Here is a 57,145-nt window from a genome sequence, read left to right as displayed (position 1 = left end):
GGCCGGGGCGGGCTGCGGCGCGGCGGCGGGCGGCGGAGGCGGCGAATCGTCGACGGTCACCCCGTGGTCGGTGACCAGCGCCGCGAAGCCACCGGCGTAACCCTGGCCGACCGCGCGCACCTTCCACGCACCCTGACGGCGGTAGAGCTCGAGCGCGATGACGATCGACTCGGTGTCGAGACCCTCGATGCGGTACTCGTAGAGCGGGGTGCCGGAGGCGTCCGACACGATCGCCGTCGGCGCCGGATAGCGGCCGAAATTGCTGGTGGCGTCGTCGAGGGTGATGACGGCGCGGATCTGGTCGATATCGGCGGGCACCGCGTTCAGCGACACCGCGAGCGAGGCCGGCTGCCCCGGCGGGCCGGGTACCAGGTTCACCCCAGGACCGCTGGGCTGATTGAAGAACACGAAGTCGGCGTCGGAGCGCACCTTGCCCTGCTCGGTGACCAGGAGCGCGGACAGATCCGCCTGCGCCGTCAGCTGAATGGAGATCACCACATCGTTGCCGGACAGCGGGCCGTTCTGACCCTTGGCGAGTGTTGCGGACAAGTTCGACCCTTCGCTTGTCGGTGCGTACGGAAGCCACTCTACGAGAAAGGTGGATACCACGGCTCGGATGCGTTCGCAGCGCTTACGCCCGGGCTGACATCTGCCGCGGGCGTAATCGTCGATTAGTGTGACGGCGACGCATATGGAGCATGGGGGGATGCCCGTGTTCCCGACTCCACACGACAGGCACAACTCCCCTTATGGCGCAACTGTTCGAACAGTCGAAGAAGGTGATCGAGGCTCATCTCGCGGGCACGAGTCTGCGCGCGATTTCCGGGTCGATGATCGCCTATGAAGGCAACGTCCAGTTCAAATCCGCCGGATTCGGTGGTGGCGACGGCGTGATCGCCGGCCTGAAGCGGCGGGCGACCGGCGAGAAGCTCTCGCTGATGGAATGCGGCGGTCACGGCCGGGTGTTCTTCGCCGTCAACGGCCAGAACGTCTCGGTGGTGAACCTGAACAACGAGACGCTGCAAGTGGAATCGCAGCAGCTGCTCGCCTTCTGCGGCAACCTGCGCACCGATGTGCGCTTCGCCGGACTGCACGGCGCCTCCGCCGGGCAGGGCCTGTTCACCACCACGGTGTCGGGCCAGGGCCAGGTGGCGTTGCTGTCGGCGGGCGGGCCGCTCATCCATCTCGAGGTGACACCGCAGTTCCCGCTGGTGGTGGATCCGGACGCGTTCGTCGCCGCGCGCGGCAACCTCAATCAGTCATTCGTCACCGATGTCTCCTGGCGCACCGTCGTCGGACAGGATGCGGGCGAGGCGTTCTCGTTGCGCTGGGATGGCCAGGGCGTGGTGTCGATCCAGCCGGCGGAACGGTAGGCACGATGTTCGAGAAGGTCAACGGCAAGGTCGTCAAGGTCGACGTCGGGATGGCGGGCGGTGTGGTGGGCCGCCAGGGCGCGATGCTGTTCTACACCGGCGACGTCTCCTTCGCCCCGCACCAGATTCCCGGCGGCCAGGGCATGGGTGGCGGCGGCATCATGCGGATGGCGGGCCGGATGATGCAGGGCGAACACGAACGCACCATGCTCGCCCAGGGCAACGGCCAGGTGCACTACGGTTTCGCGGGGCTCGAAGTGCACGTGGTGCAGATGCAGCCAGGCGCGGCGCTCCGGGTGGAAGCCTCACGGCTGCTTGCTCATACGGCCGGGTTGCAGAGCTCGGTGGTGTCGGTGATGAGTTCCGGTGGCGGTGGCGGTGGCGGCGGTCTGATGGGCGCGCTGCGCGGCGCGGCCTCCGGCGCGATGACCGGCCAGGGCATGTTCACCACCCAACTGACCGGACAGGGCGCGGCGGTGCTGCTCGCGCACGGCGGTTTCCTGGAACTGCCGGTGGGCGGGCCGAACCCGATCGTGGTCGATCCACAGGCCTTCGTGGCCGCCTACGGCAATGTGCAGACCGAACTGAAAACGGCGATGAGCTGGCGCGACGCCGTCGGCCGCGGATCCGGTGAGGCGATGCAATTGCAGTGCGTCGGACAGGGTGTCGTGTACGTGCAGGCCTCGGAAGAGAAGTTGTGATCATGAGCCAGATCCTGAACCCGATGAATCTCGGTGAGAGCGACAACATCCCGGGAAACAGCTACGCCTACTGCATCGACCTGAACAAGCCGTGGTTCATGCGCAAGGGCGCGATGATCGCCTACTACGGGCAGATCCAGTTCCAGTTGCTGACCCACGGCCTCCAGGGCTCGCTGATGCACATGGTGTCGCAGCAGTTCTCGGCACCATTGTTCACCAGCGATTATGTGGTGGCCGAAGGGCACGGCAAGCTGATCATCGGTGACCGCGGCTACGACATCAACTCCTACGATCTCGACGACGGCAACCTCACCATCCGCGCCGCCAACCTGCTCGCCTTCGAACCGGGCCTGGCGCTGAACCAATCGATCGTGCCCGGCTTCCTCACCCTCATCGGCACCGGCAAGTTCCTGGCCTCCTCCAACGGCCCGGTGATGTTCGCCGAACCGCCACTGCGGGTGGACCCGGAATCCCTTGTCGGCTGGGCCGATTGTCCCTCCCCCAGCCACCACTACGACCACCGCTGGATCTCGAGCTTCCTCGCCGCGGGCGCCGCCCGCTTCGGCGTCAACTCCGGCGAGGAACGCCAATTCGATTTCACCGGTGCGGGAACGGTGCTGATCCAGTCGAGCGAGAAGGTGATCAGCGATTCCGCGCTGGTCCGCACGATCGAGGGACAGTTGCAGAGCGGGATGACGGTGCCAGGGTTGCAGCGGATCCAGGGTGTGGTCGCGCAGCAGCTTGCGGGGCAGCAGCAGTACTGAATCAGCCCCGCACACTGCCCGCCTGCGTCCTCAGGCGGAGGTCTCCGCGTCGATCGTCTCGCGCAGGATGTCGGCGTGCCCCGCGTGCTGGGCGGTTTCGGCGATGAGGTGGGTCAGTACTCGGCGGACGCTCCGGACTGCTCCCGGCTCATGCCAGGGGGCTTCGGGGAGCGGGTGGGTCGCGGACAGATCGGGGATGGTGGCGAGGGCCTCTTCGGTGCGGGCGGCGATCTGCTCGTAGTGGGCGAGGATATCGGCGAGGGTGTCGCCGGGCTGCATCTGGAATTCGTTGGTGTGGTCGATCATCCACTGCGGGAATTCGCGCGCCGTGCCTGCCGCGATATCGGCCCAGGTGACGCCGTCCGGCAGGTCGTAACCCATTGCCGTTGGGCCTTCGACGGCAAAGCGCATCCAGGTCTCCTCCATCGAGGCGACATGCTTGATCAGCCCGCCGAGGCACAGGGCGCTCACGGTGGGATGTTCGCCGGCCTTGGCATCGGTGAGTCCGTGAACGGTGCTGGTCAGCGCGGATCGCGCCTCGGCGAGGGCTTCGAGCAGTTCGGTGCGTTCGGCATCGAGGGTGGGGGCGGTCATCGCGGATCCTTCCGGTGTGGTTGCTCGGTCGGATCAACAATGACAGGGGAAGCGGACAGGATGTGTCCGCTACTTCGGGCACACTGACATTCATGCCGAAAACCTCAGCGCGACTGCTGGCCCTGCTCTCGTTGCTCCAGGTGCGCCGGGACTGGCCGGGGTCCCTGCTGGCCGAGCGACTCGAGGTCAGCGCGCGCACCGTGCGCCGCGATGTCGATCGGCTGCGTGAGCTGGGCTATCCCATCGCCACCACCAAGGGTCCGGACGGCGGATACCGGCTCGAAGCAGGCACCGAGATGCCGCCGCTGTTGTTCGACGACGAGCAGGCGATCGCGCTCGCGATCGGGCTCGGTTTGGCCACCACCTCGGGCGTCGGCATCGAGGACGCCGCGGAACGAGCGCTGAACACCGTCCGGCAGGTCATGCCCACACGGCTGCGCCACCGGATCGACACCCTGCGCATCGCTGCGGTCGAGTCGCGGCCGAACCGCACGGAGGATCGGGTCGACACCGAAGTGCTGACCGCGATCGGCGCCGCCGTCCATGCCCGTGAGGTGCTGCGTTTCGACTACGCTTCCGTCACCGCGACGGAGGCCGGCGACGCTGCCCCGCCGCGCAAGGTCGAGCCCCATCACCTCGTCACCCGCGCAGGCCGCTGGTACCTCATCGCCTGGGACCTGGACCGCGCCGACTGGCGCACCTTCCGGGTCGATCGAATCACCCCGCGCACCCCGACCGGGCCCCGCTTCGCACCGCGTGAACTGCCCGAAGGGTCGGTATCGGCTTTCGTGGCCCACCGATTTCGCGGCTCCGCCTCTGGCGCGTGGCCCTGCCGGGGCGAGGTGATCCTCGACCTGCCCGCCGCCCGCGTATCGCGGCACAACTACCAGGACTGGATCGTCGAGGAACTCGGCCCGGACCGATGCAAGGTCACCCTCGGATCCTGGTCGTGGACCGGAATAGCGGCCGTCCTCGGCAATTTCGACGCCGATATCGAGGTGGTCGGACCGCCCGAACTGGCCGAGGCATGCGCCCGGCTGGCCCGCCGATACGCCGCGGCCGGGGCCAAGACCGGCGCTGTCGAATAAAAGATGCGGTGACCTGGTATCACGGCGGACAGCGGACCGGTTCCGGCTCAGCGTTGTCCCCGTGCGCGGCTCAGTGTTGTCCGTGCGCGGCTCAGCGTTGCCCGTGCGCGGCTCAGCGTTGCCCGTGCGCGGCTTGGATCACTCCGTCCAGCACCTCCCGCGTGCGGTGCAGATCGCGGATGCAGGCGTCGATGCGATCGCGTTCGGCGGCAAGGGTTTCCGCGAGGAACGGCGTCGCGGTGGCGTTGGGGCTGCCGTCGGCGTCGTGGATGCAGGGCAGCAGTTCGGCCATGGTGCGGCTGTGCAGGCCGGCGGCGAACATTTCCTGGATGCGGATGACCCGGTCCACCGCGGACTCGGGGTAGTCGCGTTGGCCGCCGCCGGTGCGGGTCGAGGCGAGCAGGCCCTGAGTCTCGTAATAGCGCAGCGACCGGACACTGACTCCGGTCCGTTCGGCCAGTTCACCGATGCGCATGACCACACCTCCGAGGTTCGGGCTTGCCCCTGACATTGATGTCAGGTTCTACGGTACGCCCATGCTGCTTCTCACCGAATTCCGCGACCAGAACCTGCACCTGCCGAACCGCGTGGTGATGTCGCCGATGACGCGCCTGCGTTCACTGCCCGACGGATCCCCGACCACCGATGTCGCCGACTACTACGCCCAACGCGCCGGCGCCGGACTGATCATCACCGAGGGCATCTGGCCGCATTCCAGCGGTCAGAGCGAGGCGTGGGTGCCCGGACTGCAAACCGCGGCGCACGTGGCCGCCTGGCGGAAGGTCACCGATGCCGTGCACGAGGCGGGCGGGCGGATCTTCGCCCAGCTCATGCACGGTGGCCGCAAGGGCCATCCGCTGGGACGCATCGACGGCACCCTTCCGGCAGGTCCTTCGGCTGTCGCCGATGTCGATCACGTGCATCTGCTCGACGGCAGCACAGCAGATCCTGTCGTGCCCGCGGTGATGACCCGAGCCGATATCGCCGCCGCTGTCGAGCATTACGCCGCCGCGGCCGCCAACGCGATCGAGGCCGGGTTCGACGGCGTCGAAATCCACGCCGCCAACAGCTACCTCGTGCACCAGTTCCTGGCCGACAACACCAACCTGCGCGATGACGAATACGGCGGCTCCATCCCCAACCGCATGCGTTTCGCCCTCGAGGTCACCGACGCCGTGATCGCCGCCGTCGGTGCCCACCGCACCGCGATCAGGCTGTCTCCGGGCAATCCGCAGTTCGGCATGCTCGAAGCCGATCCCGGGCCGCTGTATCGGCCCCTGGTCACCGAGTTGGACCGCCGCGGCCTTGCCTACCTGCACCTCATCGACAACGACGACTACCCGGCGCTGGCCGACCTGCGCCCGCTGTGGCACGGGACTTTCATCGCCAATGTCGGCGAAAACCGTGCGCAGACCACCGCGTCAGCAGCCGAGAGCGCGCTCACCGAATCCGACGCCGACCTGGTCTCCTTCGGCCGCGCCTTCATCTCCAACCCGGATCTGGTGGACAGAATCGCCCGCGATCTGCCACTGAGCCCGATCCGTGAATCCCACCTCTACGGCCGCACGGCCGAGGGGTACTCGGACTATCCGACCTGGGACGAGACCGCAGGCAATCGCCGAGAGACCGCGGCTTAGGTGAGGGTGTCCGGCCGGCTGTCAGCGCCGCCCCGGATCGTATTCCCATGCATTGTCGGGCAGACCGGGGCGCGTCGGCACCTGGGTGATCCGCGCACCGGTCACGATCCCGATCTGGCCCAGCGTGGTGGGCATCATGCAGTCCCGGCTCGGCTGCCCGGGGGTGCCGGCGAACCCGGTGACCGACTTGTAGTACGGCCCGAACGGCTGGCCGTATGTCAGGTTCAGACCGAAACAATCCACCTCGAGGATGTAGGTGCCGTCACCCCCGCACTGCGCCGACGCGCCGGTCGCCCACTGATTCACCACACAGTCCCGCGGCTCCGCGGCCGCCGAACCGGCCGCGAGCGTGCTCATCATCGCAGCGCCCGCGACGATCACAGACATACCGACAACATTCCGGGCCATACCCATATCCAGGTTCTCCGTATCGCTGTCCGACGAATAAGCAGTCCCGGCCAACCTATCGCGAAAGGTCTCGGCTAAGCCGCCGCAGGCGCCGCGTCGATGAACCAGTCCAGGATCTCCTCGCCGGCCATGATCCCGGTGGATTCGGTGACGGTGAGGTTGGGGTGGGTCCAGTTGAGCAGTTCCAGTTCGCCGTGCCGGGGGCGGATGGCGGAGTCTGCGGCGCGCAGCATTTCGGCGTCGAGGGCTCCGTCGCCCGCCGCGAGGGTGAGGGCGGTATCGGTGAGTTCGCCCGATTCGATGAGGCGGCGGCGCACCTCAGCGACGGCGCGGCTCTTGCAGACCGCCAGTGGCATGGTGTAGATCTTGCGACCCTGCTGGGAGGCCGACCAGCCGCGCGGGCGGCACCAGGCATCCCATTCGGCGAGGAAGCCGTCCGGCACGGCCTTCGGTTTCACGACGAGATAGCAGAACAGGTGATCGGCCACGCGGAATTTCGAGACCCAGCTCTCGTCGATCCGGGCGCGTAGTTCGGCGCTGATCGCGGAAAGGGTGGCGCCGCCCGCGCGGACTTCGGCATCGATATCGATGCGCCAGCGCATATCAGGGACGCCGTCGACGAGGATATTGCCGCCATTGCTGGTGATCGCGTAACGCCATGGGGCGCCGGGCAATTGGATGCGACCGAATTGCTTGATGGTGCGAGTGGTGGTGGGGACGACGGCGGCGGGCCGGGTGAGGGTGCGCATCCGAGTGGCCGCGATGGTCGTCATGTACGACAGCGGCGCGCCCTCGAGATGTTCGACGCAGACCGTCGCGAGCTCATCGTCGGTGCTGAACGCGTTGCGGGAGTAGATCATGGTGCGGTCCAGGTCGGTGGCGACCAGCACCTGTCTTCGAGGCGGAATCACTGCTGCACATCCTTGATCAGTCCCATACACGAATAGGCCAGGTCGTCGACGACCTCGACCGGTACACCGCGGGCCGCGGCGAGCAGGCGGATATGGGCGTGCTCGGGAGCGTCGGGCTCCCGCACCAGCACGCGCCACGGCATCCGGCGCAACAACACCCGGGTGGTCTCCCCGACCCCGGGTTTCACGAAATTCACGCTCGACACCCCGTATTCGGCCCGCACCTGCTCCACCGAGGCCCAACCGGCCCAGGTAGGGGTGCGGTCGCCGGTCCGGATGCCCGCCACGGACGCGGGCACCCGCTCGCGGACGGCATCGAAGGCCGCGGTGACGGTGTCGACGAGGCGTCCCGAGACATCGTCGGCGGCGAGTTCGCGATAGAACTTGGCGCCGTGGAAATCGCCGGGTCCGATCAGATCGTCGTTGAGCACGGTGCGTGAGACCAACCCGGAGACTGTCGAATTCAGGCAGGCCGAGGCGATGAGGAAGTCGTCGCGGGTGCCGTAGGTGCGGACACAGTGGCCGGGATCGGCGAGGACGGCCAGGTCGTCGTCGAACCGCGCGCCGCCCGCCGCGTGATAGGCGTCCAGGGCCTCCGACAACTCCCGGGTGATGGCGCCCTTGCCGGTCCAACCGTCGACGAAGACGATCGAGGCCGGATCATGATGGGCGGCCAGGTAATCCAACGCCACCGCATCGATTCCGCGATCACGCACGATCGACACCGCATAATGCGGAATGTCCAGGCTCGGCATCTCGTGGCCGCGCCCGTCGCGCAGCCAGCGCCGCATGAGCACACCCACCGGCGTGCCCGCCCGCGCGAGCGAGACCAGCACGATATCGGTGCCGCGTTCGGCGACGACCAGCTCCGCCACGGTCCCGACGGCGAGCGCCAGCCGCTCCGCGCTGTCGGCGAGCACCTGCTCGAACAGCTCGCGGTACTGCGCATCCGGCTGGTACTCGATCGGCAGCGACTCCGCGTAATGCGCGATGCCCGCCTGAATGCGCTGTTCGCGTTCGGCGACATCGGCCTCCAGATCGACATCGGAGAGGTCTTTCAGCAGCCAGGCGACGTCGTCGGGGGCGTAGGAACCGAAGGCAGGCCCGTGCAGCGGCCCGGTGGCGATGGTCGTCCCGGAACCGGATGCCCGAGCTCCAGCGGTGGTGACTGCTACGGATGGCATCGCACCTGTTCCCTTCGAGACAACGGCGGTCGACGGACCTCCGTGCCCATTCTCCTCGCCCACGAGACCGGCGGCATCGGCGCTGGCACCGGACCGGCCCGCGTGCAGCAGGCGCGGATCGGCACCGGGCAGCACCGCTACCAGCACATCCGCACCGGACGCGGTGAGCACATCGACCAGCCCGCCCGCGCCGACCAGCTCCTCGGTATCGGCCGGCGCATCGACGACGGTCACCAGCACCGGTTCACCGCGCACCGCATCGGCCTCGGTGACATCTCCGGTCCAGGCGTCGAGTTCGGCGATGAAATCCTCGGCCCAGTGCGCGTTGTAGAGGTAGCGCGGTTGATCTTGGCCGGATTCCGGTGCGGTGAAACGGAATCCACGCCGCAACGGATAGCCGGGCTCGTCCAGCACGTAGGCCGGGGACCGGGTGGTGGTCTGATACCGCGTCGCGATGCCCGAGTCGGCCAGCGCGACCGCCAGCCGCAGCGGCAGATACATCAGCTCCTCGTGCCCGAGCACGATTACCGGGCGATCGGCGAACTCCGTGGTCAACCGGGCCCGCAGGGCAGTGGCAGCTGTGCCGAGCGCGGATTCGAAGGCCGCGGTATCGGAGTGCAGGATGCCGTGCCGACCGCCCTCCGGAACGTGGGCGGGCCAGGGCAATTCACATCGCTGGAACGAACCCCGCTGCGGAGACACCGGATTGAGACGTGGTTCCGGCAGGCTCGCGACGGCCTCGATGAGACCTTCGGGCAGCATGGTCCGCCCGGCGGCCAGGCACACCGTGTCGATACGAGCGCCGAGTTCGCGTGCCGCCGCCTCGAATCGGGCGCGATCGGATTCGGTGCGCATATCCACCAGCGAGGCCAGCACATAATGCGATCGCGGCGCGAAGGCGTGCAGTGCGCGTACCGCATCCATCGCGGTGTCACCGGTGGAGATCTCGTCGTCCACCAGCACCAACGGCAGATCGTTGACGAAGATGCCCGCGGGCGCGGGTTGCAGCAGATGGGAGGTGGCATGGGAATGCCCCTCCTCGAATCCGGTGAGTGTCTGCGCCAGCGGGACCTCGCGCCGGGTGGAATGCAGGTAGCAGGTGGCGCCGACGCGGGCGGCCACACAGTGGCCGAGGCCGGTCGCGGTCTCGGCGAACCCGAGCACCACCGCGTCCCGCTCGCCCAGCGCGCCGCGCACCAGATCACCGAGCCGGTTGCCCGCATCGAGCACCACCCGTGGATCGGTGGGCAGATGTTTGCCGAGCACGGTCGACACCAGCAGATGCGCGCGCTTCGGGTTGCCCCGCCGTAACCCCGGCCGGATCAGCGAATCGATCGGCAACTCGGCAGGCAGCACACCGAGTTCGGACCCATGGCGGTAGGAGTTCTCATGCTGCAACTCGATACCGAGGTGACGACTCGTCCACGCCGTACCCGCTTCGGACAACTCGCCGTCCGGCCGCGTGATCGGAGACCCAACTCCGACCGATTCGCGCTGCGACTGCGTCGCTACCTCGTTCATACCGTGACCAACGCCGTCAGCAGATCCACGAACGACACTCCTTTGTTGGCCACCCCGAACACCCTGGCGCGCAGCAAGGTCTGCCGCGCCCAGCTGCGATGCGGACGCATCTCGTTCATCTTGTTCCGGTACTCCGAGGCCGCCACCCCGCCCACATCGGCTTGCAGGATGTCGAGCGCGTCCGAGTACTCCTCATGGGTCACCACCGACAGCGCGTGTACCGCGGCCACATGCGAGGGATGGATCACCGTCTTGCCCTGAATGCCGTTGGCGCGGTCGAGCGTGATCTCGCGCAGCAGGCCGTCGAGATCCCGGCTGACCAGGTAGCGCCGGAACGGCACCGCATCCGATTCCTCGAACGGCGCGGTGCGCAGCAGCGGCCGGAACATCCGCTCGTGATCGGCGAAGTACTCCCACACCGGGCCGGTGATGACGAAGCCGGTGCCGTCGGCACGGCCCAGATAGTTGACGATATCGGCGATCACATCGGCGACCACCCGCACGTCGTAGATGGTCAGATCGCGGTCGCGGCGGATACCGAAGGTCGAGCACATATCGGTCGCACCGACGCGCACGGCCAGCACATTGTCGCGGTGTTCGGCCAGCAGCGCGGCGATCTCGGTGAGTTCGGCGTCGCGCGTCTGCCGATGCACCAGCGCCGCCGACTCCAGCACCGGCATGCCGTAGAGCGGACGGCCCAGCAGGGCACGCGCATGCTCCAACGCGGCAAGATATTTCGACCCGGAGGCCGAGTCGAACTTGGGGAAGACGAAGCCGGTGAGCACCTCGGCGCCCGGCCCGAGCTGCTCGGCCAGTTCGATGATGGTGTCGGCGTCGCGCACCCGGACGAACAGCATCGGATTCGGATCCACGCCGGCCGCGAGCTCGTCGAGCGTGCGCACCGCCTGCGCCTTGGCCGATTCCACCTCGTGATCGGCCACGGCGTCCTCGAGGTCGATGACCATCGAGCACACCCCGCGCGCGGCCCGCTTGCAGATCGTCGCGGTGAGATCGGCCCTGGTCGCGGGCGCGTACAGGGTCGCGCCGAGCGCGACGGCGAGCAGTTCGCGGTCGGTCTGACCGCCGATGGGCTCGGGTTGGCGGTGGAAAAGCGTTCTCGCGTCGGGACCGTTCAGCTGCCGGAAATGGCGCAGCAGCACGCGCTTGCGCAGGGAAACTTCCTGCTTGACGGCGATGCCTGCGGTCATCGTCTCCCCACCCCTCACTCTCGTCGTGGTCCTGACTGTTTTCTCATGCGATCCACTACGCCTGCTATGAAATCCGCGACGGCGTCGAGCTCCGTCACATACGCCCAATAATCGGGATGACGCCCGGACAGCGCACCGGTGATCCGGTCGATCCGTTCGGCCTGCGCGTCCAGTACCGATCCCCACTCGGCGGCGAGCCCGCGGCCCACCGCGAGCATCTGCGCGTCCCGCAGCCGGAATCGTACGGCCTTGGCCTTGTCTTGCGGATTCTCGCGCACCTCACGCAGCAGCGTCAGCCGTTTGGTGACGGCATCGACCTGCTGTTCGGCCTCGGCGAGATTGCCGCGCGCGGTCGTGGTCAGTTCAAGTGCTAACTCCGGGTCGTTCTCGGCCGCGGCCGCGCGGGCCCGGCTCAGGGCGTCATCCGCGGCGGCTATGGCCCGCTGGCTTTCTCGCTCATTGTCAGACAGATCCGCCGAACTCGCAGCATTGAACTCCCGCAGTAGCGCGGAGTACGCCGCGCCCACCCCTTCGGCCCTGGTCCGCGCCGCGGCCAGCCGGGTGCGCACCGAGACGATCGCGGTCGATGCCGCGGCGGCGCGAGATGGGGCCTGCGCCAAAGCATCTGCCAGTTCTTTGCTCGCGGCGTCGAGCCGGTTGGCGGCCTCGCGCACCGCACCGACGCCGGCGCCCGCGCGGGCCGAACGCAATGTGATCAGTGCCTCATCGACCGCGGCACCGGCCCGGCGCACCGACCCGTAGTGCGCGTAAGGGGACTCGGCGGCCTGCCCGCGCACCGCGGCGGCAGCCGTGGTCACCTGATCGGCCAGGCGCGGCACCATCGCCACCACCGCGACGGCCTCTTCCAGCTGCGCCTGATTGCCGCGGTAGTACTCGTCCACCCCGCGCGCGGCCTCGGTCAGCCTGCGCACCGTCTCCTCGGTTCTGACCTGCCCCTGCGGCACCGGCGATCCGCTCGCCTCGGCCTGATCGAGCTGCTCGGTGAGCTTCAGGTAGGCATCGGCGGCGGCGTAGCAGCGGGCTCGCACCGGCTCCCACCGCCGGTCCAGGCCGCGTTCGGGGAAGATCTGCTCGGCGGCCGCGGTGGCCGATTCGGCGACGCTCTGGCGCCGGTCCATGTCGAGGAACGCCGACGCGAGCGAGTGCCGAGCGTGCTCGATCCACTCGGTATTCCCGGATGACCGGAACCATCCACGCCTGCGGCCTGCCACGACCCGATGGTAGGAGATCTCGCCGGGGCGGGGTCGGGACAACGGCCGAGGCCGGGCACCGTCCGCATCGAGGCCGCGCACCGGTGCGAGCGAATGCGGGCTACCCGCATCGGTTTATACGCAAGATCGCCGAAACCTACTACTGTCGTATCTCGTACCCGGCGATTCGGACATGCTGGGAATCACAGACGACTATCGAAAGGGAATCCCGCATGGGTGTCAGTTTGTCCAAGGGCGGCAACGTCTCGCTGACCAAGGCGGCGCCTAACCTGACCGCTGTCGCGGTCGGCCTCGGCTGGGACGTTCGTACCACCACCGGCACGGACTTCGACCTCGACGCCAGCGCGATCGCGACCGGAGCCGACAAGAAGGTGGTCTCCGACCAGCACTTCGTCTTCTTCAACAACCTGCGCTCGCCCGAGGGCACCATCGAGCACATCGGCGACAACACCACCGGTGAGGGCGAGGGCGACGACGAGGTCATCAACGTCGATCTGGCCAACACCCCGCCCACCATCGAGTCGATCTTCTTCCCGGTCTCGATCTACGACGCCGACACCCGTCAGCAGTCGTTCGGCCAGGTGCGCAACGCCTACATCCGGGTCGTCGACCGCTCCAACAACGAGGAGCTGGCCCGCTACGACCTGTCCGAGGACGCCTCCACCGAGACCGCCATGGTGTTCGGTGAGCTGTACCGCAACGGCGCCGAGTGGAAGTTCCGCGCCATCGGTCAGGGCTACGCCTCCGGCCTGGCCGGTATCGCCCGCGACTACGGCGTGAACGTCTGATCGAGCTCACCCTCGGCCGGGGAGGGGGCCCGGCGCCGGGCCCCCTTCCACCTGCCTCGCCACCCATGGGAAACTGATCCCACCGGGGGGTTCAACGAACATCCACGCGGTCACTCACTCGCTGGGGTCCGACTGGACATCTCATGGTCGGGCGACCAGGCTTGATGACGACGGTCGCTCTCGACGTCGGCCCGAAATGTCGGGTTCACCGTCGACCGGTACGGTCGTGTCGAGCGCCGCTCGCACCGGGTCGGCGATCGCACACAGCAGCTTCAGACGTCCCACCATGCCCGGATGACGACCGACTCCGGCGCCGCACACGAAAGGTCCCCGCGTGGTCCTGCGCATATTCGGCCTATCCTTCCTGGTCACCGTCGCATCACTGGTAGTGGCACTGCTCTACGGTGGCCCCACCGCCCTGGTGCTCTGCGCGATCCTCGGTGTCCTCGAGGTGTCCCTGTCGTTCGACAACGCCGTCATCAACGCGACCATCCTGCAGCGGATGAGCGAGTTCTGGCAGCGCATGTTCCTGACCATCGGCATCCTGATCGCCGTCTTCGGCATGCGCCTGGTGTTCCCGCTGGCGATCGTGTGGGTCACCGCAGGGCTGAACCCGGTCGAGGCCTTCGACCTGGCGCTCAACCCGCCCCCGGGTGACGCCGCCTACTTCCCCAATGGCGATCCCAGCTACGAGACGTTGCTCACCGACGCCCATCCGCAGATCGCGGCGTTCGGCGGCATGTTCCTTGCGCTGCTGTTCTTGAACTTCATCTTCGCCGAGCGGGAGATCACCTGGCTGTCGTGGCTGGAGCGGCCGCTGGCCAGGGCGGGCAAGCTGGACATGCTGTCGGTGGTCGTCGCGGGTATCGGCCTCATCCTGTGCGCGGAGTTCCTCGCCGAGGAAGAGGTCCGTTCAACGGTGCTGCTGGCCGGCCTGCTCGGCATGATCACCTACATCGCGGTCGACGGCCTCGGCTCGATGTTCCACGCCGAGGAGCACGCGGGCCCGTCGGAGGCCGCCAAGGCCACGGGTAAGGCCGGTTTCTTCCTGTTCCTGTACCTCGAGGTGCTCGATGCCTCGTTCTCCTTCGACGGCGTCATCGGCGCGTTCGCCATCACCGCCGACCCGATCATCATCGCGCTCGGCCTCGGCCTGATCGGCGCCATGTTCGTCCGGTCGATCACGGTGTACCTGGTGCGCAAGGGCACCCTGTCGGAGTTCGTCTACCTTGAGCACGGTGCGCACTGGGCGATCGGTGCGCTGGCCGCGATCCTGCTGATCTCGATCGGCGTGCACGTCAACGAACTCGTCACCGGCTTCATCGGTATCGCGTTCATCGGCGCGGCGTTCATCAGCAGCATCATGCGCAACCGGCGCGAGGGTGAGCCGGAAGCGGCCGCCGAAAAGGAGCCCACCCCGGTAGGCTGACCGGCGGACGCAACCGAAGACTCGAACGGCAGCGGCCTGGCTTGGCCGCTGCCGTTCTCATCTCCTGAGGGGGGATCGCGGCGATGGCGATCGACGATCAGCGGGCCGGCGGCGGGAAAGTCACCCTGTCCAAGGCCACGCCGAGCATCAATCTCACCAGGCCGGGCGAGCTGCAAGGCATCATGCGGGTCGAGCTGACCTGGGCCGCGCGCGCCAAGAGCCTGTTCCGCAGATCCACTCCGATCGAACTCGAGCTCGGCTGCCTCTACGAACTGGCCGACGGCCGCACCGGTGTGCTGCGCACCGCCACCGATGCAGGCGCACTGGAATTCGAGCCGCACATCCTGCTCGACCGCGACGGCGCCCGTCCCGGCAGCGCGGGCTTCAATATGGATCTGGCCCGGCCCGAAGCGTTTCGGCAGGTCTTGATCTTCGCGCTGTGCGCGCAGGCACCGAACTGGGCCGCCGCCAAGGGCACGCTCACCCTCGCGCCGACCATCGGCGCGAACGTCGAACTGGCGCTGGACGAGCCGGTCGCCGACACCCGGTCCTGCGCCATCGCGCTGTTGCAGAACCAGGGCGCGGGCATCACCGTCTACCGCGAGGCCAGGTACCTGACAGGTGCGCTGGACGAGCTGGTGCGGGCCTACCGGTGGGGCATGGACATGGATTCCGCGCGCGCCTGAACGGCGCTCAGAGCATGCGCCGCAGCGCTCAGAGCATGCGCCGCGGGTACAGCCGCGCCTTCGGCCTGCGCACGGCGACTCGCGACCACACGGCATCCTGCACGGCCAATGTGGCCCAACCGGCCAACGCCATCCCGGACAGGTTCAGCGCCAATTGCAGTGTGCTGCCCCATACCTCGTCCCAGTGCGCGAACACCGCCGCCAGCGCGATATTGCCGGCCGCGGGCACGGTCGTCACCGAGATGAACACGCCGACGAGGCCGCCCGATTTCGCCGACGTCAGCGACAGCACGCCCGCCGCGGCGGCGATCACGGCCACGATGAACGACCACTTGTCCGGGGTGTAGATGAAGGCGGTCTCCGGCCCTGTCCCCACATCCTCCGCGGTGATCCAGCCGAGCCCGCGTGCGATGAGTACCAGCAGGAACGTCAACACGATGGCGGTGAGGAACCCCAGGATCAGGGTGCGCACCGCCAGCCCGAACAGCACGAATCGCCGTCGCACCAGCGCCACCCCGAGCGCCGCGATCGCACCGAACTCAGGACCGAGCACCATCGCGCCGATCACCAGGATCTGCGAGTCGACCACGATGGCGATGGCCGCCAGCGTGGTCGCCAGCGTCATGAAACTCAGGTAGGTCCAGTTGAGTTCGGTCTCCTCGTAGGAACGCTGAGCCACATCGGCCCAGACCACCGCGTCCGCGCTACTGCCGGGGGTGCGCACCTCGGCCTCGAAACCGGCCAGCGACAACCAGGTTCGCACCGGCTCGAGCTCGATACTCCCGCATTTGTGCACGCCGGTCGCGCGCAGCCGTTCCACCAGGTCATTGGCCGCTTCCCTGGCGATGTGCGCGATCACCAGGTCACCGGCCGGGCGCAGCGCGGCCCCGCGCATCACCGCCAGCCCGCTGACCGCGTCGTCGCTCTCGAGGATCTCGATCACGGCGTCGGTCTTGTCGGCAGGCGCCATTACTCGCACGTGCAGCATGCGCTCAGTCTGGCGTATGCACCGGCGGCGGGCCGAGCGAAACCCGGATAGCGCCTCGTACCGGCTAGCTCTGCTGCTCCGCGAGCTCGGCCAGCCGGTCGATGGAAGCGGCCAGCTTGTCGGCGGTGGTGGCGCGGGCACGTGGCAGCCGCATCTCGTCGGTCAGGCGCGTCCAGTCGTAGGTGTGGCGCACCAGCGAACGCCGCTCGTCCAGCGGCTCGACTTCCCAGCGCCACAGATGGCCGGGCGGTTCACGATCGGGCTCGGAAGGCTGCCAGGCGATCAACCTGCCCTCCTCGAACTCGACCACATGGTTGTGCCGGGTGGAGCCCTTGGTGATCACCATCGTGAAGACATCTCCCACCGCGCGCACCCGCTGGCCTGCGGGTGCCCCGGACAGGTTGTCGTTGCCGTCCCAGCGCGGCTGCTGCGCCGGATCGGCGATCAACTCGAACACCACCGCCGCCGGCGCCGCGACCTCACGTTCGGCACTGACCACTGTTTCCATCTCTGAGCTCATGTCCTGATCGAAGCACAGCCCGCGCGGCTGGGCTCCTCAGCAGCGACGATCTTGTCGGTGCCCGGTAATACAGTGGCGCTATGGCAGCAGCGGTCCACCCTGCGCCGGGCCCGTCACCTCGGCGCGCAGCCGACGATCTGATGCAGATCGCGGCGCGTACACCGCTGTTCTTCTCCAGCTATACGCCGCTGTTCGCGATCCTCGCGGCCCGTTTCGCCGCCACCCCCTGGCTGGCGTTCGGCGCGCTCGCGCTCATGGGGTTCGGCGCGGCCTGCACGATCTGGGTGCTGTCTCTGCTCGGCTCGTCGGCGCGCTCGTCGCTCACGGTGGCGCGGGTGCACGAGAGCGGCAGCGAATCCGGCGGGTATCTGGTCTCCTACGTGCTGCCGTTCCTCACCGTCGAAACGCCGCGCGGGCTCGACGTCCTCGCCTACGGCCTGTTCCTGCTGGTGTTGCTGATCGTCTACGTGCGCACCGACCTCATCCAGGTCAACCCGATGATCTATCTGCTGCTGCACCGAATCGTGAAGGTGCAGACCGAGTCCGGGGATGTGGCCTACGTCGTCGTGCGATCGGTACCGCGCCCCGGCGATACCGTCACGGTGGCCCAGCACGCGGGAATCCGAGTGCTGACGGAGCGGCGATGAGCATGCGCAGCGGCCGGGACTGGGCAGGCATCGATATCGGCGGCGAACCGATCGACCTGCTACTCGGCTGGCGAGACGGGCGTAAGCGCTTGCAGGCGTTGCGGATCGAGTTCGCCGCTGCCCTCGGTGCGGAGCTGCGCGCGATCGCCGCGGCCACACTGGACCAGCTCGCGGCGATGGCGCCGATCGAATACGACACCATCGCCGCGCTCGTCGACGGTGAGGAGTTCTTCTCCTTCGCCCTCGACGGGCTCGACCGAGCCCGTCCCGAGGACACCGCGGGCGAGCCCGACGCCCAGATCGCCGGATTGCTACAGCTCATCGCCCGTTCGGCGACGCTGGATACCGTGCTGCCCCGGCAGATGCGCGACGGCACCTTCCTGTTCTACGTGCTGATCTGCGAATCCGCCGGGCCGGATCGGCAGCGCACCGCCTTCGTGCGGTTGCAGCACGGACTGCGGGTGGCCTCGGCGCACCGCATTCTCGCCACCTTCGGTGAACGCCTGAATCGCGTCGGCGACCCGGTCTTCGCCTTCGCCGAGGAATTCGATCTCGTCATCGCCGGCGACGAGATCGCCATCCTCAAACCCGACACCTTCCTGCGGCTGTTCACCGACCTCGAACTGCTCACCAAGGCCACCCCGGATTTCGTCGACCACATCAGCGAGGCGCTCGGCCTGGAGCTGGCCGCGCCGGTCAAAGACACCATCATCGCCGTCTGTGCCAAACGGCCCAGCTACGCCAAGCTGCTGAAACGGCTCAGCGGCGTCGACTACCTGCCGAAGATCACGCTGTCGTCGTTGCAGGCCGAGCTCGACCGCTATCCCGAGCTCCCCGAAGGCATACACATCGACGACTCCGGAATCGTCTTGAGCGATCAGGGGGTACCGACATTTCTGGAGATCCTGGATCAGCGGATCTGGCGCGGACCCTTCGACGATTCGTCGCGAGTGGCCACGGCGTATCGGCGGTTGCGGCCGCGGTGAGGCGCCGGTTGCAAGCGTCAGCGGTGCCCGAGGATGGCGGCGAGCATCCCGCCGACGAAGTCGGCACCGAAGGCGTTCATGGCGGCCGGTGTGGTCGGCGTCGTGCCGGTCTGGACATCGCAACCGGCGAGCGGCCGGCCGGCTGCCCGATCCTTCAGCCACGCGAAGGCGGCCGGGGCGCCGAGCCCCCACTCGAAGGCATGCGGTGACACCGCCGATGGGACGACATCGCGCCGATAGGTCACCGCGGTGCCTGCCGCACAATACTTGTCGACCAGCTGATCGGAGGACGCGATCGTGCTCAGCTCATCGTCCACCGCGTTGTACAGGTAGACCGGTGCGGCAGGAGCCGTCGCGCCGAGGGTGCGCTCGGCGATCAGCTGTTGCGTCAGCGGCGCGTTCAGCACCTGCTCCAGCGGTACCGTCAGCAGCGTGCCGAAATCCCGGAACGGGAAGCTCACCAGGTTCTGCGGTGTGCAGCTCGCGGCCGCTCCGGCCAGCAGTCGCTTACCCTCGGCGGTGAGCATCCGATCCATCATCGCGGCGAACTCCGGCGAATCCTGTTGCAGCGCGGCGATCCCCACCGGCGGCAGACCGGCGACCGGGGTGCCGTTGCCGTTCCTGAGGCCCGCCATCAGATCCACCACCGGCGCACCGATGGCCATGCCCGCCACGTTCAGTTCCGGGGCGTAGTCCGGTTGCACCTGCGCGGCCCAGGCGGTGGCGATACCGCCGCCGGAATATCCCCAGAACATCGCGGGCGCGGCCGCCGCGAGCCCGAGCTCGGCGAAGTTCTGCGCCGCCCGCACACCGTCGATCGCCACATAACCCGGTTCCTTCGGTGTCAGGAAATGGTTGTCCACCCCACCCAGGTCCGGGACCGATACGGCCCAACCCTGGTTCAACCCCGCCGCGATCATCGGCACTTCACTTGCCGTGGTGGACAACGTGATCGGACCGCCCGCACCGGCGAAATCGAACCACGGCGCGCCGGTCTGCAAGACCTGCGAGGGCATGCAGTTGGGTGCGATGGCGTCGATCATGCTGTCGTAGGACAGGATCGCGCTCGGCGCCCTGCCGTGATCGCCCATCAACACCGTGGTCACCGCGGCATACGGATCGCCATGGGAGTCGGTGGTCCGATAGAGCAGCTGCCAGGCCCGCACCCGCATGGGAATCAGCTGGAGCGAGACCGGGGTGATCGGCCTGGTCCGCAAGATCGTGCCCGGCGCCGCCGATTCGTAGCCGGCCGGCGGCAGGTAGAAGGCGTCAGCGGTGTTCGGTATCGCCGCCGTCGGTGCTGCGACGGCGATCAGAGCCGCGCAGGTCGTGAGGACGCTGACGGCGAGTGCGGTGATCCTGGCCCGCAAACCCCGTCCGCGGCCGAGTGATTCCGACTGCCCGATCCCCGCTGTCCGCATGGGCACACTGTAGAACGTGTTTCAATCTATGGCGCCGTTTTCGAATAGGCTCGCCGCGGTCCATTTCGACCTCCGGACCGTTGAGCTGCGGCTTCGGTGCGGCCGCCGGCGGTGCTCGGCTTTCGACGACGGGGGTTCCCGCGCCCACTATCCGCTCGCGAGCCCGGGCCGGCAGGCGCGAACCGGCCCGCCGACCCAGCCGCTGGTCCGCGTCATCGCCTGATCGGCGGGATGAACGGACCGGCACCCACGAACAGCCGATGCGGCGGACTCGACTGGAGTCCGCCGCATCGACTTTCGGCGCGCAATCAGCGGCCACCCGCTCCGCTCAGTTGGTCGCCTCCGCTCGGGCGTCGGTGGTCGGGGCCTCCGCCTTCGTGGTGGTGGTGGTCGACGGGGCCGTGGTGGTCGGTTCCGTCGTCGCCGCCGGCGCCTGGGTGGTGGTCGGCGCGGGAGCGGTGGTGGTGACCTCCGGGGTGGTTGTCACCGCTTCGCTCGGCGTCGTCGGGGCCGTGGTCGACGGATCGGCCTCGGCCTTCGGCTTCGCCGTGGTGGTGGTCGCTGGTGCGGTGGTCGTACCCTTGGCCGGTTCGGTCGTCGGGGCCGCCGAGGTGGTCGACTCCGCCGCCTCGTAGGCCGCGGCCAGATCGGCTTCGGTGGGCTTGGAGTTGGTGTCCACCTTCTGGCCCGCCTGGGCCTGCTTGGCCAAGTGGGTGATCCAGGCCGCCGCGTACTCGGCCGAGGTCATCGGCTTACCGTTGCCGGGATCGGCGTCATCCCAGTAGTCGAAGTGATGACCGGTGTGGTTGGGGCCGAGGGTCTGCTTGTACGGATCGCTCAGGATCACCGGGATGGTGTTCTGGTTGGTCACGATCAGCCCGACGATCTCGTTGAGGATCTTCTGCGGCAGGTACGCCAGCGGCGACATCTGATCCACCGCGATGGCGTCGGCCTGCGCCGGATCCTGCGGGGCAGGCGCACCCGGCTTGTACTCCGGGTCCGAGACCCGCAGCAGCACCTCGAGGAAGGTTTCGTCGCTGGCCATCCAGTTCGGCTGGGAGGCGATATCGGCGAACGCGGTCATCGCGATCCGGCCGAGCACCACCGCGACGTCCTGGCCGGTCGCCGGGGTCAGCCCCTCACGTTCGAGTGCGTCGACATTCAACTGCCTGCCCACATTCACCGCCAGATTCAGCAGCGAGATGTTCTCCGGAGCCGAGCAGGTGAGATCGCCGTCGGAGCAGAACGAGGCGATCTTGCCGTTCAACGCCCCGAAATCACCACTGGTCCCGGGCAGGGCACCCGAACCGGGCACCGGCTTCTGCCCGTTCTGATATTTCTGGTCGAAGCCGTCCGGGTTGGCGAACGGATCCTCCGCACCGGGGAACGGGCCGTCACCGGTCGAGCGGCCGGGATCGGCGAGGATCACCACGCCGAGCACGTTCTCCGGGTCGACGATCCCGTACTCGCCGTCCTGGCCGGGTTCCTGATGCCCGACCTCCATCGCGACGCGACGCACCACATCGGCGCCCTCGCTGTAACCGACGATGGAGAACTTGGTGTCCGGGCAAGCCGCCGCGATCTCCGACATCACCTGCTTGGCATTGGCGACACCGGCATTCACGGCGTCTTCGTAGCTGGCCATATTCGCCGGGTAGGCGATGTACACGGCAGCGTAGGAGCCCTCGGCGACGTCGTCGCGCGGCGCGTTGACCACCGGGTCCAGCCATTCACTGCTGTGATCACCCGACAGCGCGGCGGGCAGCGGATTGCCGTTGGCGTCCACCAGCATCGCCGTCGTCCCCTCACGGGGAGTGTCATTGCGACCGGCCACCGAGATGGTCACCATGTCGCGGCATTCGGTGACCGAGGCCACCAGCTGCGTATCCGCCTCTTCCGGTGCGGCGGTGAACGCGAACGTCGCGGCCACCGCCGCCGCCACCCCGAGTACCGCGGGCGCGGCAACGGCCGAGGCCAACCGATGTCGCGCGAAGAACTCACGAAGAGCCATGTCCGAACCCCAGATTCCTGTAACCGACAAGTGGAAGGACAGGCCCCCCGACGGGCCATGTGTCACGTATGAGGTCGTGGGAGGTGGGAAGAGTGTTACTGGTCGGATGTCAGTCGTGTCCTGTGATCGATGTTGCGACCGCATCCGGCCGATCCCGGAAAATGGCTCTGGCCCGCTGCTTCAGACGATGAAAGCCTCGGCGATCGCATAGCTGTCCTCGTACATGTGGTAGCGGCTGATCTTGCCGTCGGTGACGGTGAAATGCAGTGCGTAGGCATTGGTGAACGTCTTGCCGGTGGCCTTGACACCGAAGACGCAGGTGGCGAAGACAACCGCGTCCTCGCCCTGCGCGAATTTGCCGGTGATCTCGAACGATTCCGGGGCCGTCAGCACCTTCGGAAAGATGCCGAAGAATTCCTCGATTTCGGCCCGGGTGGAACGCTCACCCGCCCACGGCACATGCGCGGCGCCGTTCACCCGGAAATCGACCTTGTCGGCGAACTGGTCGAGCAGTGCGCTCATATCGCCGGAGCCGAAATTGCGGAAGAACTCGTCGACGACCTCGATGGTGGAGCTGGTGTTGCCGGACATGATGTTTCTCCTTGTCGTTGGATCGGAAAGGGCGTCAGAGAGCAAGTGCGGCACAGCCGGCCGTGGCGCGCTCGGATCGCCTGGCCGGTGCTCAGCACCGCGACGTCGTCGGCGCGAGCCTGGCTACCAACTAGGTGGTTGGATTCTGACACGGCAGCTCGCAAGTGTCCAACCAACCAGTTGGATGCTAGGTTGGGCTACCGTGAACAGCCGGGGCGACGGATCAGGAAGGGCCGGGAGGACGCCGTCACGGGCGCCCTCACCGAACGCACATGCGACGAGATTCCGCTAGAACCAAACAGCTACTGCTCGAGGCGGCCAGGGCCGAGTTCGCCGAGCACGGCATCGCCGGGGCACGGGTGGACCGGATCGCGGCGAACGCCGGCTGCAACAAGGAACGCATCTACGGCCACTTCGGCAATAAGGAGGCCCTGTTCAGCGCCGTCCTCGCCAATGCCATGCTCGGACTTGCCGATACCGTCAAACCCGGCGAGAGCTCCGCCGCCGAACTGGTCCGGCGCGTATTCGACTACCACCGCGCCGACCCGTCGCTGCTGCGCCTGCTGATGTTCGAGGCCCTGTACTACGGCGACACCCTCGTCGACAGCAATGTGCACCGTCGTGACTGGTACGCCCAGGTGAAAGCCGCCCTCGTCGAGCGGACCGGCCTGCCGGAACAGGAGATCGGCCGCGCCCTGCTCACCCTCGTCGGTCTCGGCGCCTGGCCGATCGCCATGCCCCAGCTCGTCCGCTTGTTCCTCGGCGATTCCGCGGGCACCGACGACGCCATGGTCGATCTCAGGGAATCCCTCGCCGCCTTCGCCGAACGAGCCGCAGAGCTGCCCTAGCCGAACTCAGCCCCGCGCCATATCCACGAATCGGCTCAAATGCAGCTGGTGCGCGACCGTGATCGTGGCCGTCGGCCCGTTTCGGTGCTTACCGAGGATCAGGTCGGCCTCGCCACCGCGCGGGTCGTCGCGTTCGAAGGCGTCGGGCCGGTGCAGCAGGATGACCATATCGGCATCCTGTTCCAGAGAGCCCGATTCGCGCAGGTCGGAGACCATGGGGCGCTTGTCGGTTCGCTGTTCGGGGCCACGGTTCAGCTGGCTGATGGCGACCACCGGGACTTCGAGTTCCTTGGCGAGCAGTTTCAGGTTTCGGGAGAAATCCGAGACTTCCTGCTGACGGGATTCGACCTTCTTGCCGGAGGTCATCAGCTGCAGGTAGTCGACCACGACGAGCTTCAGATCGTGGCGCTGTTTGAGCCGGCGCGCCTTGGCCCGGATCTCCATCATCGTCAGGTTCGGTGAATCGTCGACGAACAGCGGCGCCTCACTGATCTCACTCATCCGCCGCGCCAGCTTCGTCCAGTCGTCATCACTCATCCGCCCGGACCGCATATCCCCGAGCTTGATCTTCGCCTCCGCCGACAGCAGACGCATCACGATCTCGGTCCGGCTCATCTCCAGCGAGAAGATAACGCTCGCCAAACCGTGCTTGATCGAACAACTCCGCATGAAATCCATACCAAGGGTGGATTTGCCCACGCCGGGCCTGGCGGCGACGATGATCATCTGGCCGGGGTGCAGTCCGTTGGTGATCTCGTCGAGTTCGGTGAAGCCGGTGGGGACGCCGAGGGAGATGCCGCCGCGGCTGGCGATGGAGTCGATTTCGTCCATCGTGGGCTGGAGCAGTTCCTCGAGCGGGAGGAAGTCTTCGGTGGTGCGGCGTTCGGTGACCTCGTAGACCTCGGCCTGGGCGCGGTCGACGACCTCGGCGATGTCCTGGCCGTCGGCACCCGCGTAGCCGTACTGGACGATGCGGGTGCCCGCTTCGACGAGGCGGCGCAGAATGGCCTTCTCAGCGACGATCTCGGCGTAGTAGCCGGCGTTGGCGGCGGTGGGGACGGTCTGGGTGAGGGTGACCAGATAGGGGGCGCCGCCGATGCGTTTGAGTTCGCCCCGGCGATCCAGGCCGGCGGCGACAGTGACGGGGTCGGCGGGTTCGCCGCGGCCGTACAGGTCGAGGATGGTGTCGTAGATCGCCTGATGGGCGGGACGGTAGAAATCGCCGGGGCGCAGGGCCTCGACCACGTCGGCGATGGCGTCCTTGCTGAGCAGCATGCCGCCGAGAACGGACTGCTCGGCCGCCATATCGTGCGGTGGCTGGCGCCCGAAATCCTCGCCGGGCGGTTCCGGCGGGTAATCGGTATGCCCACGGTCATCGACGACTGCCACCTGACTCGACCGTCCTCTCTACCCGATAGGGCTCACCCTATTGACGACTGGTTCTACCCCCGGGGTACGACAGATTCGGCGTGTCGGACAGGCATGACCAGCACCGTTGCCCACCCCCGGTCGCGAGTTCAGTTACCGCTCCGGCATCCACCGGATCGTGACCGCTCAGAGGCTCGCGCACGGCGATGCGACGAACCTAGGCGACCGCGCATGCACATACCAAACCCGGCTGTGCACACATCTGTGGATAACCTGTGGACTGTTTACCCAACGGTGTGCACCTCCTGTGCACTACTTGGGGAAAACCCTGGTCATCGACCACAAACACGCAGATAGGTACGTATTTCCACAGGTGTGCATGTGTGGATAAATAAAGTCTCGGCGTGTCGGTGGAGTTGAACAGCCGGGCGTGTTGAGTTAACAGACGATGGACAAGCTATGAGGTGAATCACATTACGAGCGGTTGGTTTCTCCAATGATCCACAACATGCACATCTGGGGATAACTTGCCGTGCTGTGCACAGCACGAACCCACGCCACGGTCGCCCGGCAACCGGCAGAAGACAGAGCTAATTCCCGGTTACCCACACGGGTATAGCCCGCTGAACAAACAGTGCACAGCCGAAGGCCACCCCCGTGCGGAACACGGGCGTGGCCTTCGACTCGATGTATTCCGGCGCTCGGCCGTGAACTCAGCTCTCGGCTGCGACGACGTCCAGGTCGAACGTGGCAACCACATCCGGGTGCAGGTGCACCGAGATCTTGTGCTTACCGGTCGACTTGATGTGCGACTTCGGCAGGTCGATGCTGCGCTTGTCCAGCACCGGTCCGCCGGCCGACTTCACCGCGGCGGCGACGTCGGCCTGGGTGACCGAACCGAACAGCTTGCCGGTGCCCGCGGTCTTCACGCTCAGCGAGACCGACTCCAGGCCCTCGATGGCCTGCTTCAGCTCGTTGGCGTGGTCCAGGTCGCGCACGCGACGGGCATCCTGCGCCCGGCGAATGCCCTCGACCTGCTTCTGGGCGCCACGGCTGGCGACGATGGCAAGGCCGCGCGGGAGCAGGTAGTTGCGCCCGTAGCCGTCCTTGACCTCGACCGTGTCGCCGGGGGCACCGAGGTTGTCCACATCAGCGGTCAGAATGAGCTTCATTTGCGTGCCTCCCTTGCTCAGCGAGCCGTCGACACGTAAGGCAGCAGCGCCACCTCACGCGAGTTCTTGACGGCAACCGCGATGTCGCGCTGGTGCTGCACGCAGTTGCCGGTGACCCGGCGGGCACGGATCTTGCCGCGATCGCTGACGTACTTGCGCAGCAGCGCCGTGTCCTTGTAGTCGATGTTGACGAGTCCGGTCTTGCTCTCCTTGCAGAAAGTGCAAGCCTTCTTCTTGAGCACCTTTTCGCGCGCGGGCGCTTTAGGCATGGTCTTCTACTCCGTAATCTTGGTGGCCCACCGTCGCGGGCCGATATGAGCCGTTGTCAGAACGGCGGTTCGTCATCCATGCGGCCGCCCCCGAAGGAGCCTGCCGCGGGCGCGCTGCCCCACGGGTCGTCGGCGGCACCCTGGCCACCGGAACGCCCACCACTGTTGGCCTGCTGGTAGTTGCCACCACCGCCGCCGGAACCACCGGAGCCGCCGGAACCGAATCCGCCGCCACCCCCGCCGCCGCGGCTGGTCTTGTTGACCTTCGCGGTGGCGTAACGCAGCGAGGGACCGACCTCGTCGACCTCGAGCTCGACTACCGTGCGCTTCTCACCCTCGCGGGTTTCGTAGGAGCGCTGCTTGAGCCGTCCGCTCACGATCACACGAGAACCCCTGGTCAGGCTCTCGGCGACATTCTCCGCGGCCTCGCGCCAGATGTTGCAGCGCAGAAACAGCGCTTCGCCGTCTTTCCATTCATTGGTATTACGGTCGAACACGCGGGGCGTGGAGGCGACGGTGAAGTTCGCCACCGCGGCGCCCGCGGGCGTGAATCGAAGCTCGGGGTCGGCCGTCAGATTTCCGATGACGGTGATGACCGTGTCGCCTGCTGCCATGAGGTTCCTCCTGCTCGGTGTGCAGTTCCCGGGTGCACTCGCTTGTCGTGCTAGAGCCTAGAGACAGGCACCGACCAAACACGGGTCAAACGAGGACCGAAAGAACTACTTGTCGTGGCGCAGGACCTTGGTGCGCAGCACCGACTCGTTGAGACCCAGCTGGCGGTCGAGCTCGCTCACGGTGGCGGGCTCGGCGGTCAGGTCGATGACGGCGTAGATGCCCTCGGCCTGCTTGCGGATCTCGTAGGCGAGCCGGCGGCGGCCCCAGATGTCGACCTTGTCGATCTTGCCGCCATCGGTGCGAACCACGCTGAGCATGTTCTCCAGGTTCGGACCAACGGTGCGCTCGTCCAGGCTCGGGTCGAGGATGACCATTACTTCATAATGACGCACGGACCAATCACCTCCTGTGGACTAGGAAACGGCCACGGACGGTCCGTGGCAGGAGGGTCGTCGCGTCAGCAACCCGGCAAGGTTACCTGACCAGGTATTGACCGGCGAAATCGATCCCCCCGCCACTACGCTGATCGGTATGCCGAACGGACCCGCAGCAGGCGAGCTGGTCGCCGGTCGCCTGCCACGGGTGGGGGCGGCGACCGTCGCGGTGCTGCTGTGCGGGCTGACGTTGCTGGCCGCGTTCTGGAACAAGGCGCGCTGCGCTGGGGCGCCGTTCCGCCAGGACGGGCGTTCGGTGGCATTCGATCTGTTCAAGGATTCGCGCGTCTGTTATTCCGATATCCAGTTCCTGTGGCTGGGCCGCGATATCGATCAACACGTCTTTCCTTATATCCATGGCGGCATCACCGGTGACGGCGCGCTGGTCGGCGGGGCGGTCGAATATCCGGTGCTCAGCGGGCTGCTGATGTGGGTCGGCGCGCTGCGCGCCGACAACGACGCGATGTTCCTGCTGCATTCGGCGTTGCTGCTGGCGCCCTTCGCGCTGCTCACCGCCTGGTTGCTGGGCCGGATGGCCGGCTGGCCCGCGCTGTTGTGGGCGGCGGGGCCCCCGCTGGTGCTCTACGCCTTCCACAATTGGGAACTGCCGGTGGTGTGCGCGGCGGTCGCGGCGATCTACGTCATGACGATGCTGCCGCGCTGTTCACTGCGGACCAGGGCGGTGCTTGCGGCCGTTCTGCTCGGGATCGGCTTCTGCCTCAAGTTGTATCCGGGGATCTTCGTCCTGCCGTTGCTGGCGTATGTGCTCACCGGCGGGGCCGATGCCGCGGGCGCCGGCCTGCGCGATCGGCGTTTCGACGTGCGTGGCGCGCTGCTGACCGGTGCGGCGGCGCTGGCCACCGTGGTCTTGGTCAATCTGCCGTTCGCACTGGCCGGGTACGAGGGCTGGCGGGCCTCGTTCACTTTCCAGCAATTGCGCCAGGCCGATATCACGACCAATTCGATCTGGTATTGGGGCCTGCGGCCACTGTTCGGGCCGGAGGCAGTGGACGAGCAGAATTTCCAGCAGGTGGTCTCCGGCGCCTCGCCCGCGCTGATCCTGCTGTCGTTCGTGCTGGCGATGTGGCTGGGGTGGCGGCGGTTCAGCACCACGGGTGTGTTCCCGTGGGTGGGCGTGAGCGGGGCGATGCTGTGTGGATTCCTGCTGTTCCACAAGGTGCATTCCCCGCAGTACACGCTGTGGATCATTCCTTTCCTGGTGCTGCTGCGTGTGCCGTGGACGTTGGTCGTCGCCTATCTGGTGGCGGATGCAGCCATCGGCGTCGGCGTATTCCGGTACTTCTACGCCCTCGGCACCGGCAATTCGGTCGAACTGACCGAGGCCATCGTGCAATTCGGGGTGTGGGGCAGGGCCGGGCTGCTGCTCGTGCTGTTCTTCGTCTTCGTGCGAGCGGCCCCGCGTGTCGAAAGATCCGCCGTCCCACCGGCTCCGCGGCGCGACTCCGGCGAACTGCTGCCCGTGGGCTGAGGGTCGACAATGGTGCGATGAACGAACCCGCCGACATCGCAACGACGCGCACCGCCTACGACGGCGTGGCCGGGCTCTACGCCGACCTCGTCGCAGGCCACCTGGAGCGCAACCCCTTCGAGCGGGCCATGCTCGGCATCTTCGCGGAACTGGTGCGCGACAACGGATCCGGCCCAGTGGCCGATATCGGCTGCGGGCCGGGCCGGTTGACCGCGCATCTGAGCGAGCTCGGTCTCGAGGTGTTCGGCATGGACCTCTCGCCGGAGATGATCGCGCTGGCCGAACAGGCCTATCCCGGTCTGCGCTTCGAGGTCGGCACCATGGAGCGGCTCGGGATTCCGGACGGCTCGCTGGCCGGCCTGCTCGCCTGGTACTCGATCATCCATCTGCCGCCGCGGCGGGTGCCCGAGGTGCTCGCCGGCTTCCACCGGGCGCTGGCCGATGGGGGCTATGCGCTGCTGGCTTTCCAGGCGACCGACCCGCCCGAACCGATCACCGCGTTCGACCACAAGGTCACCGAGGCCTACCGCTGGTCACCGGAGCATCTGCTCGAGCTTCTGGTGGCGGCCGGTTTCGCGCCGGTGACGCGGATGGTGCGCGAACCGCAACCGGATGAGCGGTTCGATCAGGCCTATGTGCTGGTGACCAAGGACCCGACCGCGGCGGTCTGAAATTTCCCCTCCCTCACAAAACTAGAACGTGTTACATTCGATTCATGGCACCGACGCCGATCGATGACGCCGCGTCCGCTCACTGGCGATTAATGCGGTACACGGCGGTTTCGAGCGCGACGTGCCGGGCAGAAGGTTTACCGGGCAGCGTCCGGCGAGCCGAATATTATGCAACCCGTTCCAGGGCATAGGGAGACCAGAACCGCCATGCGTACCGAAATCTGCGACCGCCTGGGGATCGAGTTCCCCATCTTCGCCTTCACCCATTGCCGCGATGTGGCGGCCGCGGTCAGCAATGCCGGCGGTCTCGGGGTGCTCGGCGCGGTGGGCTTCACCGCTGAACAGCTCGAGGTCGAGCTCAGCTGGCTCGACGAGCACGTCGGCGACAAGCCCTACGGCGTCGACCTGGTGATCCCGTCGAAGTACGAGGGCAAGGGCATCGACGGGCTCTCGCCCGAGGAGCTCGAAGCCGAACTCGCCAAGCACGTTCCCGATGGCCACCGCGAATTCGCGGCCAAGCTGCTCGCCGACCACGGCGTGCCGGAACTGCCCGCCGATGAGGTGCACCCGCAGTTGCTCGGCTGGACCGCCACCACCGCCGCACCGCAGATCGAGGTGATCCTGCGGCATCCGAAGGCCAAGCTGGTGGCCAATGCGCTCGGCACCCCGCCGCCGGATGTGGTGAGCAAGATCCAGGAGTCCGGCCGGTTGATCGGCGCGCTGTGCGGTTCGGTCAAGCATGCGCTCAACCACAAGGCCGCCGGTCTGGATTTCGCGGTCTGCCAGGGCACCGAGGGTGGCGGGCACTGTGGCGAAGTGTCCTCGCTGGTGCTGTGGCCGCAGGTGATCGACGCGGTCGGCGATATGCCGGTGCTGGCGGCGGGCGGTATCGCCGACGGCCGTCAGGTCGCCGCGGCGATGGCGATGGGCGCGGCCGGCGCGTGGACCGGTTCGATCTGGCTCACCGTCGAGGAGGCCAATGTGCCGCCCGCGCAGATGCAGACCTTGATCGAGGCCACCAGCCACGACACCGTGCGTTCGCGGGCGTGGACCGGTAAGCCCGCGCGGATGCTGCGCAATGACTGGACCGAGGCGTGGGAGCAGTCCGACACCCCCGATCCGCTGCCGATGCCGCTGCAGATGATGGTCGCCCTCGACGGCGTCAAGCGCGGGCACCGGTATCCGGAGGCCGCCAAGGACGTCAACTTCAACCCGGTCGGCCAGGTGGTCGGCATGATGAACAAGATCGAGCGTTCCGCCGATGTGATGGCGCGCCTGGTCGAGGAGTACGTGGAGTCCTGCGAGCGGCTGAACAAGCTCAACGGGGCGCTGTGAAGTAGTCACCAGTTGTAGGAAGGCCGCCGAACCTCGGGTCCCGGCGGCCTTTCTCGTCGGCCGCAATGAGTTTCGCCCCGCTATCGGGGGCAGGTAGAAAGTGCCGATCACGGCACTCCGGAGAACCGATCCGGTGGGGCGGCCCGGCACAACCCCGCCCGTCGGACGGGTCGGGAGAACCGGGGCCGTCAGGCCGTCGCGGCGTGCGCGGAATCGGGTTCCTCGGCCGCGTCCAGCAACTCCGCGAATCGGGCGAGCACCTTCTCGTGATACATCCCGAAGAGGTCTTCGAAGAGCGCCAGCTGCGCTTCGGACGGCCCGGAATCGGACTCCCACACCGCCATCATGGCCCGCCACACCAGCACGTGCAGATCGGCGGCACCGGCGAAATAGGCTTCGATCGCCTCCGGGACCTCGAGCACCATCTCGCCGATGGAGTTCAAGATCGCGCGCTGCATGCTGGAGCCGAGCGCGGTGAGCAGCCGGCGCACCAGGCCGATCTCCACCGAGAGGATCTCGCGGTAGTCCGGAACCTCCAGGCGGGCAAGCGATTCCAGCCTGTCGATATCGGCCTTGAGCGCCGCCGGATCGGCATCGCAGCGGCCCGCGGTGTAGGCGAGCAGTGCGTCCATGACGATGCCGCGCTCCACCTCGACGATGTCGCGGAACATCTCGATCGCCACCTCGGGCATGGGCACCGAGTAGCGGAACAGATGCCGGTACACGTCGATGCCGCCGAGTTCGCGAACGTCGCGAATGGTGAAACCCTTGCCGCGCCGGGCATCGACGAAGCCGTAGGACTCCAGCCTGCCGAGGGTGAGCTGCGCGGTGGCGCGGTTCATCTCGAATTCGTCGGCGACCTGGCGCACCGAGGGCATCAGATCGCCGGGCCGGTACTCCCCCGCGGCGACCCGGCGTGCCAGCTCATCGGCAGCATCGGCGACCACCGTCCGGGATCCCATCCTGCACCCTCACCTTCGTCATACGTCCCAGACAGTCTAGGCGCAATGTGCCAGACTGCACATGGATACTACGGGGCGGCGCAGTGTGAGGTGAATCATGACCACTCGATGGGGCAAGGGCCGGGCAGGAGGCCAGGCGACGGGTCGATACGGCCTGTTCCCGGCGCGCCCCGACGGCACCCCGCCCATGAGCCGGGCGGCGCGCAACGCCAGGCTGGCGGCCCTGCCGGTGGCGTACGCGGGGCGGCGCGCGGCCGGAGCGGGCAGGCGCGCACTCGGCCGTTCCGCCGCGGAGGTGGATCGCGAGATCCAGTTGCGGACCGCCCAGCACATCTTCGAGGTGCTCGGCGAGCTCAAGGGGTGCGCCACCAAACTCGGCCAGCTGCTGTCCATTTATCAACTCGCGCTGCCGGAAGATATAGCCGATCCCTATCAGATCGCGCTGGCGCGGCTGCAGGACGCGGCGCCGATCATGTTGCCGCCGACCGTCGACGCGGCGATGGCGGCGAGTCTGGGCGGTGGCTGGCGGGGCTTGTTCCGCGAGTTCGACGATCGCCGCGCCGCTGCCGCCTCCATCGGTCAGGTGCATCGCGGGGTGTGGCATGACGGAAGGCCGGTCGCGGTCAAGATCATGTATCCCGGCGGGCGCGCGGCGGTGGAGGCGGATCTGACGCAGCTGCGGCGGATTTCGACGCTGGCGTCGGTGTTCCTGCCTGGTGCCGACGTCAAGGCCGTCACCGAGGCGATCTGTGAGTGTGTGCGCGGCGAACTCGATTACGGGGCCGAAGCGGCCAATCAGCAGGCCTTCGCGGCGGCCTTCGCCTGCGCACCCGAGTTCTCCATTCCCGCCGTGGTGGAACAGCGCGGCGATGTGCTGATCACCGAATGGCTCGACGGCACACCGGTCTCGCGCATCATCGCCTCCGGCAGTAAGGCCGAGCGCGATCGCGTCGGCATGCTGATGACGCGGTTCATCCTCTCGGGCTGGCAGCACGATCTGCTCTACGGCGATCCGCATCCCGGCAATTTCCGGTTACTGCCCGACGGGCGCCTCGGGATCGTCGATTTCGGCGCCTGCTCGCCGTGGCCGATCGAATTCCGCGCCCTCGCTTACGATTTCTGCGACGCCTTCTTCACCGGCGGCCCGGCCGACCTCGAAGCCGCGGTGCGGGCACACGGCTTCGTCGATCCGAGCCATCCCCTCGATGCCGACGCGCTGGTCTCCGCGCTCGGGGAATGCGGGGATCCGCTGCGGCACAGCAGCTTCCACCTGTCCACCCGCTGGCTGCGCCGACAGGTACTGCGCACGACGAATCCGCGGCTGTCGAATGTGGTCAGGGAATTGGCCATGCCCGCGCCGTTCACCCCGTTCGCCAGGGCCGGGCTGACGCTGATCGGGGCGTTGAGCCAGCTCGAGGCCGAGGTGTCCTACTTGGACGAAGTGGTCGGCGCGCTGCCGTTCCTGGACGAGGTGTTCCAGCGGGCGGGCACGCTCGCTGAGCAGGTCGAGCCGGGTGCGCAGCGGCGGCTGCGAGTGGTCCAGCAGGTGCCGATCAGCTGAGGTCCGCCGATGGTCAGTGGCCGAGACCGAACCGATGTCGCAGCGCCGCGCGATCATCGCCGCCGATGAGCGCACGATAGCCACGGCGGAAGCGACGCGGGTTTGCGCTGTCCCAGACAATTGGGTTCGCGGCTACCGGCGCGGTCGACAGGAGGCGAGACAGACAACCGCCCCCGACCAGCTCACCGGCGGCAACTCAGTGCGACAACCACTCTCGCCAGGTCGGCCGGATCAGCTCCGCCAACACCGCGTACCCCTCGGCCCCCGGATGCGCGCCGTCGCCGATGCGGACCTCGTGCCGCCAGACCGGATCGGCGCTGAGACGCTGGTGGGTGCGGACATAGGGCACGGCGGCGGTGGCGCAGAGCTCGGCGAAGCGGGCGTCGAGGGCGGCGGTGCGGGCATTGTGCTCGTCATCGTCGATCGGTGGCGGAGCGACGACCAGGGCCGGCCAGCCGCGGTCGGCGGTCTCGGCGAGCAGGGCGGTCAGATTCGCCACCGAATCGGCGGCGGCCACTCGCTGCCTGCCGTTCTCGATCATGGTGTCGTTGACACCGAAGGAGAACACCACCCTGGCGTCGGCGTCATCGGGCAAGCGCGGCAGGGATTCGGCGAGCCAGCGCGCCCGGATCTCGGAGGAGGTCTGCCTGCGCACGCCCAGGTTGTACGCCGTCACCGGATGGCCGCAGGCGTGCGCGTCGGCGACCAGGCGGCCTGCCCAGCCGAGCGCCGACGGGTCACCGACGCCGGCGACGAAAGAATCACCGACGAAACAGATACGGGTATCGCGACTCACCCGATGATCATGCCTCCGCACTGCGGACGTGCACGTGCCCAGCCGTGCAATAAGATCGCGGTGTTCGTTCGGGAGGGAGTGATCGTGGCAGGGGAATCGGAGCGGCGTGCCGCCGCCCCGCAATGGTTCGCGGACCTGCTCGGCAGTCGGCACTGGATTCGCCGCACCGAGCCGTTTCCGCACGTCTACGCGCGTGATGTGTTCGCGCCGGAGTTCTATCGCCGCCTGGCCGAGGAGTTCGACCGCGCCCGCCGCGAGCATGCCGATCGATTCGCCAAGGTGGCCGACAACTATGGGGCCAGCGGTATTCGGCTGACCGAGCTGAGCAACGGCCCGCTCGCGGTGTTCCAGTCCCGCGAATGGCACGACATGATCGCCGGTGTGGCCGGAGTCGAGGCGACCGGTGACGTCGAGGCGTCGCTGCACAGCCATCCGGTCGACAGCCCGCGCGGCTGGCCGCACAACGATCTCGCCCCGGCCTGGTTCGCCGGCGCCGCCCCCGGGCCGGGTGAGGTGCGCGTCCCGGAACCGAACGTCGACACCAAGACCGGCCCGCGCAGCGCCGACATCGTGGCCAGGGAAACGGTACGGGCGGTCACGCTGCTGTTCTATCTGGCCAACGACCCGTGGGAGCCGGGCGGCGGCGGTGAGACGGCGCTGTTCAGTAAGGGTGAGCGCGGTGCGCGACCGGCGAAACTGGTCCCGCCGCTGAACAATTCGCTGGTGATGTTCGAATGCACACCGCGCTCATGGCATGCCTTCGCCGGTGCCAACACCGCCGAACGCAACTGTGTGGTGATGTGGCTGCACCGGCCGAAGGCCGACGTGGTGCGGCGTTGGGGAGGAGACCGCATTGTCCAATGGTGAGCGCCGCGTCTGCCTGATCACCGGGGCGGGCGGCAGGCTGGGTGACGCGTTCTGCCGCGCGCTCTACACCCACTACGACATCGTCGCGGTCTGCCGCAATCGGGTGCCGGCCGCGCCCTCGCAGGAGGAGTGGTTCGTCGATCCGCTCGAACCGGACCGGGTGATTCCGCAGAACGAGTCGCGGGTCTTCGTGGTGCATTCGGATCTGACCGAGCCCGGCGAGCCCGAACGGGTCGTGGATCTGGCGCTGGCCAAGTTCGGCCGGGTGGATCTGCTGGTGAACAATGCGGCGAATATGGCGCTGCACCCGCTCGGCGTGGTCGACGGCGATGCCGCACTCGACGCGTTCGGACCGGTGTTCACGCTGAATGTCGAGGTGCCCCTGCGGCTGGCGACCCGGCTGGCGCAGCGGTTCTGGCTGCACGACGACGCCGCCAACCGCGCGAACAACCGCAATGTCGTCAATGTGTCCAGCATGTCGGGGCCGGAAGTCTTCGGTGGTCAGACGCTGTACGGCACGTCCAAGGCCGCGCTCAACAAGCTCACCCGCCATCTGGCCGACGAGTTCGACGAGTTCGGCGTGCGGGTCAACGCGATCGCGCCGGATGCGTTCCCCGGCTCCATCGCCACCACGAAGGTCGTCCGCGCCATCGTCGAACTCGACAGTGGCGAGATGACCGGGACGGTGTTCAGCGTGGTCCCGCCGACCGGCCCTCCGGTGGGACGGCACGCTCGCACGGCCGGGGCCTGAGTCCGTCCGGCCGCACCCAACCGCGGCCACCGCACGGCCATCATCCCGGTGCGGAGAAGCGGGCCACGCTGATCGAGGCGCCGCCGATACCACTTCCCGGCTGTCTGGGCAACCGATTGCCGGACGTCGGTGCGGCGTGTTGGTGTGTATCGTCCGCCTCGGCCTCCTGCATACTCACCTGCAGTGAGCGAGGGTGGCCGGCGTAGCTTCAACTCGATCCGAAAGTACCGATACGACATGCGAGTCGATGGGCGGGACATCCCGGTCACGGGCAGCCTGCTGCAGCCGTTGACCCGGCGCACCAGTGACATCATCCGTGTCGTCCTCGCCGCGATCGGGGTCGGGGTGGTGATCGCGGGTTCGCTGATCACCCGGCCGGAATGGCTGGCGCTGGAACGTTCGGTCTCCAATATCGTCGGATTCCTCAATCCCGACCAATCCAACCTGGTCTATCTGCTCTACGGCATCGCCATCCTGATCCTGCCCTTCGCCATCCTGATCGAGCTGGTGCTCGGCAGGCAGTGGAAACTGATGGCCGGATACGCGGCGGCGGGGCTGGTGGCCGGGTTGCTGCTGTCCATCACCGGTACCGGGCTGTCGGCGCCGAAATGGCATCTTCAGGTGCCGGACAAGCTCGACAACACGTTCTTGCAGCAGTTCCTCGACGATCCGCGCTGGATCGCGATGCTGGCCGCGGTGCTGACGGTGTCGAGTCCGTGGCTGCCGGACCGGGCCCGGCGCTGGATGTGGTTTCTGCTGCTGGCCTTCGCCCCGATCCATCTGGTGGTCAGTACCGTCGTGCCGGCGAGGGCGATGTTCGGGCTCGCGGTGGGCTGGCTGGTGGGCGCGGTGATCGTGCTGGTGGTCGGCACGCCCGCGCTCGAGGTGCCGCTCGACGCGGCGGTGCGGGTGCTGGCCAAGCGCGGGTTCACCGTGACCGCGTTCACCGTGGTGCGGCCGTCGGGCCCTGGCCCGCTGTTGCTGTCGGCGGCGGTGGCCGGGCCGGAGCGCCGGCTCACCGTCGAGTTGTACGGCAAGAACCAGCGCAGCCACGGCGCGCTGCGCCAGCTGTGGCGCTGGCTGACGTTCCGTTCCAGCGAGACCGCACCGCTGCACGGTTCGATGCACCGCGCGGTCGAGCATCGGGCGCTGATGGCGATCGCGGTCGGCGATCTGGGGATGGCGGCGCACGCGCCGGTGGCGGTGGCGTCGCTGGATCGCGGGTGGATGCTGTACGCCCATACGGTGCCGCGCGGGATGCCGCTGGCCGAGCTCGACGAGGAGATGCTGCCCGGACTGTGGCAATCGCTGGATTCGCTGCACCGGCGCCAGATCGCGATCGGTGATCTGCGTCCCGACGAGATCCGGGTGGAGGACGGCCTCGCCCGCTTCGGCGGGTTCATCGGCGCCGAGCTCGGCGCCTCCGACGCGCAGATCCAGTCCGATGTCGCACAGCTGCTGGTCTCCACGGCGTCGATCTTCGGCCGCGAGCCCGCGGTGCGCGCGGCGATCGCGACCCTCGGCGAGCAGGCGGTGCTCACCGCCTCGCGCAGGCTGACCAGATCCGGTATGCCCTCCGGGATCCGCAAATCGGTGCCGGACTGGAAGGCGGTGATGTCGGGCACCCGCGACGAGGTGCGCAAGCAGACCGGCCAGGACCGGATCGAGGCCGAGCAGATCACCCGGTTCAGCCGCAAGAGCATCATCCAGCTGGTGCTGCTGATCGGCCTGGTCTACGTGGCCTATCCGTTCATCAGCGCGGTGCCGACCTTCTTCAGCCAGCTGCGCACCGCGAATTGGTGGTGGGCGCTGGCGGGCCTTGCCTTGTCGACGCTCACCTATATCGGCACCGCGGCCGCCCTCTGGGCGTGCGCGTCGGGTGTGGTGAGCTTCCGCAACCTGGTGATCATGCAGGTGGCCAACACCTTTGCCGCGACCACCACGCCTGCCCGGGTGGGTGGCCTCGCGCTGAGCGTGCGATTCCTGCAGAAGGGCGGCCTCGGCGCGGTCCGCGCGACGGCGGCGGTGGCGTTGCAGCAGGCCGTGCAGGTGATCACCCACATCAGCCTGCTGGTGTTCTTCAGCATCGCGGCGGGTACCTCGGCGGACCTGTCGCATTTCGTGCCCGACGAGACCATCCTGTACCTGCTCGCCGGCGTCGGCGTCGGCATCATCGGCACCTTCATGTTCGTGCCGAAACTGCGGCGCTGGCTGAATACTTCGGTGCGGCCGCAGCTCCAAGAGGTGCTCGGTGAGCTCGCCGATCTGGCCAAGGATCCGAAGCGGTTCGCCATCATCATCGCCGGCTGCGCGGCACTGACGCTGGGTCAGGCGCTGGCGCTGTGGGCCAGTGTGGAGGCCTTCGGCGGCGGGACCACCTTCGTCACCGTCACCATCGTGACCATGATCGGCGGCACCCTGGCCTCCGCGGCGCCGACGCCGGGTGGTGTCGGTGCGGTGGAGGCGGCGCTGATCGGTGGTCTGGCCGCATTCGGGCTGCCCGCCGCCGTCGCGGTGCCGTCGGTGCTGCTCTATCGCGTGCTCACCTGCTGGCTGCCGGTGTTCTGCGGCTGGCAGGTCATGCGCTGGATGACCAACAAGAACATGATCTGAGCCGACCGGGAACACAGTTGCGCCCACCTCTGAGCGACAACATGTTTCGCTGACGCTCAAAGGTGGGCGGCACTATCCCCGGGGCAGATCTGTCGGCGGCGCTGCCGACGTCAATGGTCCGGCGCGCGGCGAGGATTCACGTGAAACCTACGAATGCTGGTTGCGCAGCTCGACTTTCACGACCTTGCCGCTGGCGTTGCGCGGCAACTCCGGAACCACCACGAGCTCCTTGGGATGCTTGTACCTGGCCAGGTTCTCGTTGAGGAACGGTTCCAGCTCGGCGAGGGTCAGCTCACCCTCCGGATCGGCGAGGGCGACCACCGCGACCGGGACCTCACCCCACTTCTCGTGCGGACGGCCGATGACGGCGGCCTCGCGGATCCGCGGATGGGCGAAGAGCACGTTCTCCACCTCGGCACAGTAGATGTTCTCGCCGCCGGAGATGATCATGTCCTTCTTGCGGTCCACCACATAGATGAAGCCCTCCTCGTCCTGGCGGACCAGGTCGCCGGAGTGGAACCAGCCGCCGGCGAAGGCGTCGGCGGTGGCCTCCGGCTTGTTCCAGTAGCCCTGCATGAGGGTCGGTCCGCGATAGACGATCTCGCCGACCTCGCCAGGGGCGACATCGTTCATCTCGTCGTCGACGATGCGGGCCTGGATGGTCGGAATGGGCTTGCCGACCGAGCCGAGCTTGCGGATCGCGTCCTTGCCCTCGAGCACGCAGGTGATCGGCGACATCTCGGTCTGCCCGAACACCGCGACGTTGAACGCGTCGGGGAAGCATTCGGCCATGGCCTTCAGCACCGTGTCGGAGGCGGGCGCGGCGCCCCAGCTGAGCGCCTTCAGCGCGAGCTTGCGCTCCTTGACGGTGGGCTCATCGCAGATCAGCTGCCATTGCGCGGGAACGCAGAAGGCCGTGGTGGCCTGCTCCGCCTCGACCGCGTCGAGGAATTCGGTCGCGTCGAAGGCGCCGAGCGGATGCAGCACGGTCTTGGCCCCGAGCATGAAATACGGTGCGAGACTGCCGAGTCCGGCGATATGGAACAGCGGCGAGGTGCAGAAACCGATCGACTCCTGATCGATGGCCATCGCCCGGATACAGGTCAGGGCCTGAGCGTTCATATTGGCGTGCGAGAGGATCGCGCCCTTGGGGCTGCCGGTGGTGCCCGAGGTGTACATGATCAGGCTCGGCGTGTCCTCGGGGATGTCGAGCGGGGTGTGCGGCTGCCCCTCCTCGGCGAGCAGGGCCTCGAAGCCGAGTACGCCGTCGGCGGATCGGCCGCCGATGACCACGCAGGTCTCCAGCGATTCCACCTGCCCGAGGACCGCGGTGGCCAGCGGCTGGAGCACGGTGTCGGTGATGACCACCTTGGCGCCGCTGTCGGAGGCGATGTAGGCGACTTCGGGCGGGGTGAGCCGGAAGTTCACCGGGACCGCGATGGCGCCGAGGGCGTTGATGCCGAAGACCGACTCCAGGTATTCGGGATAGTTGAGCGCGAGGATGAGCACTCGGTCGCCGAAGCCGACACCGCGGCGGGCCAGCGCGTCGGCAAATTTCAGCGAGCGTTCGTGCAGTTGCCGCCAGGTGGTGTCGGCGCCACGGAACCGCACGGCGACCTCGTTCGGCCGCATGGCCGCATGGGTCGCGAGCTGGTTGTTCCAATGATTGCGCCGCGATCTGATCGGCTCGTCCAACGCTTGCACACCGGTGGTCATCCAGGCACTCCTCTCCCGCACGGTGGCCGCCGGAGCGTCCGGCGGTGGTGACGGGCTCAACCTGTGCGAAGAATAACAAGTAACTTACCCGGCAACAAGGATTCGCGCTGCTGATTCGGCGTTAATCTTCCGGCCACACCGCCATGGCAGGGCTATCGGCAATATCCGCAGGCTGTCGGCAGTTTATCCGCCTCGACAGGTAGGTCGACACAGCCAGCAGGATCGCAGACATATGCGAATCCCCACTTACTTACAGCTTGTCGAGAGGTTGATTCGCGTGTCACGATCTCCCCGAGAGCGGGCACGCCCGCGACGAGCAGAGGAGAAGCAATGCTGCGGACCAGGTTCACCGAGACCTTCGGTGTGGAACATCCGATCGTGCAGGGCGGCATGATGTGGGTCGGCCGCGCCGAACTGGTCGCGGCCGTCGCCAATGCCGGCGGGCTCGGTTTCATCACCGCCCTGACCCAGCCAACCCCCGACGACCTGCGCCGCGAGATCGCGCGCACCAGGGAACTCACCGACAAGCCCTTCGGCGTCAACCTCACCATCCTGCCGTCGATCAACCCGCCGCCGTACGCCGAATACGTGCAGGCCATCATCGACAGCGGCATCAAGATCGTGGAGACCGCAGGCAGCAACCCGGAACCGTTCCTGCCCTATTACCGCGACGCCGGCGTCAAGGTGCTGCACAAGTGCACCAGCGTCCGGCACGCACTCAAGGCCGAGCGGATCGGCGTCGACGGCGTGAGCATCGACGGCTTCGAATGCGCGGGCCACCCCGGCGAAGACGACGTCCCCGGTTTGGTGCTGATCCCGGCCGCCGCCAGGGAACTGAGCATCCCGATGATCGCCTCCGGCGGTATCGCCGACGCTCGCGGCCTGGTCGCCGCGCTGGCGCTGGGCGCGGACGGCGTCAATATGGGCACCCGCTTCCTGTGCACCCAGGAGTCGTGCATCGACCACAAGGTCAAGGAGCGGATCGTGGCAGGCAGCGAGCGCGACACCCAGCTCATCTTCCGCACCATGCGCAATACCGCCCGCGTCGCCGACAACGAGATCAGCCGCAAGGTCGTCGAGATCGAGAAGGCGGGCGGCACCTTCGACGACGTCCGCGATCTGGTCGCGGGCGCACGCGGGCGCCGCGTCTTCGACGAGGGCGATCTGGACGCGGGCATCTGGTCGGTCGGCCTGTGCCAGGGCCTGATCCACGACATCCCCACCTGCGCCGAACTCATCGAGCGCATGGTCGGCGAGGCCGAGCAGCTGATCACCGCGCGGCTGGCGGAGACCGTCGTCGTCGGCTGATCCGCAGCGGATCGGGGCGAATACCGCGCCCCGGCTCGCGCTCGGCCCCGCGATCGCATGTGCCGGGCCGACCGACCTCGCCGACGCGAGACGGCGATGTGCCGTGGGGCGAATCAGTCCGGCCCGGACCTGCCCGCTGCTGGAACTCGGTGGCGTCTCGGACGAGCGAGCCGCGCGGCCCCGACACGGCTCAATGGTGGCGCGCCGCCAGTGCCGAGACGGCGTCGTGGTCGTGTGCGGCGACGACGTCGATGCCGTCGGGCAGGGCGTGCAGACGATGGATGGTGGCGAAGGTGGCGTCGCGATCGGCGTCGAACAGCAGGCCAGGCATCGGGGCCTTCTCGCGGATCAGTTCGATCTGGAGTTTGTTCCAGACGGCATCGCCTGCTAGCAGGACGCGGGAGCCGTCGTCCACGGCGAGCAGCACGCCGATGCTGCCGGGGGTGTGGCCGGCCAGGTCTACCAGGACGACCGAACCGTCACCGAAGAGGTCCTTGCTGCGGTGGAAGGTGAGCACCGGTGGGCCGTCGAGTTCGAAAGGCGCGCAGGCCCGGTTGTCCAACGTCGCCCGCACGACCGACATGGGCGCCTGCGGCCCGGTGGTCGCCCAATCCAATTCCGCTGCGGGCAGCTTGATTTCGATCGACGACGGCAATTCGAGCAGGCCGGAGACGTGATCCCAGTGCAGATGGGTCGGCAGCACGAAATCGATATCGGAGACCGCGATATCGCGGGCGGCCAAGGCATCGGACAGGCCGAGCACGGGCTTGTCCGGCGCGACCAGCAGCGGAATCGGGAACGGCAGCCCCGGCAGCACCCGGCTGTGCGGGTCGGCGCACAACGCCGGGTCGACCAGGAACCGGGCGCTGGGATGTTCGACCAGGTACGAACCCATAGCCATCGGCAGCTCGCGCAAGCTACGCACCCCCTCGGCGACGATGGTGGCCGGCGCCGACATCGTCGCCTGCGGGATCACCCGCAACCGGACGGTGGCGCGGGCCCGCGGTAGCGGCGCCTGCTCGATGCTCGCCAGCAACCCGGCATCGGGACGGCGTGGGCGCAGCAATTTCGGCGGCGTAGCCACCAACGCCGCACAGCAGCGCAGCACGGTCGGCACGGTCGGAATACGCCCATCGCGGATATCGGCCACGCTGCCACGGTAGGCGATCCGGCGTGTCGGCGAAAGGGCACGCAGGCAGCGCAATCGCACCTTGCCGAGACCGAATTCTCCGGCATAATCGCGTGGGTACCAGCCGGGGTGCGCGGCTGCCGATGCGTGATCGGGAAGAGGGGACGGATGGGGGCGAATCAGCTTGGCGGCCAAGCGCTTACCCGCCGCGCGCTCACCGATGCCGCGGTCGCGACCGTCGCCGGAATACTCGCCGTGGACCCGTCCACGATCAGCACCGGCACGAGCTTCGCCGACCTCGGCCTCGGCTCGGCGCAATTGGCTCGGTTGACCGCGCATCTGGAGGACGCCTTCGGCGTCGAGGTGCCGATCACCGCCCTGTACGACCACCCCGATATCGAACAACTGGTCGACTCCCTCATGCGATGAGCCCACCCCATCCCACCTCGACGCCGGTCTCGGTCATCGGCATCGGCTGCCGCCTGCCCGGAGCCGACGGACCGCACCAGTTCTGGCAGCTGCTCCTCGACGGCCGAGACGTCACCGGAATGCCGCCGCAGGGCCGCGCCGGTCATCAGCGAGGCGGCTACCTCACCCGGATCGACCGCTTCGACAACGAGTTCTTCGGGATCTCCGGCCGCGAGGCAGCGGTGATGGACCCACAGCAGCGGATCGCCTTGGAAGTGGCCGTCGAGGCACTCGACGATGCCGGAATCGGCTACCGCGCACGCGGTTCGGCGGGCGCGGTGATCTTCGGCGCCTGCGGGTTCGAGCACGGCGGTGCGGTACTCGGACACGGCGGCTACGACCCGCCGTACGCCGTGACCGGCTCGGCGTCGAGCATCATCGCCAACCGGCTGTCCTACGCCCTCGATCTGCGCGGCCCGAGCCTGGTAGTCGACACGGCCTGCTCGTCGTCGCTGGTCGCGGTGGATCTGGCGGTGCGATTGCTCGCCGACGGCAGCGTGCCGTTCGCGGTGGTCGGTGGCGTCAACCTGACCTTGCTTCCGCATACCGGCGACTATCTGGCCGAGGCCGGGTTCCTATCGCCCACCGGCCGGTGCGCCCCGTTCGACGCGGCCGCCGACGGCTATGTGCGCGGCGAAGGGTGCGCCGTCGTCGTGTTGCAACGCAGTATCGACGCTCGGCGCGAGGGCAATCGCACGTATGCGGAGATCGTCGGCTCGGCGGTCGGCTCGGACGGCCGGTCCAATGGGTTGTACGCGCCGAACGGGCGGGCGCAGCGCGAGATCATCCGGACGGCGTGGCAGCGTGCCGGGCTCACTCCGAGCGTGCTCGGGTACCTCGAATGTCACGGCACCGGTACCGCTTTGGGTGACGCGGTGGAGGTCGGGGCACTGGCCGAGGTGCGCGCGGACGCCGATGGCGATGCCTGGATCGGGTCGCTCAAATCCACTGTCGGCCATCTGGAAGCCGCGGCCGGAGTGGCCGGGTTGATGAAGGCCGCGCTGGCCGTGCATCACGGAACCATTCCGCCGACCGCCAATTTCACCTCGCCCAATCCATTGCTGCGGCTCGACGAGCGCGGGCTGCGTGTGCCGGACGTGGCCGTCGACTGGACCGGCGTGCCCGCGGTCGAGCGATACGCCGGGGTCAGCTCGTTCGGGTTCGGCGGAACCAATGCGCACGTCGCGCTGCGTGGGGTCGTGAAGCCGCAACCGCGCGAGCCGCAGCCACCATCGCTCATACCGTTGTCGGGTCGCGACGCGGGCGAACTGAGGGAAACTGCGTCGCTGATGGCGCGGATGCTGGATCCTGCGGCATTCGTTCGTGATGCCGACTCCGGCGTCAGCGCTCGGCGCGGTCCTGACGCCGTGCGTGCGGCGGTGGATGACGCCGATAGCGCCGACCGGCCGATCGACCATGCGGAGCCGATCACAGGGCGCCCCGGCCCACCCGCGGCCGAGCAACCCACCCAGGTCTCGGCGGCTGACGGTGACCGTCGCGGCGGCACTCCGCTGCCGGTTCTCGCCGCGGGCTCGGCCCGGCTCATCGGCGCGGCGATGCGGGCGGCGGTGATCGCCGACGACGCCGCGGCCGCCGTCGCCGGGCTGCGTGGATTGGCCACAGGCGCAGCGGATCCGCGCGTGGTCGGGCCGGCGGCACAGCGCCGGCCCGGTGGATTGCTGTTGCTGTTCTCCGGTCAGGGCGGCCAGCATGCGCGGATGGGACGGGTGCTCGCCGCGCGTTATCCGGTGTTCGCCCGCGCGCTCACCGCGGCCGCCGATGCCATCTGCGACGCGGGTGGACCGCGGGTATGGACGCCGCGACGTGGCTTCGGCGGCAACGACAGCGGACGTAACGCGACCGAGGTCGTGCAGCCCGCGTTGTTCGTCTATCAGATCGCGCTGTCGGAGCTGCTCGCCTCATTCGGGGTGCGCCCCGACGGCGTGGCCGGGCACAGCCTCGGCGAAGTCGCCGCGGCCGCGGTGAGCGGAGCATTGACGTTGGCGGACGCGGCGCGGGTGGTCGTCGCGCGCAGCCGGGCATTGGCGCGGTTGGACGGTCAGGGTGCGATGGCGGTGCTCGAGGCCGAACCGGACCAGGTGGCGCTCATGGTCGAGCCGCTGCGGGCGTCGGCCGGGATCGCGGCGGTCAACGGACCGCGTTCGGTGGTGGTGTCCGGCACCGAACGCTCGGTGGAGGCGGTGGTGCGGCGGGCACGGCGGCGAGGCCTGTTCGCCCGTCGGGTGGCGGTGGCCTTCGCGGCGCACAGCCCGCAGGTGGAGGCGGTGCTGCCGGAGTTCTGCGCGGCCATCAAGGACGTCGTCGCCCGCGTACCGCAGACGCCGGTGTACTCGACCACCCATGCCGGTCGCACGATCACCTCCGATGCCACCGACGCCGAGTACTGGCTCGATAATGCCCGTGGCACAGTCGAACTCGCACGCGCGTTGCGCAGCGCCGCCGATGCGGGGTTCTCGACGGTGCTGGAGATCGGCCCGCATCCGCAGCTGATCTCAGCAGTGCGTGATCACGACGATCTCGGCATGACCGCGCATGCGGCGACCGCTCGCGACGACGAGGCGGCAGGCCTGCTCGCCTGCCTCGCCCAGCTGTATGTGGAAGGCCGGGCACTGAATTGGTCGGCGCTCGGCGGGTTTTCGGGTGCCCCGCGCAGGCGATGGCGGCGGCGCCGGTTTCCGCTCGTCGCCGGTGCGGCATCGGCCGGTGCCGAGGATTTCGGCGAGCACGTGGTCGGCGGTGTGGCTCTGGTGCCCGCGGCGTATTGGTTGCGGCGGTTCACGCAGTTGGCCGGTGCGTGCGGGCGGGCCGCGCTCGCGGAGGTCGTGGTGCACGCGCCACTGGCGGCCGGCGCGACGGCCGAGGTGGTGTTGCGGCGGGAATCGGAAAGTGTGCGGGCGGAGGCCCCGGGTGCCGGAACGCTGGCTAAAGCACGGCTCACCGATGGCCCCACACCCGGTGACATCATCGCATGGATGCGGGTGGTCGATGCCAATCGGGCAGGCCGTAGCGGTCTGCGTGTCATCGCACCCACCGCCTTCTACGCGGCGCTGCGCGAGCGCGGACTCGCCTACGGCCCGGCGTTTCGCCCGCTGCGTACCATTGCCGGCGGCCACGACCGTGCGATCGGCACCCTCGCGGCCGCCGACGCCGACGCCACCGCGACGATCGACGGCTGCCTGCACCTGCTGGCCGCCCTCGACCACTCCGCTCTCCCGCCCGATGCCGTCCCGCTTCCGATCGCCATCGCCGCGGCCTGGCTGTCCACCGAACGAGACCGCCGCCTCTGCGAGGTCCACGCCCTGCTGCGTACCCGCACCGCCACCGGGCTCATCGGCGACGTCATCGCCACCGACCAGCACGGCGCACCCGCCCTTGCCCTCACCGGTGTCCAGATCCGCTTCACCCGTCCGGGCGGCGAGCCGGCGAACCCGGTGGCGGCGCCGGCGAATGCGCTCGCGCCCCGGCGCGGCGCGCGCACACCCGTGGGCGCGGAAACGGTCGTGCGCAGCACGGGCACGGTCGATTTCGATTCCACGTGGCACACCGGGGACGTCCGGAGCGACCCGTGGCAGCCGACTCCGCCCGATGCCACTGCCCGGTCGACGCCGGGCCGGACGGCGCTCCCCGGCCGCCCGCCCATCGCCTACCCGGACCGGGCAGCGCCCGCCCTCACCCGCGTCCCCGAAGCGCCCACCGTGTGGTGGCGCGAGACCTGGGAACCGTTCGAGTTCCCCGCGCCTTCGCCGAGTCCGGTGACCGCGCCGGCATCGGTGAATCCCGCCGGGCCCGGCGCCGGCGCAGAAGTTCGGCGGATGCTGGTGGTCGGTGAATCGGAGGCTGCGGTCCGGCTGACGCGGGTGCTGGATCGGCGCATGCCCAGTGAGCGGGTGGCGCGAGAGGCGGATGCGGCAGCACCGATCGTGGACGCGGTGCTCGCGGGCAGGACCGCGGCGGCGCGGACGGCAGTGGTCGTGGTGTGGCCCGCCGACGATGACGACCTGGCCGACGCGGGCTACGGGGCAGTCGTCGATCGGATGGGGCGCGTGCTCGACCTGGTACAGCGAGTCGTGCGCAGCCCCGTGGCGGCTTCGCTGAGCATGGTGCTGCCCGAGCTGCACGGTGTCGCCGAGCCGAGCGTGATCGGCGGGGTCGCGGGGCTGCTGCGCTCGGTGCGGCTGGAATCCGGTCCGATGGTGCGGCTGGTGTGGACCGATGACCGTGGCGACCCGGAGATGCTGGCCGAATTGCTCACCGATGCGTCGCCGGGTCTCCCGGCGGAGCTGCGGCTCACCGGCGGCGGGCCGGCCACCCGCCGATTCGTCCCCGTCGCACCGGAGCGGGCGCCCGGCACCATCGACCCGCTCGGCACGTATGTGGTCTGTGGCGGGCTCGGCGCGCTGGGTTCGGTCGCGGTGCGGTGGCTGCTCGACAGCGGCGCCCGCGACGTGGTGGTGCCGACGCGCGCCCCGCGGCCGGTGCCGACGCTGCTGGATGGTCGCGAGGATCGGATCGTGGTGGTGCGCTGCGATACCGCCGATCGCACCGATCTCGACCACGCACTGCGCGATATCCGCGAATGCGGTTCCACCATCCGCGGTGTGGTGCATGCCGCCGGCGCACTGGAGGACGCACTGATCGAGGACGTCACTCCCGCCCAGCTGGACCGGATGTTCGCGCCCAAACTGGCCGCCGCCACCAACCTCATCGAACTGACCGCCGCCGATCCCACCGATTTCGTGCTGCTGTTCTCCTCCGCCGCCGGTGCGTTCGGCGCACCCGGCCAGTCGGCGTACGCCTGCGCGAATGCCGCCATGGACGCCCTCGTCCACCGTTATCCGCATCGGCGCGTCATCAGCGTCGGATGGGGACTGTGGGACACCGGGCTGGCCGAATCTGCCGGTGGGGCCGACCATTTGCGGCGGGCGGGCATCGTCCCGTTCGACGCCGATCGTGGCGCGGAGCTGTTGCAGCAGGCCATCGGCCATCAGGCGGGCCACCTGGTCGCGCTGGACTACCGGGAGACGGCGGATCCGTCACCGGTGGCGCAGCGCTTGGCCGAACTGCTGGCCGGGCGCCGAGCCGTCACCGAGCCCGGTCCCACCGGGGATACCCAGCTGGTTGCCCTGATCCACCGAATCCTCGCAAACACCTTGCGGGTGGCTGCCGATTCCATCGATACCGCAACGGATTTCAACGACCTCGGCTTGACGTCACTGCTCGCTGTCGAGATGCGCCGCGCGCTCGAGCACGAACTGCGTATCCGCATCGCGACCGCGGACCTGTTCCGCCATCCCACCGTCGAATCGCTGGCCGCCGCGCTCGCCGAACGCATCGAGCACCCGGCTGCCGGTCACCCCTCATGACGCCGTCGTCCTATCTGCTGCACGAGCGCGTGGGGGCACATGCCCTCGACCGGCCGGACGCGGACGCTGTCGTCACCTTGACCTATCGGGGGACCGAACGCCTTGCCGCAGCATCGACCTATTCCGTACTTCACCACGCCGCCCTCGCTTACGCGCAGACCTTGCTCGACATCAGTGCGCCAGGGGACCGGATAGCCATCATGTGCCCGCACGGAGCCGCCTACGCCGTGGCGTTCCTGGCCTGCCTGAACTCCGGACGCATTGCGGTGCCGCTGTTTCCGGTGGGCCGGCCGGTCGAGGCCGAGCGCGCGGCCGTGATCCTCGCCCACGCCCGCCCCACGGTGGCGCTCACCGCGCCCGGCGATTCGCGAACATCGGCGATCATCGGTGAGCTGCCCGTCGTCACCGTCGATCCACTGGTAGAAACGCGAACCGACCCGCAGCCACCGCCGGTCGATCCCGCGAGTACGGCCTACCTCCAATACACCTCCGGCTCGACGCGCACGCCCGCGGGCGTCGAGGTGACGCACGCGAATCTCGCTGCGGCGATACGGCAATTGCGATCCGCCCTCCCGGCGACGACCGCCGCGCCCATCGTTTCCTGGCTGCCGTTCTTTCACGACCTGGGTTTGGTGTTCGGGCTGTCGCTGCCGCTGTATTCGGGGGTGCCTGCCGTGACCATGGCTCCGGAAGAATTCGCCAAACGTCCGGCGCGCTGGCTGCGCGCCTGCTCGGACTATCGTGCCGGTGCCACCGCGACACCGAATTTCGGCCTGGCCCTGTCGGTTTCACCCACCACGGGTGCTGAACGCGATGGATTGGACCTGTCCGCGCTTCGTGTCGTTCTCAACGGCGCCGAACCCATCCGTGCGGCAACCCTCACCGAATTCACCGCCACCTACGCGGCACACGGGTTCCGTCACCACGCCCACACACCGGGTTTCGGGCTCGCCGAGGCCACCCTTCCGGTCACCATCGCGGGCCAGGACCACGAACCGGTGGCGCGGCTGTTCGATCGCCGGGCGCTCGGTGCGGGGCGGGTCGTCGTCACCGACGACGAGCCGACAGGCACCCGGCTGGTCGGGTGTGGCGTGCCGGTGGGGCAGCGGATCGCCATCGTCGACCCGGACCGCTGCACCGAGGTCGAGCCCGGCCGCGTCGGCGAGATCTGGGTGGCGGGCCCGAATGTGTGCGCGGGCTACTTCGAGAACCCTGCGGTATCGGCCGCGACCTTCGACCAGCCCTTGCCCTCGACATCCGGCGGATGGCTGCGCACCGGCGATCTCGGGTTCCGGCACGACGGCCAGCTGTACATCGCCGGACGGTGCAAGGACGTGATCGTGGTGGACGGCCGCAATCATTACCCGGCCGATATCGAGGCGACCGTGACGGCCTGCGCGCCGGAACTGCGGCCGGGGCGGATCGCGGCGTTCGGTCACGACGACGGCAGCAGCGAGCAACTGGTGCTGGTCGCCGAGATCAGGGCGGCCGATGTCTGTGCCACGCAGATCGACCGCCGGATCCGCAGCGCCGTCGCGACGGTCCACGGCATCACCCCGCGCGACATCGTGCTGACCGTTCGCGGTCGGCTACCACTCACCAGCAGCGGAAAGATTCGCCGCTCGGCCTGCCGGGAAAACTATGTTGCGGGCACGCTTTGAGTGTCCACAGCGGCGCGATCATTCGGTGCGGCCGAGGAGCCGGTCGGTTTCGCGGCGTTCACGTTTGGTTGGCCGGCCGGAACCGCGATCGCGGCGCGGCATGGTGGCGAGGATTTCCCGCGACGGCGGCGGCGGACTGCGGTCGATCAGGCATTGCGCGGCGATCGGAGCGCTCACTCGTTTGGTGATGACGCGCTCGACGATCACGATGCGTTCGATACCGCTGATCCGGATGCGCACCTCGTCGCCCGGACGGACGGGCTGGGCGGGCTTGGCCGTCGTGCCGTTGACGCGGACGTGCCCACCTCGGCAGGCTTCAGCGGCGGCTGAGCGGGTTTTGAACAGCCGGACCGCCCAGGTCCAGGAATCCACTCGGGCCTGGTTCGCGGTGTTCTGTTTGCCGGGTTCGGCGCGGGCCACTCTTTAGACGATACGGCGTGCGGTGACCACGTCGTCGGGGCTCAGCGGGGTGTAGGAGACCGGGGTACCGGACTGGACCGCGTTGAGCAGCTGACCGCCGCCGGCGTAGATGCCGACGTGTCCGCCACCGTTGGTGATGACGATGTCACCGGGACGCAGATCGTGGAAGGCCACGGGAGCGCCGACGTGCGACTGTTCGAAGCTGGTGCGGGGAAGCTTGATTCCGGCCTGCCGGTAGGCCCACTGGACCAGACCGGAGCAGTCGAAGCTGAACGGGCCCGCCGCGCCCCAGGAGTACTGGGCGCCGACCTTGGTCTTGGCGGCGTTGAGGGCGATATCGCCGGGGGAGTTGTCGAACACGCCGGGCATCACCGGGGCGAAGCCGGGAACACCGGGTGCCGGGGCGGCGGCCTGCGGCCCGCCCTGCGCGTGCGGGGCCATGGCGGCCTGCAACTGCTTGTTGAGCTCGTCTACCGGCTGCTGGAACTCGGGCGGAACGTCCACCTCGAATTTACCGACGCCGGGAACGTCGATCGTGGCCGCCGATGCCGAAATGGCCGGCATGGCCCCTGTGGATGCTGCCACCGCGCCCATGACGAGCGCACCCTTGACGGAATTCGGCAAACGAGAATCCCGCTGCAAGCTGTGTTTACCCACCGAGCTGCGTCTCCGATCTTCGTGCTCTACCGCCGACCGAGCAAGGTTGACGACTATCTGCCGATGCCCGGTTCGAACAGCCGAGACCCACGAATCCCGACCGACGATGAAGCGGTGACCAGGTGGCGCCGCCTCTCTGACGAAGCGACAGACTCCACTAAGTCACGAGAAGATTACGGTGCGGACGCGATGTTGTCCAGCGCACAGAGCAGGGACTTTTCGAGATCTGCACACGCGGATGCAAACACAGTGCGCAACCGGACCATTCGCTCGGAGCCGCTTCGATAACGGACCGGTATCGCTGAAAACCTCCCGTTATCGGACCGATGCCGATAGTTACCCATCATCGGAGCTGGCCACGGATCTGCCAGCGTGAACAGCTACCGATCGTGGACCCGAACAGCATCCGCACAGCTATCTTCCGCGGGCCGAACCGCCGGCGAGATCGCCGACCGAGCGCTCGAGTTCTTCGATCCTGCGCCGCGCGGCCGCCAGCTCGACCTCCAGTTTCCCGACAGCCATCACCAGGGGCCCGACCGCCAGGTCCGCCACCAGCTGCGGATCGTCGTAACCACGCTGAATGGCGATGAGGATGTTGTCGCGGATCCGGCTCGCGACCACCGAACCGGCGGGAACCTCCCAGGACTCGACGACCTCGGCGGTGCCGGAGGGAATCTCGTCCTCGCCGGGCATCTCGTGCTCGCCGGACATAGTCGACTCCAATCTTCGCGGGAGGCCCAGCTTAGTTTCGGCAGGCACCGGCCGCGTCGCCGCCGCTCCGTGATCATGAATCGATAGCCGTATCTAGGACACGCCGTAGAGATGCCCAGAGATCTCTGTCGATCCGCGCTACGGTGTCGGGGTATGGACCCCGTGCGCAATCCGTATGCTCCCGGCGCCGGTCAGCGCCCACCCGAATTGGCCGGGCGGGATAAGCAACTCGACGCTTTCGACATCGTGCTCGAACGCATCGCGCGCGGGCGGCCCGAACGCAGCGTCATGCTCACCGGGCTGCGTGGGGTCGGAAAAACCGTGCTGCTCAATCAACTTCGTTCCGCCGCGGTCTCCCGCGGTTGGGGCACGGGCAAGATCGAGGCTCGTCCCGATCAAGAATTGCGAAGGCCACTGTCGTCGGCGCTGCATATGGCCGTCCGCGCGATCGCGATGGCGCATCGCAATCCCGAGCGGGTCGACGATTTCCTCGGCATCCTCAAGGCCTTCGCTCTGCGCGCGACCGCGGACAAGGGCATGCGGGAGCGCTGGCAGCCCGGCATCGACGTGCCCGCCGTGACCGGGCGCGCCGACTCCGGCGATATCGAGATCGACCTGGTGGAGCTGTTGGTCGAGGCGGCCGCGCTGGCCGCCGATATCGGGGTCGGGATCGCGATCTTCATCGACGAAATGCAGGATCTCGGGCCCGCCGACATCTCCGCCATCTGCGGGGCCTGTCACGAACTGAGTCAGGACGCGGCGCCGCTGATCGTGGTCGGCGCGGGTCTTCCTCATCTGCCCGCGGTGCTCTCGGCCTCGAAAAGCTATTCCGAGCGGCTGTTCAGCTACCACCGCATCGATCGGCTGGACCGCGAATCCGCCGACCAGGCACTCATCGCGCCGGCCGAACGCGAGGAAGTGAAGTTCACCGACGAAGCACTGCGGGCGCTGTACCAAAAGGCCGACGGCTACCCCTATTTCGTGCAGGCCTACGGCAAGGCGACCTGGGATCAGGCCCCTGGCAGCCCGATCACCGCCGAGGACGTGGCGGTCGCCGCGCCGACGGCCGAGGAGGAGCTCGCGGTCGGCTTCTTCGGTTCCCGCTATGAACGCGCAACCCCCGCCGAACGGGAGTACATGCGGGCCATGGCGGATCTGTCCGGCGATGACGGCCCGGTCGCGACGGCGGCGGTTGCCGCGGAACTCGGCCGGAAACCGGCGTCGCTGTCGCCCGCGCGCGATGGGCTGATCAAGAAGGGGCTGATCTACTCGGCCGAGCGCGGGACGATCGGATTCACCGTTCCACATTTCGGCCGGTATCTGCGCAGCGTCTGATTGCCCGTTATCCACCCTTCTACCGCGAGGGTTAGAAACCTGTAGAAATCGCCGGACTCCAGACCTACCGGCGGGTAACCAACTTTCCTACACTCGAATGTGATCCCGATCACGTCCGAGGAGCAGATATGGCTACCACCGCGAAAGTCGACGCCACCGAGGAACAGGCCCGGGCTCTCGTCGAAGAATCCCGCGAAATCGGCTGGGCCAAGCCATCCTTCGCCAAGGAGATGTTTCTCGGGCGATTCCGGCTGGACCTGATCCACCCGTATCCACGCCCCACCGCCGACGACGCCGACCGCACCGACGAGTTCCTGGCCCGGCTGCGCCCGGTCTGCGCCTCGATAGACGGCGCGCTGATCGAGGAGCAGTCGCGCATCCCGGATGATTACGTCCGCGCGCTGGCCGACCTCGGCTGCTTCGGCCTGAAGATCCCGCACGACTACGGCGGGCAAGGCCTGTCGCAGTACGGCTACAACCGGGCGCTCATGCTGGTCGGCTCGGCGCACCCGAGCCTCGGCGTGCTGCTGTCGGCGCACCAGTCCATCGGTGTGCCCGAACCGCTCAAACTGGCGGGCACCGAAGAGCAGAAGCGTGAATTCCTGCCCCGCTGCGCCGCAGGCGCGGTCAGCGCGTTCCTGCTCACCGAACCCGACGTCGGCTCCGATCCGGCACGCATGGCGAGCACCGCAACCCCGACCGCGGACGGCGAGGCCTACGAACTCAACGGGGTGAAGCTGTGGACCACCAATGGCGTGGTGGCCGAACTGCTGGTGGTGATGGCACGAGTGCCCAAGAGCGAGGGGCATCGCGGCGGGATCTCGGCGTTCGTGGTCGAGGCGGACTCACCGGGATTGACCGTGGAGCGGCGCAATGCGTTCATGGGCCTGCACGGCATCGAGAACGGCGTCACCAGGATGCACAACGTCCGGGTGCCTGCACGCAATCTGGTCGGCCGCGAGGGCGATGGGCTCAAGATCGCACTCACCACGCTCAATGCGGGCAGGCTGGCGATTCCGGCGCTGTGCACTGCGGCGTCGAAATGGTCGCTGAAGATCGCCAGGGAATGGAGCGGTCAGCGGGTGCAGTGGGGCAGGCCGGTCGGCGAGCACGCCGCGGTCGCGGCGAAGCTGTCGTTCATCGCGGCCACCACCTTCGCGCTGGAAGCGGTGCTCGATCTGTCGGGCACCATGGCCGACGAGGGCCGCAACGACATCCGGATCGAAGCGGCCCTGGCCAAACTCTGGTCCAGCGAGATGAGCTGCCGGATCGCCGACGAACTCGTCCAGATCCGTGGCGGCCGGGGCTACGAGACCGCCGCCTCGCTGGCCGCCCGCGGCGAACGCGCCGTTCCCGCCGAACAGCTGGTGCGCGATCTACGGATCAACCGCATCTTCGAAGGCTCCAGCGAGATCATGCGGCTGTTGATCGCCCGCGAGATGGCCGATGCGCATATGGCCGCCGCCGGCGCGCTGGTCGACCGGAACGCGGAGTTCAAGGACAAGGCCAAGGCGGCCGTCGGGGCGGGCGGTTTCTACGCGAAGTGGTTCCCGCAGCTGGCTGTGGGTGCCGGCACCGTGCCCGCGAGCTATCCCGAGTTCGGCCCGCTGGCCGGGCATCTGCGGTTCGTGGAGCGCAATGCGCGCAAACAGGCCCGGTCGCTGATGTACGCGATGGCGCGCTGGCAGGCGGGCCTGGAGTACCGGCAGAACTTCCTCGGCCGCATCGTCGATATCGGTGCGGAGCTGTTCGCCATGTCCGCGGCCTGCGTGCGGGCCCAGGACCTGCGCACCGCCGGTGCGGTGGAGGCGCGCTCGGCGACCGAACTGGCCGACACCTTCTGCCGGCAGGCCAGGCTCCGGGTCCGGGCACTGTTCGAAGCGCTCTGGGACAACACCGATGACGAGGACCGCGCGCTGACCCGCGGCGTGCTCGACGGCAACCACGAATGGCTCGAGGACGGTGTGCTCGATCAGAGTGAAGGCACCGGCCCGTGGATCGCCGAATGGCAGTTCGGTCCGTCGACCCAGACCAATCTGCTGCGCCCGTTCCTGCCCTCGACCCGCCGCGTGGGGACCTGACCGCACGGCGCCGGAGCAGCGCGATGGAAATATTCAGCAATCTCGGGGATGCGCTAGAACTAGCAATACTTCCATCGCGAAGCGGACGCCCATCGTCGTCAGCACAATCTACGGATATCTAGTAGTTCTGCTCGATAGCCGAAGACAAACCTCCACACGGCCATCAGCAGAATCTGCGAAGATATAGCAAAAATTGTAGATACACCCATAATTTCCTGTTTTCCCATGCGGGCCGCCCCCGATGTCGACCGCAGGACTCGGTTGGACAACGTGTGCATAACGCCAGGTAGGTGCGGCTAACGGGGCACCATCCGGCAGCGACATCCGGACGAGAACACTCCGACCACGGTGCGGACCTGTCCCACGGTGGGGCCGACAGGAGATAGTCATGTCCACGATGACCCTTGCGTGCCGGGCAGCCGACCACGACGGCCATCGCCTCACCGTGGCCACCGACGACGGCGTCCCGCTCGCCGTGCGCGTCTTCGGCGCCGACGACGCCCCGCTGACCGTGGTCTTCGTGCACGGACATTGTCTGCACACCGAATCCTGGTCGTTCCTGCGGGCCCATCTGCTGCGGCACTGGGGCGGCGCGACCCGCATGGTGTTCTACGACCACCGCGGCCACGGCGAATCCGGTGCGGGCGATCCGGCCACCTACACGATCGAACAACTCGGCCGCGACCTCGACACGGTGCTGCGAACGGTGAGCCCGCGCGGACCGGTGGTGCTGGTCGGTCATTCGATGGGCGCGATGGTGGTGCTGGCCTATGCGCGATTGTTCCCGCAGTCGATCGGCACCCGCGTCGTCGGAGTGGGGCTCATCGCCGGTGCCGCCAAGGGACTCACCGAGGTCGGCCTCGGCAGATTGCTGAATCGGCGCGCGGTGAACTCACTGCATTTCGCGGTGCGGCGGGCGCCTCGGACGATGCAGGCCTCGAAGCGGCTCTCGCGGCGAATCCTCGAACCTATCCTGCGGGAAGCGAATTTCGGTACCAGGAAGGTGAATCCGCGTCTGGTCGCGCTCGCCACCGCCATGATGAACGAGACCTCACTGCTCACCATGGCCGGATTCCTGTCATCCCTGATGGCCTTCGACGAGACGGCCGCCCTGCACCGGCTCGGCGCGATTCCGGCGCTGGTGCTGGCGGGCACGGCGGACATCATGGTGCCGTTCACCCATTCGGTGGTGCTGGCCTCGCAGTTGTCGGGTTCGGAACTGGTGCGGCTCGAAGGAGCAGGTCACGGCGTGATCTTCGAACGCGCGGAGGAGGTCGCCGCCTCGATCGCCTGCCTGGTGGAGCGAGCCTTCGCGGCGGCCAGAGGGCACGGCGGCGGGTACGCGTCGGCGGGCTGAACACATCGCTACTTGCCGGTATCCGACGAGCCGAATCCGATAACTTCAGTTACTGTGTTGTAGATCACGATGTGTGGTCGGTCACACGACACGCCGTCACGCGGCCAGCGAGGTCCGCGCGGTAGCCGATCCGGATGACCGGGTATGAACTCAGGAGGAATCGATGACACGCAGCGAATTCGCGGATCTCCGCTACGCCGTCGGCCAACTCCGGCAGTCCATAGAGGCACTGCGCGCGAACTACGGCGATGCCACTACGGTGCGCCGCCTCGAAAACGATTTGGAGCGGCTCACCATCGACAGCGAAGACCTCGAGCAGTCACCGCCACCGAGAGTGACCAAGCGGTCGCAGGAACCCATCTACGTGCCCGACAGCAAGTCCGACGAGGCCGCGTGGATGGGCGCACAGGACGAGGGCCTGGGCTTCCACTCCCGCCCCCGCACCAAATAGCCCTGCCGTCGTCCGCCCGCGTGCGGCG

51 protein-coding genes are annotated in these 57,145 nt (G+C 68.0%); 26 read left to right on the top strand and 25 right to left on the bottom strand.

The genetic code is table 11. From position 1 onward, the window contains the following. A partial coding sequence (locus tag GV790_RS12095) for a TerD family protein (RefSeq protein ID WP_163813442.1) occupies window positions 1-549 on the bottom strand: 549 nt, incomplete at its 3' end. Window positions 550-749: 200 nt separating this feature from the next. Between GV790_RS12095 and GV790_RS12090 the strand changes: the two genes are divergently transcribed. From GV790_RS12090 to GV790_RS12080, 3 genes are read left to right on the top strand one after another with little or no spacing between them, the layout of a single operon-like run. Beyond that, window positions 750-1,373, top strand: coding sequence for an AIM24 family protein (locus GV790_RS12090; RefSeq protein WP_014353637.1), 624 nt, complete (start codon window positions 750-752; stop codon window positions 1,371-1,373). Between the two features lie 5 nt (window positions 1,374-1,378). Then, window positions 1,379-2,074 (top strand): AIM24 family protein, encoded by a 696-nt coding sequence (locus GV790_RS12085; RefSeq protein ID WP_163813441.1) that lies wholly within the window; start codon window positions 1,379-1,381, stop codon window positions 2,072-2,074. Window positions 2,075-2,076: 2 nt separating this feature from the next. Further along, a complete protein-coding gene (locus GV790_RS12080; protein WP_163813440.1) occupies window positions 2,077-2,838 on the top strand; it encodes an AIM24 family protein in 762 nt (253 codons plus the stop codon). A gap of 30 nt (window positions 2,839-2,868) precedes the next feature. Here GV790_RS12080 and GV790_RS12075 read toward each other — a convergent pair whose 3' ends face one another. Further along, on the bottom strand, window positions 2,869-3,432 hold the full coding sequence (locus GV790_RS12075) for a DinB family protein (protein ID WP_163813439.1): 564 nt from the start codon (window positions 3,430-3,432) through the stop codon (window positions 2,869-2,871). A 92-nt stretch (window positions 3,433-3,524) separates the two neighbouring features. Here GV790_RS12075 and GV790_RS12070 point away from each other — a divergent pair, with 92 nt between their 5' ends. Further along, complete coding sequence (locus GV790_RS12070; protein WP_163813438.1) at window positions 3,525-4,520, top strand: helix-turn-helix transcriptional regulator; 996 nt, start codon at window positions 3,525-3,527, stop codon at window positions 4,518-4,520. Window positions 4,521-4,632: 112 nt separating this feature from the next. On the opposite strand, the gene GV790_RS12065 is transcribed toward GV790_RS12070, so the two are convergent. Then, window positions 4,633-4,995: a MerR family transcriptional regulator gene (locus tag GV790_RS12065; RefSeq protein ID WP_163813437.1), complete on the bottom strand. Its 363-nt coding sequence runs from the start codon at window positions 4,993-4,995 to the stop codon at window positions 4,633-4,635. Between the two features lie 61 nt (window positions 4,996-5,056). On the opposite strand from GV790_RS12065, the gene GV790_RS12060 reads away from it, so the two are divergent. Further along, window positions 5,057-6,157, top strand: a complete 1,101-nt coding sequence (locus tag GV790_RS12060; protein ID WP_163813436.1) for an alkene reductase — start codon at window positions 5,057-5,059, stop codon at window positions 6,155-6,157. A 21-nt stretch (window positions 6,158-6,178) separates the two neighbouring features. On the opposite strand, the gene GV790_RS12055 is transcribed toward GV790_RS12060, so the two are convergent. From GV790_RS12055 to GV790_RS12035, 5 genes are all read right to left on the bottom strand, one after another. After that, window positions 6,179-6,544 (bottom strand): hypothetical protein, encoded by a 366-nt coding sequence (locus GV790_RS12055; protein ID WP_163813435.1) that lies wholly within the window; start codon window positions 6,542-6,544, stop codon window positions 6,179-6,181. Window positions 6,545-6,639: 95 nt separating this feature from the next. Continuing rightward, window positions 6,640-7,425 carry an HAD family hydrolase gene (locus GV790_RS12050; protein ID WP_163813461.1) on the bottom strand — a complete coding sequence of 262 codons (786 nt, stop codon included), beginning with the start codon at window positions 7,423-7,425 and terminating at the stop codon, window positions 6,640-6,642. A gap of 47 nt (window positions 7,426-7,472) precedes the next feature. Next, window positions 7,473-10,106, bottom strand: a complete 2,634-nt coding sequence (locus GV790_RS12045; protein ID WP_256673225.1) for a phosphoribosyltransferase — start codon at window positions 10,104-10,106, stop codon at window positions 7,473-7,475. A gap of 71 nt (window positions 10,107-10,177) precedes the next feature. Next, on the bottom strand, window positions 10,178-11,389 hold the full coding sequence (locus GV790_RS12040) for an HpcH/HpaI aldolase/citrate lyase family protein (protein WP_175585867.1): 1,212 nt from the start codon (window positions 11,387-11,389) through the stop codon (window positions 10,178-10,180). Between the two features lie 14 nt (window positions 11,390-11,403). Then, window positions 11,404-12,621 carry a hypothetical protein gene (locus GV790_RS12035; protein ID WP_280213755.1) on the bottom strand — a complete coding sequence of 406 codons (1,218 nt, stop codon included), beginning with the start codon at window positions 12,619-12,621 and terminating at the stop codon, window positions 11,404-11,406. 212 nt (window positions 12,622-12,833) lie between these two features. Between GV790_RS12035 and GV790_RS12030 the strand changes: the two genes are divergently transcribed. From GV790_RS12030 to GV790_RS12020, 3 genes are all read left to right on the top strand, one after another. Continuing rightward, window positions 12,834-13,409: a TerD family protein gene (locus GV790_RS12030; RefSeq protein WP_014353648.1), complete on the top strand. Its 576-nt coding sequence runs from the start codon at window positions 12,834-12,836 to the stop codon at window positions 13,407-13,409. Window positions 13,410-13,743: 334 nt separating this feature from the next. Continuing rightward, window positions 13,744-14,838, top strand: a complete 1,095-nt coding sequence (locus tag GV790_RS12025; protein WP_163813433.1) for a DUF475 domain-containing protein — start codon at window positions 13,744-13,746, stop codon at window positions 14,836-14,838. Between the two features lie 83 nt (window positions 14,839-14,921). After that, a complete protein-coding gene (locus tag GV790_RS12020) occupies window positions 14,922-15,524 on the top strand; it encodes a Tellurium resistance (RefSeq protein ID WP_163813432.1) in 603 nt (200 codons plus the stop codon). A gap of 28 nt (window positions 15,525-15,552) precedes the next feature. Here the strand turns inward: GV790_RS12020 and GV790_RS12015 are convergent, their stop codons facing one another. Both GV790_RS12015 and GV790_RS12010 read right to left on the bottom strand, forming a co-directional pair. Further along, a complete protein-coding gene (locus GV790_RS12015; RefSeq protein ID WP_175585866.1) occupies window positions 15,553-16,512 on the bottom strand; it encodes a DUF389 domain-containing protein in 960 nt (319 codons plus the stop codon). Between the two features lie 64 nt (window positions 16,513-16,576). Continuing rightward, complete coding sequence (locus GV790_RS12010) at window positions 16,577-17,032, bottom strand: SRPBCC family protein (protein ID WP_163813431.1); 456 nt, start codon at window positions 17,030-17,032, stop codon at window positions 16,577-16,579. Between the two features lie 80 nt (window positions 17,033-17,112). Here GV790_RS12010 and GV790_RS12005 point away from each other — a divergent pair, with 80 nt between their 5' ends. Continuing rightward, complete coding sequence (locus tag GV790_RS12005) at window positions 17,113-17,679, top strand: hypothetical protein (protein WP_163813430.1); 567 nt, start codon at window positions 17,113-17,115, stop codon at window positions 17,677-17,679. Beyond that, window positions 17,676-18,665, top strand: a complete 990-nt coding sequence (locus tag GV790_RS12000) for a hypothetical protein (RefSeq protein WP_163813429.1) — start codon at window positions 17,676-17,678, stop codon at window positions 18,663-18,665. Before GV790_RS12005 ends, GV790_RS12000 begins: the two co-directional genes overlap by 4 nt. A gap of 17 nt (window positions 18,666-18,682) precedes the next feature. Here the strand turns inward: GV790_RS12000 and GV790_RS11995 are convergent, their stop codons facing one another. From GV790_RS11995 to GV790_RS11985, 3 genes are all read right to left on the bottom strand, one after another. Continuing rightward, window positions 18,683-20,086, bottom strand: a complete 1,404-nt coding sequence (locus GV790_RS11995; RefSeq protein WP_175585865.1) for a lipase family protein — start codon at window positions 20,084-20,086, stop codon at window positions 18,683-18,685. A 328-nt stretch (window positions 20,087-20,414) separates the two neighbouring features. Continuing rightward, complete coding sequence (locus GV790_RS11990; RefSeq protein ID WP_163813428.1) at window positions 20,415-22,097, bottom strand: cutinase family protein; 1,683 nt, start codon at window positions 22,095-22,097, stop codon at window positions 20,415-20,417. Between the two features lie 180 nt (window positions 22,098-22,277). Then, on the bottom strand, window positions 22,278-22,688 hold the full coding sequence (locus GV790_RS11985) for a nuclear transport factor 2 family protein (RefSeq protein ID WP_163813427.1): 411 nt from the start codon (window positions 22,686-22,688) through the stop codon (window positions 22,278-22,280). A 272-nt stretch (window positions 22,689-22,960) separates the two neighbouring features. Here GV790_RS11985 and GV790_RS11980 point away from each other — a divergent pair, with 272 nt between their 5' ends. Then, entirely contained in the window at window positions 22,961-23,536 is a 576-nt protein-coding gene (locus tag GV790_RS11980; protein WP_163813426.1) for a TetR/AcrR family transcriptional regulator, read from the top strand. Between the two features lie 6 nt (window positions 23,537-23,542). On the opposite strand, the gene dnaB is transcribed toward GV790_RS11980, so the two are convergent. From dnaB to rpsF, 5 genes are all read right to left on the bottom strand, one after another. After that, window positions 23,543-24,925 carry a replicative DNA helicase gene (gene dnaB, locus GV790_RS11975; RefSeq protein ID WP_163813425.1) on the bottom strand — a complete coding sequence of 461 codons (1,383 nt, stop codon included), beginning with the start codon at window positions 24,923-24,925 and terminating at the stop codon, window positions 23,543-23,545. A gap of 692 nt (window positions 24,926-25,617) precedes the next feature. Continuing rightward, a complete protein-coding gene (gene rplI, locus GV790_RS11970) occupies window positions 25,618-26,076 on the bottom strand; it encodes a 50S ribosomal protein L9 (protein ID WP_104360331.1) in 459 nt (152 codons plus the stop codon). 17 nt (window positions 26,077-26,093) lie between these two features. Next, a complete protein-coding gene (gene rpsR / locus GV790_RS11965; RefSeq protein ID WP_036541619.1) occupies window positions 26,094-26,345 on the bottom strand; it encodes a 30S ribosomal protein S18 in 252 nt (83 codons plus the stop codon). A gap of 56 nt (window positions 26,346-26,401) precedes the next feature. Then, window positions 26,402-26,959: a single-stranded DNA-binding protein gene (locus GV790_RS11960; protein WP_163813424.1), complete on the bottom strand. Its 558-nt coding sequence runs from the start codon at window positions 26,957-26,959 to the stop codon at window positions 26,402-26,404. Window positions 26,960-27,064: 105 nt separating this feature from the next. After that, complete coding sequence (gene rpsF, locus GV790_RS11955) at window positions 27,065-27,352, bottom strand: 30S ribosomal protein S6 (RefSeq protein ID WP_163813423.1); 288 nt, start codon at window positions 27,350-27,352, stop codon at window positions 27,065-27,067. Window positions 27,353-27,491: 139 nt separating this feature from the next. Between rpsF and GV790_RS11950 the strand changes: the two genes are divergently transcribed. The 3 genes from GV790_RS11950 (at window position 27,492) to GV790_RS11940 (ending at window position 30,889) form a co-directional block, all read left to right on the top strand. After that, window positions 27,492-28,883, top strand: a complete 1,392-nt coding sequence (locus tag GV790_RS11950; RefSeq protein WP_163813422.1) for a glycosyltransferase family 87 protein — start codon at window positions 27,492-27,494, stop codon at window positions 28,881-28,883. A 17-nt stretch (window positions 28,884-28,900) separates the two neighbouring features. Further along, window positions 28,901-29,554: a class I SAM-dependent DNA methyltransferase gene (locus GV790_RS11945; protein ID WP_163813421.1), complete on the top strand. Its 654-nt coding sequence runs from the start codon at window positions 28,901-28,903 to the stop codon at window positions 29,552-29,554. A 207-nt stretch (window positions 29,555-29,761) separates the two neighbouring features. After that, the gene (locus GV790_RS11940) at window positions 29,762-30,889 is read left to right on the top strand and encodes an NAD(P)H-dependent flavin oxidoreductase (protein WP_163813420.1); all 1,128 of its coding nucleotides are present in this window, start codon (window positions 29,762-29,764) and stop codon (window positions 30,887-30,889) included. Between the two features lie 188 nt (window positions 30,890-31,077). On the opposite strand, the gene GV790_RS11935 is transcribed toward GV790_RS11940, so the two are convergent. Further along, window positions 31,078-31,851, bottom strand: a complete 774-nt coding sequence (locus GV790_RS11935) for a GntR family transcriptional regulator (RefSeq protein WP_163813419.1) — start codon at window positions 31,849-31,851, stop codon at window positions 31,078-31,080. Window positions 31,852-31,948: 97 nt separating this feature from the next. On the opposite strand from GV790_RS11935, the gene GV790_RS11930 reads away from it, so the two are divergent. Then, window positions 31,949-33,412, top strand: coding sequence for an ABC1 kinase family protein (locus GV790_RS11930; protein WP_256673223.1), 1,464 nt, complete (start codon window positions 31,949-31,951; stop codon window positions 33,410-33,412). Between the two features lie 196 nt (window positions 33,413-33,608). On the opposite strand, the gene GV790_RS11925 is transcribed toward GV790_RS11930, so the two are convergent. Further along, window positions 33,609-34,208: a GDSL-type esterase/lipase family protein gene (locus GV790_RS11925; protein WP_163813418.1), complete on the bottom strand. Its 600-nt coding sequence runs from the start codon at window positions 34,206-34,208 to the stop codon at window positions 33,609-33,611. A gap of 84 nt (window positions 34,209-34,292) precedes the next feature. Here GV790_RS11925 and GV790_RS11920 point away from each other — a divergent pair, with 84 nt between their 5' ends. The 3 genes from GV790_RS11920 (at window position 34,293) to GV790_RS11910 (ending at window position 38,439) form a co-directional block, all read left to right on the top strand. Beyond that, window positions 34,293-35,075 (top strand): 2OG-Fe(II) oxygenase, encoded by a 783-nt coding sequence (locus GV790_RS11920; RefSeq protein ID WP_163813417.1) that lies wholly within the window; start codon window positions 34,293-34,295, stop codon window positions 35,073-35,075. Next, a complete protein-coding gene (locus tag GV790_RS11915) occupies window positions 35,062-35,826 on the top strand; it encodes an SDR family NAD(P)-dependent oxidoreductase (RefSeq protein WP_163813416.1) in 765 nt (254 codons plus the stop codon). The genes GV790_RS11920 and GV790_RS11915 overlap by 14 nt, the downstream gene beginning before the upstream one ends. A gap of 237 nt (window positions 35,827-36,063) precedes the next feature. Continuing rightward, the gene (locus GV790_RS11910) at window positions 36,064-38,439 is read left to right on the top strand and encodes a lysylphosphatidylglycerol synthase transmembrane domain-containing protein (protein WP_163813415.1); all 2,376 of its coding nucleotides are present in this window, start codon (window positions 36,064-36,066) and stop codon (window positions 38,437-38,439) included. 147 nt (window positions 38,440-38,586) lie between these two features. On the opposite strand, the gene fadD5 is transcribed toward GV790_RS11910, so the two are convergent. Then, complete coding sequence (fadD5, locus tag GV790_RS11905; RefSeq protein ID WP_163813414.1) at window positions 38,587-40,155, bottom strand: fatty-acid--CoA ligase FadD5; 1,569 nt, start codon at window positions 40,153-40,155, stop codon at window positions 38,587-38,589. Between the two features lie 330 nt (window positions 40,156-40,485). Between fadD5 and GV790_RS11900 the strand changes: the two genes are divergently transcribed. Continuing rightward, window positions 40,486-41,463 (top strand): NAD(P)H-dependent flavin oxidoreductase, encoded by a 978-nt coding sequence (locus GV790_RS11900; RefSeq protein WP_163813413.1) that lies wholly within the window; start codon window positions 40,486-40,488, stop codon window positions 41,461-41,463. 190 nt (window positions 41,464-41,653) lie between these two features. Here GV790_RS11900 and GV790_RS11895 read toward each other — a convergent pair whose 3' ends face one another. After that, window positions 41,654-42,613 carry an MBL fold metallo-hydrolase gene (locus tag GV790_RS11895; protein WP_280212354.1) on the bottom strand — a complete coding sequence of 320 codons (960 nt, stop codon included), beginning with the start codon at window positions 42,611-42,613 and terminating at the stop codon, window positions 41,654-41,656. Between the two features lie 147 nt (window positions 42,614-42,760). On the opposite strand from GV790_RS11895, the gene GV790_RS11890 reads away from it, so the two are divergent. From GV790_RS11890 to GV790_RS11880, 3 genes are read left to right on the top strand one after another with little or no spacing between them, the layout of a single operon-like run. Then, window positions 42,761-43,021: an acyl carrier protein gene (locus tag GV790_RS11890; RefSeq protein WP_163813412.1), complete on the top strand. Its 261-nt coding sequence runs from the start codon at window positions 42,761-42,763 to the stop codon at window positions 43,019-43,021. Then, on the top strand, window positions 43,018-48,444 hold the full coding sequence (locus tag GV790_RS11885) for a type I polyketide synthase (protein ID WP_163813411.1): 5,427 nt from the start codon (window positions 43,018-43,020) through the stop codon (window positions 48,442-48,444). The genes GV790_RS11890 and GV790_RS11885 overlap by 4 nt, the downstream gene beginning before the upstream one ends. Continuing rightward, complete coding sequence (locus GV790_RS11880; protein ID WP_163813410.1) at window positions 48,441-50,105, top strand: fatty acyl-AMP ligase; 1,665 nt, start codon at window positions 48,441-48,443, stop codon at window positions 50,103-50,105. The genes GV790_RS11885 and GV790_RS11880 overlap by 4 nt, the downstream gene beginning before the upstream one ends. An 18-nt stretch (window positions 50,106-50,123) precedes the next feature. On the opposite strand, the gene GV790_RS11875 is transcribed toward GV790_RS11880, so the two are convergent. The 3 genes from GV790_RS11875 to GV790_RS11865 form a co-directional block, all read right to left on the bottom strand. Continuing rightward, window positions 50,124-50,525 (bottom strand): RNA-binding S4 domain-containing protein, encoded by a 402-nt coding sequence (locus tag GV790_RS11875; protein WP_163813409.1) that lies wholly within the window; start codon window positions 50,523-50,525, stop codon window positions 50,124-50,126. Window positions 50,526-50,528: 3 nt separating this feature from the next. After that, a complete protein-coding gene (locus GV790_RS11870) occupies window positions 50,529-51,119 on the bottom strand; it encodes a C40 family peptidase (RefSeq protein ID WP_163813454.1) in 591 nt (196 codons plus the stop codon). Window positions 51,120-51,596: 477 nt separating this feature from the next. Then, on the bottom strand, window positions 51,597-51,893 hold the full coding sequence (locus GV790_RS11865) for a hypothetical protein (protein ID WP_163813408.1): 297 nt from the start codon (window positions 51,891-51,893) through the stop codon (window positions 51,597-51,599). A gap of 153 nt (window positions 51,894-52,046) precedes the next feature. Between GV790_RS11865 and GV790_RS11860 the strand changes: the two genes are divergently transcribed. From GV790_RS11860 to GV790_RS11845, 4 genes are all read left to right on the top strand, one after another. Continuing rightward, complete coding sequence (locus GV790_RS11860) at window positions 52,047-53,228, top strand: ATP-binding protein (protein ID WP_163813407.1); 1,182 nt, start codon at window positions 52,047-52,049, stop codon at window positions 53,226-53,228. A 128-nt stretch (window positions 53,229-53,356) separates the two neighbouring features. Then, a complete protein-coding gene (locus GV790_RS11855) occupies window positions 53,357-55,309 on the top strand; it encodes an acyl-CoA dehydrogenase family protein (RefSeq protein ID WP_163813406.1) in 1,953 nt (650 codons plus the stop codon). A gap of 397 nt (window positions 55,310-55,706) precedes the next feature. Further along, window positions 55,707-56,666, top strand: coding sequence for an alpha/beta fold hydrolase (locus GV790_RS11850; RefSeq protein WP_375139385.1), 960 nt, complete (start codon window positions 55,707-55,709; stop codon window positions 56,664-56,666). A 163-nt stretch (window positions 56,667-56,829) separates the two neighbouring features. Further along, window positions 56,830-57,117 (top strand): hypothetical protein, encoded by a 288-nt coding sequence (locus tag GV790_RS11845; RefSeq protein WP_163813404.1) that lies wholly within the window; start codon window positions 56,830-56,832, stop codon window positions 57,115-57,117. Window positions 57,118-57,145: the final 28 nt, after the last annotated feature.

The organism is Nocardia cyriacigeorgica, assembly GCF_010858045.1.
Lineage (GTDB): Bacteria > Actinomycetota > Actinomycetes > Mycobacteriales > Mycobacteriaceae > Nocardia > Nocardia cyriacigeorgica_E.
This window is presented reverse-complemented; position numbering and strand designations above follow the sequence as displayed.

Excerpts from the sequence above, each read along its gene's own strand:
- GV790_RS12090 (WP_014353637.1), top strand. The coding sequence starts at position 750 with ATGGCGCAACTGTTCGAACAGTCGAAGAAGGTGATCGAGGCTCATCTC.
- GV790_RS12085 (WP_163813441.1), top strand. The coding sequence starts at position 1,379 with ATGTTCGAGAAGGTCAACGGCAAGGTCGTCAAGGTCGACGTCGGGATG.
- GV790_RS12080 (WP_163813440.1), top strand. The coding sequence starts at position 2,077 with ATGAGCCAGATCCTGAACCCGATGAATCTCGGTGAGAGCGACAACATC.
- GV790_RS12075 (WP_163813439.1), bottom strand. The coding sequence starts at position 3,432 with ATGACCGCCCCCACCCTCGATGCCGAACGCACCGAACTGCTCGAAGCC.
- GV790_RS12070 (WP_163813438.1), top strand. The coding sequence starts at position 3,525 with ATGCCGAAAACCTCAGCGCGACTGCTGGCCCTGCTCTCGTTGCTCCAG.
- GV790_RS12065 (WP_163813437.1), bottom strand. The coding sequence starts at position 4,995 with ATGCGCATCGGTGAACTGGCCGAACGGACCGGAGTCAGTGTCCGGTCG.
- GV790_RS12060 (WP_163813436.1), top strand. The coding sequence starts at position 5,057 with ATGCTGCTTCTCACCGAATTCCGCGACCAGAACCTGCACCTGCCGAAC.
- GV790_RS12055 (WP_163813435.1), bottom strand. The coding sequence starts at position 6,544 with ATGTCTGTGATCGTCGCGGGCGCTGCGATGATGAGCACGCTCGCGGCC.
- GV790_RS12050 (WP_163813461.1), bottom strand. The coding sequence starts at position 7,425 with ATGATCTACTCCCGCAACGCGTTCAGCACCGACGATGAGCTCGCGACG.
- GV790_RS12040 (WP_175585867.1), bottom strand. The coding sequence starts at position 11,389 with ATGACCGCAGGCATCGCCGTCAAGCAGGAAGTTTCCCTGCGCAAGCGC.
- GV790_RS12030 (WP_014353648.1), top strand. The coding sequence starts at position 12,834 with ATGGGTGTCAGTTTGTCCAAGGGCGGCAACGTCTCGCTGACCAAGGCG.
- GV790_RS12020 (WP_163813432.1), top strand. The coding sequence starts at position 14,922 with ATGGCGATCGACGATCAGCGGGCCGGCGGCGGGAAAGTCACCCTGTCC.
- GV790_RS12015 (WP_175585866.1), bottom strand. The coding sequence starts at position 16,512 with ATGCTGCACGTGCGAGTAATGGCGCCTGCCGACAAGACCGACGCCGTG.
- GV790_RS12010 (WP_163813431.1), bottom strand. The coding sequence starts at position 17,032 with ATGAGCTCAGAGATGGAAACAGTGGTCAGTGCCGAACGTGAGGTCGCG.
- GV790_RS12005 (WP_163813430.1), top strand. The coding sequence starts at position 17,113 with ATGGCAGCAGCGGTCCACCCTGCGCCGGGCCCGTCACCTCGGCGCGCA.
- GV790_RS12000 (WP_163813429.1), top strand. The coding sequence starts at position 17,676 with ATGAGCATGCGCAGCGGCCGGGACTGGGCAGGCATCGATATCGGCGGC.
- GV790_RS11995 (WP_175585865.1), bottom strand. The coding sequence starts at position 20,086 with ATGCGGACAGCGGGGATCGGGCAGTCGGAATCACTCGGCCGCGGACGG.
- GV790_RS11990 (WP_163813428.1), bottom strand. The coding sequence starts at position 22,097 with ATGGCTCTTCGTGAGTTCTTCGCGCGACATCGGTTGGCCTCGGCCGTT.
- GV790_RS11985 (WP_163813427.1), bottom strand. The coding sequence starts at position 22,688 with ATGTCCGGCAACACCAGCTCCACCATCGAGGTCGTCGACGAGTTCTTC.
- GV790_RS11980 (WP_163813426.1), top strand. The coding sequence starts at position 22,961 with ATGCGACGAGATTCCGCTAGAACCAAACAGCTACTGCTCGAGGCGGCC.
- rplI (WP_104360331.1), bottom strand. The coding sequence starts at position 26,076 with ATGAAGCTCATTCTGACCGCTGATGTGGACAACCTCGGTGCCCCCGGC.
- rpsR (WP_036541619.1), bottom strand. The coding sequence starts at position 26,345 with ATGCCTAAAGCGCCCGCGCGCGAAAAGGTGCTCAAGAAGAAGGCTTGC.
- GV790_RS11960 (WP_163813424.1), bottom strand. The coding sequence starts at position 26,959 with ATGGCAGCAGGCGACACGGTCATCACCGTCATCGGAAATCTGACGGCC.
- GV790_RS11950 (WP_163813422.1), top strand. The coding sequence starts at position 27,492 with ATGCCGAACGGACCCGCAGCAGGCGAGCTGGTCGCCGGTCGCCTGCCA.
- GV790_RS11945 (WP_163813421.1), top strand. The coding sequence starts at position 28,901 with ATGAACGAACCCGCCGACATCGCAACGACGCGCACCGCCTACGACGGC.
- GV790_RS11940 (WP_163813420.1), top strand. The coding sequence starts at position 29,762 with ATGCGTACCGAAATCTGCGACCGCCTGGGGATCGAGTTCCCCATCTTC.
- GV790_RS11935 (WP_163813419.1), bottom strand. The coding sequence starts at position 31,851 with ATGGGATCCCGGACGGTGGTCGCCGATGCTGCCGATGAGCTGGCACGC.
- GV790_RS11930 (WP_256673223.1), top strand. The coding sequence starts at position 31,949 with ATGACCACTCGATGGGGCAAGGGCCGGGCAGGAGGCCAGGCGACGGGT.
- GV790_RS11910 (WP_163813415.1), top strand. The coding sequence starts at position 36,064 with ATGCGAGTCGATGGGCGGGACATCCCGGTCACGGGCAGCCTGCTGCAG.
- fadD5 (WP_163813414.1), bottom strand. The coding sequence starts at position 40,155 with ATGACCACCGGTGTGCAAGCGTTGGACGAGCCGATCAGATCGCGGCGC.
- GV790_RS11900 (WP_163813413.1), top strand. The coding sequence starts at position 40,486 with ATGCTGCGGACCAGGTTCACCGAGACCTTCGGTGTGGAACATCCGATC.
- GV790_RS11890 (WP_163813412.1), top strand. The coding sequence starts at position 42,761 with ATGGGGGCGAATCAGCTTGGCGGCCAAGCGCTTACCCGCCGCGCGCTC.
- GV790_RS11885 (WP_163813411.1), top strand. The coding sequence starts at position 43,018 with ATGAGCCCACCCCATCCCACCTCGACGCCGGTCTCGGTCATCGGCATC.
- GV790_RS11880 (WP_163813410.1), top strand. The coding sequence starts at position 48,441 with ATGACGCCGTCGTCCTATCTGCTGCACGAGCGCGTGGGGGCACATGCC.
- GV790_RS11870 (WP_163813454.1), bottom strand. The coding sequence starts at position 51,119 with ATGGGCGCGGTGGCAGCATCCACAGGGGCCATGCCGGCCATTTCGGCA.
- GV790_RS11865 (WP_163813408.1), bottom strand. The coding sequence starts at position 51,893 with ATGTCCGGCGAGCACGAGATGCCCGGCGAGGACGAGATTCCCTCCGGC.
- GV790_RS11860 (WP_163813407.1), top strand. The coding sequence starts at position 52,047 with ATGGACCCCGTGCGCAATCCGTATGCTCCCGGCGCCGGTCAGCGCCCA.
- GV790_RS11855 (WP_163813406.1), top strand. The coding sequence starts at position 53,357 with ATGGCTACCACCGCGAAAGTCGACGCCACCGAGGAACAGGCCCGGGCT.
- GV790_RS11850 (WP_375139385.1), top strand. The coding sequence starts at position 55,707 with ATGACCCTTGCGTGCCGGGCAGCCGACCACGACGGCCATCGCCTCACC.
- GV790_RS11845 (WP_163813404.1), top strand. The coding sequence starts at position 56,830 with ATGACACGCAGCGAATTCGCGGATCTCCGCTACGCCGTCGGCCAACTC.